The sequence below is a fragment of the Streptomyces sp. NPDC088733 genome (assembly GCF_044751185.1).
Lineage (GTDB): Bacteria > Actinomycetota > Actinomycetes > Streptomycetales > Streptomycetaceae > Actinacidiphila.
Genome location: NZ_JBIVLH010000008.1, coordinates 280,339 through 336,219, shown reverse-complemented (window position 1 = coordinate 336,219; position 55,881 = coordinate 280,339). Strand labels below are relative to the sequence as shown.

Here is a 55,881-nt window from a genome sequence, read left to right as displayed (position 1 = left end):
GCCGGGCGGAGCGAGCGCGGCATGCCGCGGGTCGCCCAGCTCGGCGACCTCGCGCGCGGCACCGGCGGTGTCGTCGCTGACGAGGGTCTGCCAGCCGCCCTCGCGGATGATCTTCCGGCACTGACCCAGGGCGTGCACGTGGCTGCGGACGCACCGCACGTCGTCCAGCGACGCGCCCGCGACGCCCATCAGGTCGAAGCGGATGGGCAGGAAGTACTCGGCGATGATCGACAGACCGGAGTCCGGGAGCAGGTGGTGGACGTCGGCGACGCGGCCGGCGGCGGAGTTGTCCATGGGGATGACCGCGAGGTCCGCGGTACCCAGCGTCACCGCCTCCAGGGCCTGCTCGAAGGTCGTGCAGGGCAGGTCGCGGCTTCCGGGGTACAGGTCACGGGCCGCGGCGGCCGAGTTCGACCCCGGCTCTCCCTGGTAGGCGATGGTCACCATGTGCGTGTCGGTATCTCCGGCTCGGGGCTGGCCGCGACCGTCGGTCGGCGGCGCGTACGGGACCGGAACGGTTATGCGCCGCTTCGACCCACTCCTGGCATGTTACTGGGATCACCTGCGGAACCGTGCGGGCGGGCCGTCCCGGCGGGCCCGCGGCGGTAGGCCGGCCGGGCCCGCGGGGCGGCAGGTCACCAGGGCAGCGGGCCGTTGCGGTCCGTGAAGGTGCCGGTGGGGCCGTCCCCGCCGATCGTGGCGAGCATCACGATCGCCTCGGCGCCCTGCTCGGGGCTCTGGATGCCCTCGCCGCTCAGGCCGTGCAGGTCGGTGGCGCTGAAGCCGGGCTCGACGGCGTTGACCCGCATGGTGGGCAGGCCCTTGGCGTACTGGACGGTCAGCATGTTCACCGCGGCCTTGGCGGAGGCGTAGACGGGCGTCACGAAGTGGGACTCGTGCCGCGCGGGGTCCTGGACCACGGTGAGGGAGCCGAGTCCGCTGCTGACGTTCACCACGACGGGGCTGTCCGACGCCCGGAGCAGCGGCAGGAAGGCATGCGTCACGCGCACCAGGCCGATGACGTTCACGTCGAAGACGTGGGTCATGTGGGCGGCCGTGGCCTGCTCGGCGTCGACCATGCCCTCGAAGACGCCCGCGTTGTTGACCAGGACGTCGAGGCGGCCCTCCTGGCGGCGCAGTTCCTCGGCCGCCGCGCCGACGGAGGCGTCGTCGGTGACGTCGAGCCGGACGAAGCGGGCACCGAGGTCCTCGGCGGCGGCCCGGCCCCGTGCGGTGTCGCGGGAGCCGATCCAGACGGTGTGCCCGAGCGCGATCAGCCGCCGGGCGGTCTCGCGGCCCAGGCCCTTGTTGCCGCCGGTGACGAGTGTGGTGGTCATGGTGGACTCCTCGATGGATGTCGGTGTGCTGTCGGGGGTGGAGGGCGGGTGCGGCCCCGCCGGGCCGGGCGGTCGCGCCGGCGGGGGTGCCCGCCGGGGTCCGGCCGACAACCACCCTGCGCGGACGCCGTACCGGACGGCAGTGCCCTCGTGTTCATGGGAGTGAGAGGGCCAGGCACACGGCGGCCCGCCGCGGTTACCGTCGACCGCATGGACGGTACGAACGCACTCGGCGACTTCCTGCGGGCGCGCCGGGGCCTGGTCCGGCCCGAGGAGGCCGGCATCACGCCGGTGGGACTGCGGCGGGTGAAGGGCCTGCGCCGGGAGGAGGTCGCGCTGCTTGCCGGCATCAGCTCGGACTACTACCTGCGGCTGGAGCAGGGCCGCGACCGCAATCCCTCGGCGCAGGTGCTCGCCTCGATCGCCCGGGTGCTGCGGCTGGACGACGACGCCACCGCCCATCTGCTGGCGCTGGCGCGGACCGGCGCGGCCGGCAGGGCGCGGGCCCGGTCCACGGCGCGCAAGCCGCGGCTGGAGCACATGCCGCCGAGCATCCGGCAGCTGATCGACGGCTGGCCGGTCCATCCGGCCTGGGTGCAGAACAGGTTCTTCGACGTCCTCGGGGCGAACGCGCTCGGCGCGGCCCTGTCCCCGAACAACACCCGCGGCGTCAACCTGCTGCGGGCCGCCTTCCTCGATCCGGCGGAGCGGGACCGGCGCAGGGACTGGGAGGCGGTGACACGGGAGGGCGTCGCGACGCTGCGCGCGCAGGCCGGCCCGGGGGCCGAGGACCCGCGGCTGAACGAGCTCGTCGGTGAACTCTCCCTGCGCAGCGAGCGCTTCCGCCAATTGTGGGGACGCCACGACGTACGGCCCCAGAAGGGCCACCTCACCCGGCTGACCCACCCCCTGGTGGGCGACCTGGATCTGCAGGCCGACAAAATGACCGTGGGCGGCACCGACGGTTTTGTCCTCGTTGTACTGCACGCGGAACCCGGCAGCCGGGACGAGGAACTCCTGCGTCTGCTCGGGAGCCTCGCCGTCTCGGGCAGCGACGACCGGCAGCCCGGGCGGGACCGTCCCGTGACCGGCGAATCCTGAGCGCCGGACCGCCCCGAACCACCCCTCCCGGAAGGACCCCATGACCGGCACCGCCACGCCGTACGGCGCCTGGCCGTCACCGCTCACCGCACGGATCGCGACCGCCGGCACGACCGCGGGGCAGGTGGCCTCGCCGTCGTACCCCGGACTCGTCGGGGACGAGGTGTGGTGGATCGAACCGCGCCCCGCGGAGGACGGCCGCTCGGCGCTCGTGCGGCGGCGTGCCGACGGCTCCGTCACGGACGTGCTGCCGGTGCCGTGGAACGTCCGGAGCCGCGTCATCGAGTACGGCGGCCGCCCGTGGGCGGCCACGACCGGCGCACGGGGCGCGTTCGCCGTCTTCGTGAACTTCGCCGACCAGCGGCTGTACGCGTACGAGCCCGGCGTCCCCGGCTCCCTGCCGCGCCCGCTGACCCCGCTCTCACCCGTCGGCGGCGGACTGCGCTGGTCCGAGCCGGAGATCGACCCCGGGGGCGGCGAAGTCCGCTGTGTGCTGGAGGAGTTCACCGGCGAAGGGCCCGGGGACGTGCGAAGGGCGCAGGCCGCGGTGCCGCTCGACGGATCTGCCGCCGAGGACCGTGCGGCGGTGCGCGAACTGTGGGACGACGGGCACCGCTTCGTCTCCGGCGCCCGCTGGTCCGCGGACGGGCGGCAGGCGATCTGGCTCGCCTGGGACCACCCGCACATGCCGTGGGACGCGGCGGAGCTGCGCATCGCCGACATCGGCCCGGACGGCACGGCCCGGAACGCCCGGACGCTCCTCGGCGGCCCCGGCGAGCCGGTCGCGCAGGCAGAGTGGGGGCCGGACGGCCGCATACTGGCCGCCTGGGAGCACACCGACTGGTGGAATCTGTACTCCGTCGACCCGGGGACCGGCGCCGCCCGCCCGCTGCGTCCGGCCGAGGAGGAGTTCGCCGGCTGCCAGCGGCTCGGCCTGCGCTGGTTCGCGCCGCTCGGCGACGGGCGGCTCGCCGTGCTGCACGGCGTCGGCGGGCAGCGCCTCGCGTTCCTGGACCCCGGGGACGGCGCGCTGACGGACGTGCCGGGGCCCTGGACCGAGTGGCTGCCGCACCTGGACACCGATGGGACGCGCGTCGTCGGGGTCGCGGGCGGCACCCGCACGCCCTACGAGGTCGTCGAGGTGGACACCGCCACGGCGACGGGCCGGACGACGGGCCCGGCACCCCGGCTGCCCGTGCCGGACGAGGTGTTCCCGGAACCGGTGGCGCGGGTCTTCACCGGACCGGACGGGCGCCGGGTGCACGCCCATGTCCACGCGCCCCGCGGCCCGTTGGCCCACGGCCCCGGCAACGAGCTGCCCCCGTACGTCGTGTGGGCGCACGGCGGTCCCGGGCTGCGGGCCCCGCTCACCCTCAACGCGGAGATCGCGTACTTCACCTCGCGCGGCATCGGCGTCGTCGACGTCAACTACGGCGGGACGCCCGGCTACGGGCGCGCCTACCGCGAGCGGCTGCGCGAGCAGTGGGGCGTGGTGGACGTCGAGGACTGCGCGGCCGTCGCCCGGGCGCTGGTCGAGGAAGGGACGGCCGACGCCGGGCGCCTCGCGATCCGCGGGCACAGCGCGGGCGGCTTCACCGCCGCGCTGTCCCTGGCGGTCACCGACATGTACGCGTGCGCTGCACTGTACTACCCGGTCCTGGACCTCCGGTCGCTCGCCGCGGGGCTCACGCACGACTTCGAGTCGCACTACCTCGACGCCCTGGTCGGCCCGATGCGGTCGGTCCCCGAGCGCTACGAGGAGCGTTCCCCGGCCTTCCGCACCGCCGAGATGACCGTGCCGTTCGTGCTCCTCCAGGGCACGGACGACGTCATCTGCCCGCCCGAGCAGAGCGCGGCGTTCCTGCGCGACCTGCAGGGGCGGTCCGTCCCCCACTCCCACCTCGTCTTCGAGGGGGAGGGCCACGGCTTCCGCCGGCAGAACACCATGGTGGCCGCGCTGGAGGCGGAACTGTCCCTGTACGGACGCGTCTTCGGATTCACGCCGCAGGGGATCGAGGGCCCGCCACCGGCGGACCCCACCGGCACGCGGTGACGGCCGCCGCGGGCCGCTACCCGCCGGCCGCCCCGGCGTCCGGCGTCGCGGCCTCGCGCACGGCCTGAAGGATCTCCTCCGACAGGGGCGATCCCGCGGTGGCCCGGGACAGGAGGATGCCCCCCACGAGCGTGGCCAGGCCCACCAGCCCGGCCTTCCCGGGAGCGACCCAGTCGGCCATGTCGCGGACCCCCGCGGTGTAGGCGGCACGCCACTCGGGTTCCCGGGCGGCGTCGCCGCCGAAACCGGCGGCGGGGCACCCGCTGCCGGGGGCGTCGCGGTGGTCCGTGGAGAGGTACATGGCGCGCAGCGCGGACACGGCCGCGTCGTGGCTGCCGCTGTCCGCCTCCAGTCCCGCCAGGTACTGGAGCATGTCCGCAAAGCCCTTGGCCTCGGCCTCCGCGACCAGGGCGTCCTTGGAGGCGAACTGCTTGTAGAAACCGCCCTGGGTCAGCCCGACCGCCTGCATGACGTCCGCGACGCTGACGTTCGCCACGCCGCGCTCGCGGAAGAGCCGGGAGGCGGCCTCGACCACGCGCTCCCGATTGGCCCGCGCCTCGGCCTGAGAGACCCTGCTCATGTCCGGTCCACCTCCTGCGGAACCTCCGGCGGCCCCTCGCACGTCCGGCGGGTGGCTGTGCCCGTTCCGGTACCGGCCGTCACCCGGCCGTCCTTGCGATGGTACGCGCCGTCATCGGGCGGTCCGGGGCCGCGGGCCCGCCCCCGGACCGCCGGCCCGCGCGGTGGCCACTAGGCTGGGGAGTACGGCATCGCGTGCCGGTCACCGGCCGGGTGAGGCATGGAGGTGCCCGTGAGATTGCCCATGGAGGCATTCCACACATGCCCGTCGAGTTGAACCACACCATCGTCCACGCCCGGGACAACCGGGAGTCCGCCGCTTTCCTCGCCCGCATCCTGGGCCTTGAAGTCGGCGCGGAGTGGGGGCCGTTCGTCCCGGTCGCCACGAGCAACGGGGTCACGCTCGACTTCGCCACCGTTCCCGCGGAGTCGATCGTCATGCAGCACTACGCGTTCCTCCTCCCCGACGAGGAGTTCGACGCCGCCTTCGCCCGCATCCGGGAGGCCGGCCTCACGTACTACGCCGATCCGCACATGAAGCAGCCGGGCGGGATCAACCACCACCACGGCGGACGCGGCCTGTACTTCCTCGACCCCGCGGGGCACGGAATGGAGATCATCACCCGCCCCTACGGCAGTCACCAGCAGGCGGACGGCGCCTGACGAACCCACCCTGCGGGCGGCCCGGCCGGGCCGCCCGCAGGGCTTCGCGCTCAGCCCGCCGTGACGAAGGCCGCGACGGCGTCCGCGAACTCCCCGGGCTGCTCCAGGTGCCCGAAGTGGCCGCTGTCCTCCAGGACCAGCAGTTCGGCGCCGGGGATCAGCTTCTGGAGTTCCTCCGCCCACCGCACACCGCAGATGACGTCGTGCCGCCCGACGACGACCAGGGCCGGCACCGTCAGCGAGCCCAGCGTGCCGCGGTCGTCGATCAGGTCCGGGGAGAGGTCGGCGTCCAGGCCGGAGATGTACCACCCGGTGACGGTGTCCCGCATCGCGGCGAACTCGCTCTCCCGGCCCCAGTAGTCGGCGAAGTACGCCGGCAGCAGCCCGCGGATCGCGGCCACCACGTCCTCGTCGGACGCCATGGAGGGCACCGACTGGAAGGCCTTCAGGACCTCCGGCAGACCGGGGTGCTCCGCGTGCCGGGTGGCGAACTCCTCGACCTTGCGCATCGCCTCGGCGCCATGCTCGGGTCCGGTGACGGGCGCGCTGTCGTACAGGACGATCCCGGCAATCCGCCCGGGGCGGTGCAAGGCGTGGTACTGGACGACGAAACCGCCGTGGGAGTGGCCCAGCAGGTGCACCGTGGGCACACCGAGGTGGTCGACGACCGCGTCGAGGTGCCTGCTGTAGAGCTCGCGCGTGTAGCCGTGCGGGTGCGTGGGCAGCCGGCCGGAGCCCCCGGTGCCGGCCGGTTCGACGTAGACCATCGTGAGCCGCCGCTCCAGCTCGGGCATGCGCAGGTACTCCCAGGCGATGCCGGGCCCGCCGGAGTGCGCCACGCACACCGGGCCGGTGCCGTGTACGTGGTAACGCTGGTCGACACCGTTCACGGTGATCGTGTGAGTGCCGGTGGCGAGCGGGCCGGCGGTGGGTGCGTTCATCGCGGTTCCCATCGGTGAGGGGGTGAGGACACCGACAGGACGCGGGCGGGGGGAAGGAGTTCGGTCACGGCGGTGTGACCTCGGTCACGCCGCCGCGGCAAGGGGTGGAAGAGGCGGAAGGGGCACCCGCGGCTGGTGGAAGAGGCGCAGCCGCTCCACGCGGCCGCCATCGAGGGTCATGATCCAGGCGACCGCGGGCGGGCAGTGCTCGGGGTCGTCCGGCGGATTGATCAGATCCATCTCCCAGACGGTGAGCCCCTTGCCCGCGGCCACGTGCACGGGGCGCTGCCGCACCCCGGCGATCAGGTCGCACTCCATCCCGAGCAGGAGCGTCTCGGTGCCGCCCAGCCGGGTGTCGCCCTGCATCAGCGCGGCGGCCGGGCTCCACCGCTCGGCGAGCACCTTGCGGAAGTCGCCGCGCTCGGCGGCCGCCAGCGTGTCGTGGGCGTCCTCCCAGCTGGCCGACGTGCGCCGCGCGGCGTCGCTGTGGGCGCCCGCCGCCGTCGCGGCCAGCGCCTCGGCGAGCTTGGCCCGCCCCTGGCTGAGCCGGCTGCGGATCGTCCCCACGGGCACGGCGCAGGCCCGGGCGATCTCCTCGTACGAGGTGACACGCGAGCTGAAGTGCCGCAGGACCATCGGTACGCGCAGGGTCGGGGACAGTTCCTCCAGCGCCTCCCAGACCCAGTCGCGCAGCGCGTGGCGCTCCAGGACCTCCTCGGGGCCGGGGCCCGCGGCGACGCGGGTGAGGTCGTCGAGGGGCACGGTGCGCGAGGACGCCCGCAGGAGGCTTCGGCAGGCGTTGCGCACGATCATGCGCAGCCACGCGCCGACGGCCGCCGGGTCGCGCACGTCGCCGATGCGGCGCAGGGCGGTCAGCGCCGCGTTCTGGACGGCGTCGTCGGCGTCGGGCCCGGGGCCCAGGATGCTGAGCGCGACCGCACGCATGCCGGGCCGGTGGGCCTCCAGCAGCAGCCCCAGGGCGACGATGTCGCCGGCCTGCGCGGCACGCGTCAGGGCCACGTTGCCGCCGGGGTCCGTCGTCGGGGAGGGGTCACGCCTCATGCCGCACCTTCCTGCACCCGAGGGCAGGACGTGACGGCCTCCGCCCCGCGGGCACTCACACACCAAGGGCACCACACCGGGCGTCCGCATCGGCGAACCGGTCGCCCGCGTCCCGGCTGCCGGGGAAGGGTGCGGGACGGGGAGCGCGGGCGGGTGCCGCACCGCGAGCACCGACGGTAACACGGCTCGTCCTGCCGGAGATCACGAAGACCGGCGGACCCGCCTCCGGCGCCCGCGCGGACCGCCCTGCGCACGACGGCGGGCGAGGGCCGGGCCCCCGCCGTCGCCCGTGCGACCCGCGAGGGCCAATACTGGGAGGCGACCGGCGGGCCGGGACCCGTGACCTGCGGCTGGCCGCGAGGAGAGCCCGCACAGAAGCGGCGGGAATCCCCGGCGGCCGCGTTCCGTTGCTTGCATAGCGGGAAACGGACACGACGACAAGGAAGGACCGACCATGACCGCGCCGACGAGCAACAAGGCCACCCTGGCGGGTGGCTGTTTTTGGGGCATGCAGGACTTGATCCGCAAGCAGCCCGGCGTGATTTCGACGCGGGTCGGGTACACCGGCGGCGACGTGCCCAACGCCACCTACCGCAACCACGGGACGCACGCGGAGGCGATCGAGATCGCCTACGACCCCGCGGAGACCGACTACCGGGCGCTCCTGGAGTTCTTCTTCCAGATCCACGACCCGACGACGAAGAACCGCCAGGGCAACGACATCGGCCTGAGCTACCGCTCGGCGATCTACTACGCCGACGACGAGCAGAAGCGGGTCGCCGAGGACACCATCGCGGACGTCGAGGCGTCCGGGCTGTGGCCGGGCAAGGTCGTCACCGAGGTCGAGCCCGTGGGTCCGTTCTGGGAGGCCGAGCCCGAGCACCAGGACTACCTGGAGCGCTACCCCGAGGGGTACACCTGCCACTTCCCGCGCCCGGGCTGGAAGCTCCCGGCCCGCGCCAAGGGCTGACCCCGGCACGACGGACACGGCCCTTCCCCTCCCGGGGCGGGGCCGTACCCGTACGCCCGCGCAGGGTTACCAGTCACGCGGATGCAGACCAGCACAGGGAGGACACATGGCGGACGTTCCCGCCCCGGCCCGCGCGGGCCGGCTGACGGACCTGATCGCCGACGACCTGCCGCTGCTGCTGGTGGGCATCAATCCCGGCCTGTCCTCGGCCAGGGCGGGACACCACTTCGCCACCCCGGGCAGCCGGCTGTGGCCGGCGCTCCACCGGGCCGGCTTCACCCCGCGGCGGCTCACCGGCCAGGAGGACGCCGAGCTGCTGCGGTACGGCGTCGGCATCACGTGCATCGTGCGCCGGCCGACCGTCCGGGCGGCCGAGCTGTCCCGGGACGAGCTGGTGGCCGGCGGGCGGACGCTGCGCCGCCGGGTGCGCGCCCGCCGCCCGGTGTGGCTGGCCCTGCTGGGCGTCACCGGCTACCGCGCGGCGTTCGGTGTGCCCGACGCCGTGGTGGGCCCGCAGGAGGAGACGATCGGCGGGACCCGGATCTGGGTGCTGCCCAACCCCAGCGGGCTGAACGCCCATTACCCGCCCGCGGCCCTCGCCAGGGAGTTCACCCGGCTGCGGGTGGCCACCGGGATGCCGGACCTGTCCGGCATCCCGGGCGGCGCCCCGTGAGCGGCGGAGCCGTCAGAGGCGGGTGGCCACCGTACGCGCCAGCTCCGTCAGCGGCTGGTCCTCGTGCTGGGAGTCCTCGGTGCGCACCAGCCGGATCGAGACCCACTGCTCGCCGACGCGCAGGAAGACCGAACCGTCCTCCAGGTACGCCTCGTCGCCCACGTCCTTGAGCGGCTTCAGCCTGTCGCCGTGGATCTGGTGCTCGGCGTCGTAGTAGTTCTTGCCGGACTCGCCCACGAACACCTCGACCTGCCCGGTCGGGCCGCTGGGCGGAGCGGTGTAGGTGCAGGTGTCCCCGATGGCCCTTCCGGGGTCCAGCGACATGCCCGCGAGCTGGTCGGCCTCCGTCTGGTTCACCAGGGCACACGGGTCGTCCGCCGCCGAGCCGGCCGAGGAAGTGGCCGAGGACGACGCGGGCGCGGACGACTGCCCGTCCGGCTGCGCCGTGCCGGGGGCCGCCTCGCCCCCTGCGGTCGCGCTCCCGGCGGGCGCGCTCGCCTTGTCGCCGGCGTCCGACGCCGGGTCCTGGCATCCCGCGAGCGCCAGCACCAGCAGCGCCGCGACGGGCGCCCCGAGCAGCGCCGTCCGCGCTCGACCGCGGTTACGGGTACGGGTGTTCACCATCGGTTCGATCCCCCCAAGCTTTCGTTGTACGTCCCCGCCCGGCACGATGCCCCGCGCAGGTGAACCTACAGACGTACGGAATCGGCCATTTGGTTTCGGACGAATTGAAAGCGTGCGTCAGGGTCGTACGGGCGGCGCGCGAAACGCCTTTCCCGCCCCGCGGAAGGTGACACTCCGTACGGTTCGGCGCATGAGGTTCCCGCGCGGGGACGGCGGACGGGCCCCGCACGGACCCCGCGCCGCCTCCCGCCCGGCCCGCTCAGTCCTCGGCCACCGCCGCGAAGCTGACGTCCGCCGTGTCGACCGTCCCGCCGCGGCGGCCGGGGGCGCTCTGCCACTTCCAGTACATGTTGGTGTGCGCGACGACCTGCTCCGGGGTGGGTGCCCCGTACGCGGAGAGGTCCTCCGTGGTGTGCGCGTCGCCGACCAGCGTCACGTCGTATCCGCGGACGAGGCCGCCGTGCAGCGTCGAGCGGATGCACGCGTCGGTCTGGGCGCCGGTGACGACGAGCCTTCCGACGCCGCGCTCGGCGAGCAGGGTCTCCAGCTCCGTGTCCTCGAAGGAGTCGCCGTACCTCTTGTGGACGAGGGGCTCGGCCTCCGCCCGGACCAGTTCCGGCACGTACTGCCAGGGCTCGCTGTCGCGCTTGAGGCCGTCGTCGGAGTGCTGGACCCAGATGACGGGCACGTCCTGCGAGCGCGCCGCGCCGATCAGGGTGTTGATGTTGGCGATCACCTCGTCGCGCCGGTGGGCGCCGTCCACCACACCGTTCTGGACGTCGATGACGAGGAGCGCGCTGTTCGGCCGATCGGGCAGGGTCGTCATGGGGAGACCTCGGTTTCTCGTCGCGGATGTGTGCCGCCCCTCACCCTAGGGCGGGGCACTGACAACGGCCCCGGACCGCGGGGCGCCCGCGGGGCAAGTCGGCTTCTCCCGCTGCGGCCTGACGGACCGGCTCCCGGGCACGCGGCACCTTCCGCCCGGCCCCGGAACCCGGTCGCGATCCGCCCCGGGACCGGAGTCGTCCCCGTCCGGCGGCCGGTACTGCGCGGACCCTCTCCAGTGGCGGGGCTCCATAACCCTCCATAGCGTCTCTTTTCGACGGCTCCCCCAGGTCAGCGGAAAGCAGGTACATGTCATGAAGCATCCTCGGTCCCACCGGGCCGTCGTGGTCACGGCAACCGCGGCGGCGCTCGCCGTGGGCGCGGTCGGCTGCGGAAACGGCAGCAGCGGCGGCACCACCACCGGCAGCGACATGCAGAAGGTGAGTGCCCACACCGTCCACCCGGGGGAATCGATCCAGGCGGCGGTGGACAACGCGGCGCCCGGGGACGTCATCGACATCGAGGCCGGCACCTACAACGGGAGCGTGCAGATCACCACGCCGCGGCTCACGCTGCGCGGCGCCGGCACGGCCACCGTGATCATGCCGAGCAAGACCGGCAAGGAGAACGCCTGCGCCAAGGCCGGCGAGGGCCTGTGCGTCACCGGCACGGCGAAGAAGAAGGTCACCGACGTGCGGCTGGAGTCGCTGACGGTGACCGGGTTCAAGACGAACGGCATCCACGCGACGCAGGCCGACGGCTTCCAGGCGGTGAAGGTGACCTCCCGGGACAACAAGCAGCAGGGCATCCTGCTCGAGAAGTCCGTCCGCGGGCAGTTCACCGGCAACACCGCCACGAACAACGGCGAGTCCGGGATCTTCCTCGCCAACTCCATGGACACCGAGGGCGGCGCCCTCGACACCAAGGGCGCGCTCGTCAAGGACAACACCCTCAACGGGAACCGGTTCGGTCTCACCCTGCGCCGGGTCCGCAACCTCTCCGTCGAGCAGAACAAGATCGGCGCCAACTGCGGCGGCATCTTCGTCGTGGGTGACGAGGGAGTCCCGCGCGGCGGCGCGCTCACGGTCAGCCACAACACCGTCACCAAGAACAACAAGTACTGCCCGGCAAGCACCCGCCTGCCCTTCATCCAGGGCACCGGCATCCTGCTCACCGGCGTGGAGAAGACCGTCGTGAAGGACAACGACGTGCGCGACAACAGCGGCAAGTCGCCCATGTCCGGAGGCATCGTGCTCTTCAAGAGCGTGGTGGGCAAGGCCAGCACCGGCAACACCATCCAGAACAACACCGTGCGCGGCAACAAGCCGGCCGACCTCGCCAACCGCGACACGGCGGGCACCGGCAACACCTTCGCCGACAACCAGTCCGACACCTCCGAGCCGCGGGAACTGCAGGCGATGCACTGACCCCGCGACCGCCCGGGCGGCGCGCGACCCCGCGGTGACGGGGCTCGCGCGCCGCCCGTCGCCGTGCCTGTAAGGGCATCGACCGGAATGACCATGTCGGTGTACCCTGACGCCATGGCCACCAGGACGCCGCGCGCAGCCACCCGGGAAGACTCCGTGCCCGAGAGCGCCGCCGCCCTGGTCGACCTGCTGAACTCGCGCCCCTACGCGGGCATGCCCGACAAGCTCGACACGCCCGGGTCCGCCACGAGTGTGCTGCGCCCCTTCGGGCAGGAGGACGAGGCACCCTCCGCGCGGCGCGTGGAGCTGGTCCGCGCCGTGCGCGACGACCTGCTCGCCCTGGCCGAGCGCAACGACCCCGACGACTCCGCCGGCGACTGGGCGGCCTTCTCCGGGCGCGTGGCCTCCGTCACCTTCCAGCAGGACTTCTCCCTGCCCGGCTCCGTGTCCATGCGGCAGACCTCCGGCGACCCCGTGGTCGGCCGGATCACGCTGGCCGTCGCCGAACTCGTCGGCGCCGGCGCCTGGACGCGGCTGCGCCTGTGCGCCAGCGAGATCTGCCGCGAGGTGTTCTACGACACCAGCCGCAGCCGGACGCGGCGCTGGCACTCGTACGAGGTGTGCGGCAACCGCGCCAATGTCGCGGCGTACCGGGAGCGCGGCAGCACGTCCGCCCCGGCGGGCGACAGCGCCCGCTGACCGCCCCTCCCCCGCCGCGGCCTTCTGTGCCGTGCCCGTGACTCCCGCGGCTCAGCCGTTGCGCGCGGACATGGGCTAAATCCAATAGACCTTTACACCGCTACCTTCGCGATGTTAGCGTCGTAAGCGTCATCAGATGAATGGCGCTTACCTTCCGTGTACGCCGCGCGCCCGAAGCAGGGCTCCGCGCGACCGCAGGCGCCACGGCGGGGCCGCACGAGGCTCCGCCCCCTCCCCCACCTCTAAGGAAGAACATGTCCGTGTATCGAGCCGTCCAGGTGTCCGGATCCGGCGACTTCGCCTTCGTCGAGCGGGAGTTGGCCGAACCGCTGCCCGGGCAGGTGCGCCTGCGCGTGGAGGCCTGCGGTGTCTGCCACTCCGACAACCTCGCCGTCGCGGGGATGCGGCCCGATCCCTCGGCGCCGATCGTGCCCGGCCACGAGATCGCCGGCGTGATCGATGAGGTCGGTGCCGGTGTCACCGCCTGGCAGCCCGGCGACCGGGTCGGCGTCGGCTTCCTCAGCGGCCCCTGCCATACGTGCGACTCCTGCCGCCGGGGCGACTTCGTCAACTGCGCCGCCCAGCCGACGACCGGCACGTCGATCGACGGCGGCTACGCCGAGGTCGCGTACGTGCGGGCGAGCGGTCTCGTGCGCATCCCGGACGGCCTGTCCTCGATCGACGCCGCCCCGCTGCTGTGCGCCGGCCTGACCGTCTTCAAGGCGCTCCAGCAGACCGGCGCCCGGCCCGGCGAACTGGTCGCGGTCCAGGGCATCGGCGGCCTCGGCCACCTCGGCGTGCAGTACGCGCGCAGCCTCGGCTACCGCGTCGCCGCCATCGCCCGCGGCCCGGAGAAGGCCCCGCTCGCGGCCGAACTCGGCGCGGAGCACTACATCGACAGCCTCACCACGGACCCGGCCCAGGCCCTCCAGGCCCTGGGCGGAGCGGCCGCGGTCATCGCCACGGCGTCCGACAGCGCGTCCATGGGCCCGCTGGTCCGCGGGCTGGCGCCGCGCGGCCGCATGATCGTCGTGGGCGCGGGCGGCGAGCCCGTTCCGGTCGACCCGATCGCGATGATCTTCGGTACCCGGTCCGTCACCGGCAGCCTGACCGGCTCGCCCATCGAGAACGAGGACAACCTGCGCTTCGCCCTGCGCCAGGAGATCCGGTCGATGAACGAGGTCATGCCCCTGTCGGAGGCACCGAAGGCCTTCGCCCACATGATGTCGGGCCGCGCCCGCTTCCGCGTCGTCCTGGACACCCGCGGCTGACGGACGCGCGCGGCGCCGCCGCCCGGCCCGTCAACCGGGCGGCGGTGCGCGGCGGCCCACCGGATGCGGGGGCCGGGCGCCGCGATGATCCTGGACGTGGATTTCTTCGCACTCCACGCGGACAAGGACGGGTCCTCATGAAGGTCGGCGTCGTCGGGGCGGGTTCCGTGGGAGCCGCCACCGCGCTCTGCCTGGTCGAGCGGGGCGGCATGTGCCGCGAGATCGTCCTGGTCGACCGCGACACGCAGCGGGCCGACGGAGTCGCGGCCGACCTGCGCTACGCCGCCCCGCTCTCCCCCACCGTGCGGGTGCGCGCGGGCGGTTACGCGGAGCTCGCCGGCGCCGCCCTCGTGGCGATCACGGCGGGCGTCAACGAGCGCGGCGGGGGTGCGACCGACCGCTCGGACCCGGAGGGGCGGCTGCGCCTGCTGGACACCAACACCAAGGTCTTCGCCGACGTGGTGCCCCAGGTCGTGGCCGCGGCGCCGGAGGCGGTGCTCATGGTCGTCACCGACCCGCCGGAACCCCTCGCCGAGGTCACGCGGCGGATCGCCGGGCACGACCGCGTCTTCTCCACCGGCACGCTCATCGACAGCCTCCGCTTCCGCGTCCATCTCGCCGACGCCCTGCGGGTGAGGGCGGCCGACGTGCAGGCGACGGTCGTCGGCGAGCACGGCACCTCGGAAGTGCTGCTGTGGTCCTCGGCCACCGCCGGCGGGATCCCCGTCGCGGAGATGCTGCGCCGGGCCGGGACCTCGGTGGCGGACGCACGCGCGCGGATCGAGGACGCCATCAGGTACGCGAACATCGCCATCATCGAGGGAACGGGCGCCAGCCAGTACGGCATCGGCGCGGTCTCCGCACGCCTCGTCGAGGCGGTGCTGCGCGACGAGGGCGCGGTCCTGCCCGTCGCCGCGCATTCCGCCGCGTACGGGACGACGCTCTCGCTCGCGGCGGTGGTGGGTGCCGAGGGGGTGCGCGAGGTGTTCGAGCCCGCGATGGACGAGCAGGAGCGCGAGGGGCTGATCCTCAGCGCCGCCGTCCTCCGCAAGGCCGCCGACCGGGCGCTCTGCCTGCTCTGACCTCCGCCGCGCCGCGGCCGTGACGCGCGGTCCGTGCCGCACCGCCCTGTCCGCCCGACCGCCGCACGCCCCTGAGGGCGCCGGCCGGGAGCACGTCCTTGAACCCGGCACACCCCCCGGGGCGGACGCCCCGCCGCCGGCCGGACTCCCCTCCTGCCGAGGGGCCCTGGGCCCCGCGCAGTCCGGCGTGCCGAACAACTCCCCAGCTCACGCGGCCGTCCCCGCTATTGGCTGACCCTTCATCACGGTGACACCTGGCAACGCTCGACGCGTCAACACGGTTCGACAAAGCTGATCCGGGCATGTCAATCAGGCCGCGCTCCCCCCGCCGCGGCCGATCAGGAGGACGCAGTGAAGAACAGCCCCCGGATCCGCAGAGTCTCCGTCGTCTTCGGCGGCGCCGCCGCGCTGGTGCTCGCCCTGCCGGGCGTGGCGTTCGCCGCCCCGCCGCCCGCCCTCCCCGCCAACGCGGACAGCTTCGAGCAGAGCTTCGAGCCCGCCTTCGACTACGACACCGACGGCTGCTACTCCTCGCCCGCCATCGGCCGCGACGGCACGATCAACCCGGGCCTGAACCCGACCGGCGCCCTCAACGGCAACTGCCGTGACGCCTCGGACCTCGACAACACCAACGGCTACTCGCGCTACAAGTGCAACAACGGCTGGTGCGCGATCATCTACGGTCTCTACTTCGAGAAGGACCAGGCCATCCCGGGCATCAGCCTCGGCGGCCACCGCAACGACTGGGAGCACGTCGTCGTCTGGACGCAGGACAACCAGGCGAAGTACGTGGCCACTTCCGCGCACGGCAACTTCAATGTCTACAGCGCCGACCAGGTCCGCTGGGACGGTACCCACCCCAAGGTCGTCTACCACAAGGACGGCATCGGCACCCACTGCTTCCGGCTGGCCAACACCAACGACGAGCCGCCGGAGAACCACTACCACACCTGGCAGTACCCGACCCTCGTCGGCTGGAACGGCTACCCGGCCGGTCTGCGCGACAAGCTCAGCGCGTACGACTTCGGCAGCGCCGTCTTCGGCCTGAAGGACGGCAACTTCAACGCCCACCTGGCCAAGGCCATGCCGGCCGGGATCCCGTTCAACCCCAACGCCTGATGACGACCGCCGGGGACGGGAGGGCGCTCACGCCGACCGCCGTCCCGTCCCCGGCCCCTTCCGGGTGGGGTCACATCACGTCGAGCGCGGCGAACTCCTCGGCCGTCAGGGTGAGTTCCGCGGCCGCCACCGAGTCGCGGATGGTCTCCGGCCGGCTGGACCCCGGGATCGGGACGACGATCGGGGACTTGGCGAGCATCCAGGCCAGGCACACACGCTGCGGGCTGACGCCGTGCGTCTTGGCGACCTGCGCGAACCGCGCGTAGGCGGAGCCCAGTTCACGGGCCTGCGAGATGCCCCCGAGCGGGCTCCACGGCAGGAACGCGATGCCGAGCTCGTCGCACAGGCGCAGTTCCGGCTCGCTGGAGCGGAACGCCGGGGAGAACTGGTTCTGCACCGAGACCAGGCGTCCGCCGAGGATCTCGTTCGCCAGCCGGATCTGCTCCGGGTTCGCGTTGGAGATGCCGGCCATGCGGATCTTGCCCTCGTCGAGCAGGTCGCGCACCGCGCCGACGGAGTCGGCGTAGTCCACCGTCGGGTCGGGGCGGTGGAACTGGTACAGCCCGATCGCCTCGACGCCCAGGCGGCGCAGGGAGTCCTCGCACGCCTGCTTGATGTGCGCGGGCGAGCCGTTCACCGTCCAGCTGCCGTCACCGGGGCGCAGGTGACCGCCCTTGGTGGCGACCAGGACATCGGAGCCGCGCTCGTGCGAGGCGAGGGCCTTGGCGATGAGCGACTCGTTGTGGCCGACCTCGTCGGCGTGCAGGTGGTAGGCGTCCGCGGTGTCGATCAGCGTCACACCGGCGTCGAGCGCCGCGTGGATGGTGTCGATGGACCGTGCCTCGTCCGGCCGCCCCTCGATCGACATGGGCATCCCGCCCAGGCCGATGACGCTGACCTCGATGTCACCGATGCGGCGAGTCTGCATGTGTCCGAGACCTCTCTCGACGTGCGTCCCGGCCGGGGTGCCCGGCTGGCCGTGCCGGCTCGACCGGAGGTGTTCCGCGGCCGGGCCGGCACGCCTCACAGCCTGACCGCATCCCGGCCCACACGTCCAACAGGAGAAAGCGAACACATTCAGGAGTTACGCTTCTGAATCATGGAGCTACGGCATCTGGAGCACTTCGTCGCGGTCGCGGAGGAACATCACTTCACCCGCGCCGCCGAACGGCTGATGATCTCCCAGTCGGGCCTGTCCGCGTCGGTGCGCGCCCTGGAGCAGGAATTGGGCGCGCCGCTGTTCGTACGCAGCACCCGCAGTGTGGAACTCACCGCCGCCGGTGAGGCGCTGCTGGCCGAGGCCTCCCGCGCCCTGTCCAGCGTGCGCGCCGCCAAGGAGGCGGTGGACGCCGTACAGGGCCTGATGCGGGGCGTTCTCACGATCGGCACGGAGCAGTGCGTCGCGGGAGTGGACCTGCCCGCGCTGCTCGCCCGCTTCCGCTCCCGGCACCCCGGTGTGGAGATCCGGCTGCGGCAGGCCGGGTCCGCGGCGCTCGTCCAGGACATCACCGCGGGCCGGCTCGACGTGGCCTTCACCGCGCTGTGCGGGGAGGCCCCCGAGGGCGTCCGCTTCCAGCCGCTGACGCGCGCCCCGATGGTGGTGCTCTGCCACCCGGACCACCCGCTCGCCGGTGCGGGCAAGGTGGACTGGGACGAGCTGGGCGGCGAGGTGTTCGTGGACTTCCAGCCCGACTGGGGAGCGCGCGGACTGAGCGACCGGGCGTTCGCGGCCAACCTCGTGCACCGCCGGGTCGCCCTGGAGGTCAACGACGTCCACAGCCTGATCGACCTGGTGCACCACGGGCTCGGCATCGCCGTCGTGCCGCTGCCGATCGCCCGCAAGGAACACGCGGCGGGCCTGTGCACCCTCGACCTGGTGGGCGCCGAGGACCACCAGTGGGAGGTCTCGGCCGCCCTGCCCAAGGAGGACCGGGTCAGCCCGGCCGCCCGCACCCTGCTGTCCTACCTGCACTGATCCCCCGCCTGGTCCGGGGACGAGGACGGAGCCACCCATGGTCTCTCCCGAAGCACGACGGGGTCACGGCCCGCGGGCCGTGACCGCCGAGGACCGGCGACTCGCCCGCGAGGCGCTCACCGCCGCGGCCGGCGCCGCACGCGCCGGTCTCGCGGATGCCGAACGCGACCACGCGGCGCTCGCCGACGACTGCGTCCTGGACGCGGCCGACGAGGCCGAGCGCACGACCCGGTCCCAGGGGATCGCCGAACGCGCGGAGCACGCCCGCGAGGAACTGCGCCTCGCCGACGAAGCGCTGGGCCGGCTCGACAGCGGCGACTACGGGACCTGCGCCTCCTGCGGACGGCCCATCGACCGCGAACGCGTCCTGGCCCTGCCCCTCGTCCGGCACTGCATCGACTGCGCCACGGCCGCGCGGCGCTGATGCGCGCGGGCCGAGGCGCGTACGACACGCCGTCCTCACCAGCGCCGACGTAGGCTGGCAGAGCCCGCCCGGCCGGTGTGCGGCCTTCGGACCGCATGACGGCGCCGGCTGGGCGAGCTCGGACCCCGGAACCGGGGCCGGTCAGCCGCGGTCGGCGGTTCCGCCCCCGGACGGGGCGGATGTGTGCTGCACGCCGCCGGGACGCGGGGGGCGCCCGGTGTCCTCGACGCTCCGCCGCGCGGCCTCCGCGACGGCCTCGCCCGTGATCCCGAACTCCTGGTAGATCCGCCGGTAGTCGGCCGAGGCCCCGAAGTGCTCCAGGCTCACGATGCGTCCGGCGTCGCCCACCACCTCGCGCCAGCCCTGGCCGACCGCGGCTTCGACACTCACCCGCGCCCGCACCGCCGGCGGCAGCACCTCGTCCTGGTACGCCCGGTCCTGGGCGGCGAACCACTCGCGGCACGGCATCGACACCACCCGTACGGTGCGGCCCTCCGCGGTGAGCAGGCCGCACGCCTCCAGGGCGATCTGGACCTCGGAACCGGTGGCCACCAGGATGACGTCCGGCTCCGGCCCCGGTCCCCGGTCGGCCAGCACATAACCGCCCCTGGCCGCCTCGCCGGCGGGGGCGAACCCCGCACCGGGGCCGCGGTCCAGGACCGGGAGGTTCTGCCGCGTGAGGATCAGGGCCGCCGGCCGGTCCTTGTGCTCCAGGACGGTACGCCAGCACACCGCGGTCTCGTTGGCGTCGGCGGGCCGCACCACGTCGAGACCCGGGATGGCGCGCAGCGCGGCCAGGTGCTCGACGGGCTGGTGCGTGGGGCCGTCCTCGCCCAGGCCGATGGAGTCGTGGGTCCACACGTAGATCGTGGGCAGCTTCATCAGGGCGGCCAGGCGCACGGCCGGGCGCATGTAGTCGCTGAAGGTCAGGAAGGTGCCGCCGTAGGCGCGGGTGAGGCTCTGCAGGGTGATGCCGTTGAGGATCGAGCCCATGGCGTGCTCGCGGATGCCGAAGTGCAGGGTGCGGCCGTACGGTCCGCCCTTCCACATGGCGGTCTGGTGCTCCGCCGGCACGAACGACGGCTCGCCCTCCATCGTGGTGTTGTTGCTCCCGGCGAGGTCGGCGGAACCGCCCCACAGCTCGGGCAGCACCCCGGCGAGCGCGGTGAGGACCTTCCCCGACGCCTTGCGGGTGGCCATGCCCTTCTCGTCGGCCGGGAACTCCGGGATCGCGTCCGCCCATCCCTTCGGGAACTCGTCGGCCAGCAGCCTGCGCAGCAGGCGGTCGTTGTCCGGGTGGGCCGCGCGCCAGGCGTCGAAGCCCTCCTGCCAGCGCTCGTGCTCCTGCCGGCCGCGCCCGCCGACCGCGCGGGCGCGCTCCAGGACGGCGTCCTCGACCACGAAGTCGCGGCCGGGGTCGAAGCCCAGGACCTTCTTCGTGGCCGCGACCTCCTCGTCGCCCAGGGCCGAGCCGTGGGCCTTGCCCGAGTTCTGCTTGGTCGGCGCGGGCCAGCCGATGACAGTGCGCAGCACGATCAGCGACGGGCGGCCGGTCTCCCGCTGCGCGGCGCCGACGGCCGCGAGGACCGCGTCGACGTCCTCGACGTACGCGCCGGTGCGGGTCCAGTCGACGGTCTGCACGTGCCAGCCGTACGCGGCGTAGCGGGCGGCCACGTCCTCGCTGAAGGAGACGTTGGTGTCGTCCTCGATGGAGATCCGGTTGGAGTCGTAGAACACCACGAGGTTGCCGAGCTGCTGATGGCCGGCGAGCGAACTCGCCTCGGAGGTGACGCCCTCCATGATGTCGCCGTCCGAGGCGATCACGTACACGTGGTGGTCGAACGGGCTGCTGCCGGGGGCCGCGTCCGGGTCCAGCAGCCCGCGCTCGCGGCGGGCGCCCATCGCCATGCCGACGGCACTGGCCAGGCCCTGGCCCAGCGGGCCCGTGGTGATCTCCACGCCCCGGGTGTGCCGGTACTCGGGGTGGCCGGGCGTCACCGAGCCCCAGGTCCGGTACGCCTCCAGGTCGGAGAGCTCCAGCCCGTACCCGGACAGGTACAGCTGGATGTAGAGCGTCAGGCTGGAGTGCCCGCACGACAGCACGAACCGGTCCCGGCCGAGCCACTGGTCGTCGGCCGGGTCGTGGCGCATGACGCGCTGGAAGAGCAGGTAGGCCAGCGGGGCCAGGCTCATGGCCGTGCCCGGATGGCCGTTGCCCACCTTCTGCACGGCGTCCGCGGCGAGCACCCGGATGGTGTCGACCGCGCGCACGTCCGTCGCGTCCCACCCCGCCTCCGCCGCCACCGGGGTCGGCAGGTCCCGGTCCCGCTCGAAGACCGTTCCCTCGGACTGCCGGCTGGTCATACCACCACTCCCTCGCTCACTGACGGACCCGCGCGGGCGGCGGCGCACACCACCGCCGCCTCCTGGACGACGCGTACCCCCGCGTCGGGGCCGAAACGTCGGCCCCCTCCATATGACGTGAGGATGCGGCCTCGCGCGACCGCGCGCGCGGGTCTGCGGGCCGGAGGCCGCGGGCGCACACTGAGGGGGCGCGAGCAGCCGGACGAGACCCCGGAGGGGCATGGACAGCACGGCCCACGACCCGTACATCCGTGTGCGCGGCGCCCGTGAGCACAACCTGCGGAACGTCGACGTGGACATCCCGCGCGACGTCCTGGCCGTCTTCACCGGGGTCTCCGGTTCCGGCAAGTCCTCGCTCGCCTTCGGCACCGTCTACGCCGAGGCGCAGCGCCGCTACTTCGAGTCGGTCGCCCCGTACGCCCGGCGGCTGATCCACCAGGTCGGCGCCCCGGCCGTCGACGAGATCCTGGGGCTGCCGCCGGCCGTCGCGCTGGAGCAGCGGCGGGGCTCCGCGACCTCGCGTTCGTCCGTCGGCACCGTGACCACGCTGTCGAACACGCTGCGGATGCTCTTCTCCCGCGCGGGCCGCTATCCCGAGGGCGCGCCGCGGGTGGACTCGGACGCCTTCTCCCCCAACACCGCGGTGGGCGCCTGTCCGGTCTGCCACGGCCTGGGCCGCGTGCACCGGGCCACCGAGGAACTGATGGTGCCGGACCCGTCGCTGAGCATCCGGGAGGGCGCCGTCGCCGCCTGGCCGGGCGCCTGGCACGGCAAGAACCTGCTGGACGTGACGCGCACCCTGGGCCACGACGTCGACCGTCCGTGGCGCGACCTGACGCGTGCGGACCGGGACTGGATCCTGTTCACCGACGAGCAGCCCGTGGTGACGGTGCACCCGGTGCGCGAGGCGGGCCGGATCCAGCGCCCCTACCAGGGCACCTTCCAAAGTGCCCGGCGGTATGTGATGCACACGTTCGCCGACTCCAGGAGCCAGACGCTGCGCGCCCGCGCGGAACGCTTCCTGGAGAGCTCGCTCTGCCCGGCCTGCGGCGGCAGCCGGCTGCGCCCCGAGTCGCTGGCCGTCACCTTCGGCGGACGGACCATCGCCGAGCTCAACTCCTTGCCGCTGGCGGGCCTCGCCGAGGTGCTGCGGCCGGCGGCGCGGGGCCGCGTGGACGACCCTCCCGAAGGCCCCGAGCGGCAGATCGCCGCGACCCTGTCGGCCGATCTGGTGGCCCGCGTGGAGGTGATCACCGAACTCGGCCTCGGCTACCTGAGCCTGGACCGGACGACCCCGACGCTGTCCCCCGGCGAGCTCCAACGGCTGCGGCTCGCCACGCAGTTGAGGTCGGGTCTGTTCGGCGTCGTGTACGTTCTGGACGAGCCGTCGGCCGGCCTGCACCCGGTGGACACCGAGGCGCTGCTGACGGTGCTGGTGCGGCTGCGCGAGGCCGGGAACACCGTCTACATCGTCGAGCACGACATGGACGTGGTGCGCCGCGCCGACTGGATCGTCGACGTCGGCCCGATGGCAGGCGAGCACGGCGGCCGCGTCCTGCACAGCGGGCCGGTGGACGCCCTGGCGTCCGTCGAGGAGTCCGCCACCCGCCGCTTCCTGTTCGCGTCCGGGCCCGACGCCGCGGCCGGTCGCACCCCGCGCGAGCCGGCGGCGTGGCTGCGTCTGGACGGCGTCACCCGGCACAATCTGCGCGGTCTGGACGTCGCGCTGCCCCTCGGGGTGTTCACGGCGATCACGGGTGTGTCGGGGTCGGGCAAGTCGACGCTGGTCGGCGTCCTCGGCGCGGTCCTGGCCGAGCACGTGGGGCCGGACGGAACCGGCACCGCTGACCCGGTCGGCGACGACAGCGGGGCGGACGGCGGCTCCGCCGCTGCCCCGGCCGGCGTCACCGCCCACGGAACGGAGGCCGTGGACCGCCTGGTGCAGGTCGACCAGAAGCCGATCGGCCGCACTCCGCGCTCCAACCTGGCAACCTACACAGGGCTGTTCGACGCCGTGCGCAAGCTCTTCGCCGCCACCGGGGACGCGCGGCGGCGCGGCTGGAAGGCGGGCCGCTTCTCGTTCAACGTCGCCGGAGGACGCTGCGAGACCTGCCAGGGCGAGGGCTTCGTCGCCGTGGAACTGCTCTTCCTGCCCGGCACGTACGCGCCCTGCCCGGTCTGCCACGGGGACCGCTACAACGAGGAGACGCTGGAGGTCCGCTACCGGGAGCGGAACGTCGCCGAGGTCCTGGGCATGACCGTCGACACGGCGGCCGAGTTCTTCGCCGACGTCCCCCCGGTGGCGCGCAGCCTGCGCACCCTGCGCGAGGTGGGCCTCGGCTACCTGCGGCTGGGGCAGCCGGCGACAGAGCTGTCGGGCGGCGAGGCGCAGCGCATCAAGCTGGCCTCGGAGTTGCAGCGCGGCCGCCGCGGGCACACCGTCTACCTGCTGGACGAGCCCACGACGGGGCTGCACCCGGCCGATGTGGAGCTGCTGATGCGGCAGTTGCACGGACTCGTGGACGCGGGCCACTCCGTGTTCGTGGTCGAGCACGAGATGGGCGTGGTCGCCGGCGCCGACTGGGTGGTCGACCTGGGCCCCGGCGGCGGTGACGCGGGCGGCCGGGTCGTCGCCGCCGGACGGCCCGCGGAGGTGGCCCGGGCGCCCGGGAGCCGGACGGCGGAGTACCTGGCGCGCCGGCTCACGGGCTGATACGCGCGGCGCCGTGTCGCATACCGTCGGTCAGTACGACATGACACACAATGTCCCGGTATCCCGCGGGCGACCCCGACGTCCGCCGACCCCTTGGAGGACCGGCATGGGTACCACCGTCGCGGACGTCATGGTCGCCGCCCTCGCGGCCTCCGGAGTGCGGCGCGTCTACGGCCTGCCGGGGGACTCCCTCAACGGCTTCACCGACGCCCTGCGCCGCAACGGCTCCGTGGCATGGGCCCACGTACGGCACGAGGAGGCCGCCGCCTTCGCCGCCGCCGGCGAGGCGGGCGTCACCGGCCGGCTCGCGGTGGCGGTCGGCAGCTGCGGCCCGGGCAATCTGCACCTGATCAACGGCCTGTTCGACGCGCAGCGCAGCCGCGTCCCCGTACTGGCGATCGCCGCGCAGATCCCGCGCGCCGAGATCGGCGGCGGGTACTTCCAGGAGACCCATCCGCAGGACCTGTTCCGCGAGTGCAGCGTCTACTGCGAGATGGCGTCCACGCCGGAGCAGGTGCCCCGGCTGCTGCGCATCGCGATGCGCACCGCGCTGGAGCGCGAGGGAGTCGCGGTCCTCGTCGTCCCCGGTGAGCTCTTCCTCGCCGACGGCTCCCTGCCCGGCACCCCGCGCCCGGTGATCGGCACGCACTCGCACGTACGGCCCGGCGACGCGGCCCTGGCGCGCGCCGCCGACGTGCTCAACGCGGCGGAGCGGCCCGCGATCCTGGGCGGCGCCGGCTGCCGCGACGCCCACGACGAGGCGGTCGCGCTGGCCGACGCCCTCAAGGCGCCCATGGTGCACTCGCTGCGCGGCAAGGACTGCCTCGAGTACGACAACCCCTACAACGTCGGCCTGACCGGCCTCATCGGCTACAGCTCCGGCTACCGCGCGATGGAGCACTGCGACGCGCTGCTCATGCTCGGCACCGACTTCCCGTACCGGCAGTTCTACCCGGGCGCCGACGTGCCGGTCGTCCAGGTCGACGTGCGCGGGGAGAACATCGGGCGGCGCACCCAGGTGGACGTGCCCCTCGTCGGCACCGTCAAGGACACCGCCGCGGCCCTGCTGCCGCTGCTCCGGCCCAGGAGCGACCGGTCCTTCGCGGACCGGATGGCCGGCCACTACCGCGACGTCCGCGCCCACCTGGGCCATCTCGCCGAGGGCAGCTCGTCGGACGGGCCCATGCACCCGCAGCACGTCGCGGCCGCCGTCGACCGGATCGCGGGCCCGGACGCGGTCTTCACAGCGGACGTCGGCACCCCCACGGTCTGGGCGGCCCGCTACCTGACGATGAACGGGCGGCGCCGCCTCATCGGCTCCTTCAACCACGGCTCCATGGCCAACGCCCTCCCGCACGCGATCGGCATCCAGGCGTCCCACCCCGGCCGGCAGGTCGTCGCCTTCTGCGGCGACGGCGGTCTGACGATGCTCCTCGGCGAGCTGATCACGCTGCGCCAACTGGACCTGCCGGTGAAGGCCGTCGTCTTCAACAACAGCGCGCTGGCCTTCGTGGAGCTGGAGATGAAAGCCGCGGGCATCGTCAACTACGGCACCGGGCTCGCCGACGCCGACCTCGCCGGAATCGCCCGCGCGGCAGGCCTGTTCGGTGCCCGCGTCGACCGCGCCGACCAGCTCGGCGAGGCCCTGGCGGAGGCGTTCGCGCACGACGGACCGGCCGTGGTCGACGCGCGGACGGCCCGTCACGAGCTGTCCATGCCGCCCAAGATCACCCTCGAACAGCTCAAGGGGTTCACGCTCTTCGCCACCCGCACGATCCTGTCGGGCCGCGCCGACGAGATCGTGGAGCTGGCCAGGACGAACCTGCGCGAGCTGCGGGGCTAGCCCTCCCGCCCTCCCGCCCGTGTGCCCCATGAAGTCAGGGCGCCCCGACGCGCGTTGTGTGGGGGCCGGGTTCGGGGCCTCCGGGGCTGCCATTCTGGACAGCACATTTAGGTGCCTCAGGGACCCTCGGCTGCGTGCCCCGGGTTGTGCACCCAAATATGCTCCAGTGTCCAGAACGCCACCCCTCCGACCCCGCCCCCTCCGTTTCGTCATGCGCCTGATCCCCGGTGGGTGGGCGAAGAGGCCGTCCGGGGTTGCCGCACGTGCCCTCTGAACCCCCACCGGCCGTAAGTCGCCCCAGCCGACCCGGGAGGGGGTGCGCCGGGGTCCGCCCGCAGGGGACGAGCGGCGACCGCGGTACACGAATTGCAGGGGTAACCCGCGAGCCCCGAGGACGGACTCCGGAGCGGCGCCGACCCCACAACGCACGCAGCGCAGGGCCCGCACTTGCCGCGCCGGGCACTCGGGCGGGAGGGCGGGGAAAAAACCCGGGGCGTCAGGCGCACGCACGAGGGCCCCGGATAGGCTCAGGCATGCGATCTCGTACGGGCGGCATGTGGTGGGGGACGACGGTCGAGGCGCCGGACCCCGGCGCTCTGGCGCGGTTCTACGCGGCACTCCTCGATTGGCACCTCGGGCACGAGGAGCCGGGGACCGCCGTCGTGGCCGCCTCACCGCAGGGACCGTTCCTCGTGTTCCAGCCGGCGGAGGGCTACCGGGCGCCGGTGTGGCCGCCGGCCGGCGGCGATCAGCGCCCGATGATGCACTTCGACTTCCAAGTGGGCGACCTGGACTCGGCGGTGGCCGACGCGGTCGCCCTGGGGGCCACCGTCGCGGAGTTCCAGCCGCAGGAGCACGTCCGGGTGTTGTTCGACCCGGCCGGCCACCCTTTCTGCCTGTGCCGCGACGACGCCTAGCTCGGGCCGACACCCTGGGGCCACCGTCTCCGCACGGTGACGGTTCGTCAAATGTCGTCTCTTCCAGCAGGGTTCCGCGGGCGTAAACCTGTTCGACGCCGTCGCGTGGGTGGGAAAGATCACCCCTCAAGGGCTGCCCCTTACTCCGGGTTTTCGCGCCAGGATGCGGTGCCTCCCCACCCGGGCGGTCTCGACATGCCGGCGGGGCTACCGGCCCCCTGGAAGAACCGCAAGGAACGCCCCTTGAGATCATCACCGAGACGCTGGAGCGTGCTCGCCGTCGCCGGCGCCGCCGTTCTGTCGCTGGCACACCCCGCCACCGCGTCCCCCGACACCCCCGATTCCCCCGCCGCCCCGGCACAGAGCAATGTGCCGCCCGGCTCCCATTCCGTCACGCTGATCACCGGCGACGTGGTGACGACCCGTCAGTCGTCCGGCAAGGGCGGCACGGTCGACGTGCGCGCCGCCGCGGGCGGCCCCGCCGAGGCGCACGTCATGGAGTCCGGTGGCGACCTGTACGTCTTCCCCGAGGCCGCGTTGCCCTATGTGGCGGCCGGCACGCTCGACCGGCGCTTGTTCAACATCAGCGACCTGGTCGCCGACGGGTACGACGACGCGCACCGCGACCGGCTGCCGCTGATCGTCTCGTACACCGGCTCCGCCGCCGGCCTGCGCGCCACCGCGCCCGCCGGCGCGACCCGCGTCCGGGACCTGAGCAGCGTGCAGGGCGCCGCCCTGACCGAGGACCGCGACCGCTCGGCCGACTTCTGGCGGGCCGTCACCGCGGCACCGGCGGACGTGGCGAGGAAGACGGCCGGGAGCGGCGCGCCGGCCTTCGGCGCGGGCATCGCCCGTATCTGGCTCGACGGCGTGGTGAAGGCGGACCTCGCCGACACCACCGCCCAGATCGGCGCGCCCAGTGCGTGGGCCGACGGCGACACCGGACAGGGCGTGGACGTCGCCGTCCTGGACACCGGCATCGACTCCGGGCACCCCGACTTCGGCGGGCGCATAGCCGCCACTGACAGCTTCGTCCCCGGCGAGGACGTCACCGACCGCAACGGCCACGGCACGCACGTCGCCTCCACCATCGCCGGCACCGGAGCGGCCTCCGGCGGCAAGGAGCGCGGCGTCGCCCCCGGCGCCTCGCTCCACATCGGCAAGGTGCTGTCCGACACCGGTCAGGGCCAGGACTCCTGGCTGCTGGCCGGCATGGAGTGGGCTGCGGTCGACCAGCACGCCAAGATCGTCAGCATGAGCCTGGGCAGCCAGGCCCCGTCGGACGGCACGGACCCCGTGAGCCAGGCGGTGAACCGCCTGAGCGCCGAGACCGGCACGCTGTTCGTCATCGCCGCCGGCAACTCCGGTGCGCCCGACACGGTCAGCGCGCCCGGCGCGGCGGACGCCGCGCTGACCGTCGGCGCCGTGGACTCCTCCGACGACCTGGCGTGGTTCTCCAGCCAGGGCCCGCGGGTCGGCGACGGCGGCCTCAAGCCGGAGATCACCGCCCCCGGTGTGGACGTGCTCGCGGCGCGCTCGCAGTACGCCGCCGAGGGCGAGGGCAGCTACCAGACCCTCAGCGGGACCTCGATGGCCACCCCGCACGTCGCGGGCGCCGCGGCCCTGCTCGCCGCCGCCCGGCCCGGGCTGACCGGCGCGCAGCTGAAGGACCTCCTGGTCAGCAGCTCGAAGCAGACCCCGCAGTACGACGCCTTCCAGGCCGGCAGCGGCCGGGTCGACGTGCCCGCGGCGCTGCGCGCCGGCGTGTTCGCCTCGGCGACCGCCTTCGCGGGTGAGAGCGACGGCGCGGTGCAGCGCCCCGTGACGTACACCAACACCGGTGGTTCCGCGGTGACGCTCGGCCTCTCGGTGCAGGCCCCGAACGCCCCGGCGGGCCTGTTCGGGCTCTCCGCCCCGAAGGTCGTCGTCCCCGCGCACGGCACCGCCGCGGTGACGCTCACCATCGACGCCGCCAAGGCGACGGGCAGCGGCCACTGGACGGGTCAGATCCTGGCCACCGACGCCTCCGGGGCGGTCGCCGCGCACACCGCGGTGTCCCTCGGCGACGCGGCGCACAAGCTGACCGTGCTCCTCAAGGACGCCGACGGGAACCCCATGTCGGGTGTGGTCGAGCTGCTCAGGTCGGGTGAGTTCGGCCCCGAGTTCTGGATCGTCGACGAGTCCGGCGTGCTGGAGACGTACCTGCCCGACGACGTGTACTCCGTGCTGTCGTTCAAGGCCGTGGAAGGCGTGCACGGTCCGCACTCGATGGGCATGGCGCTGCTGGGCGACCCCGAGGTCGTCATGGACCGCGACAGGACCGTGACGATGGACGCGCGCAAGCTCCGCCGGGTCGACATGACGACTCCGCGGTCGACCGAGACGACCTACCAGCGGCTGGAGTACAACCGGTCGATGGGCGGCGGCACCTGGCGCGACTACATGGAGACCCAGACCAGCTACGACAGCCTCTGGGCCCAGCCGACCACCCATGACGTCAAGCACGGCGACTTCTGGCTCGGCGCCCGCTGGCGCAAGGAGCAGCCGGTGCTCGCCGTCTCGACCCCCAGCGGCGCCTTCACCGACGTCCTGCGGCAGGACGCGGTCACCCCGCTGGCCGAGGGCCACTACCGGTTCCCGCTGGTCTCCGCGGGTGACGGCGCGGCCGCCGACTGGGCGCGGATCGACGCGCGCGGCAAGGCCGTGGTCGTCCGCCGCAACGACGCCGTGGGCGACGCCGAGCAGGCGACCGCCGCGGTCGCGGCCGGTGCGAAGCTGCTGCTCGTCGTCAACAACGAACCCGGCCGCCAGATCCGCAGTTACGGCCCCGACTGGCAGACGGCCGCCGGCCTCGACGTCGCGCTGCTCAGCACGGACGAGGGCGAGCGGCTGCTGCGGCAGGCCACCGCTCGCGGAGCCGTGCTCACGGTGGACTCCCAGCCCAACAGCCCCTACGTGTACGACCTGATGTGGACGTGGCACAACCGCGTCCCCTCCGACCTGGTCGTCGAGGGTTCCTCGAAGAACCTGGCCCGCGTCGACGTCGCGTTCGACAGCCCCGACCCGTCCCTGGGCGGCGGCGAATGGCGCTACGACTGGCCCGTGTACTCGAACTGGGGCATCGGCCTGACGATGCGGGAGGACATGGACAGCGACCGCGTGGACTGGGTCTCCACCGGCGGCGGCAACTCCTGGGGCCAGGAGGCGTACGTCGACGGCCTGATCTACGAGATCGAGCCGCGCACCACCTACCGGCCCGGCAGCACCCAGGCGCAGGAGTGGTTCAAGCCCGTCGAGCGGCCGCACCTGAACGACAACTACAAGCTGCCCACCCGCAGCGGGAGCCGGCTCAACCTGGACGTTCCCGCGTGGGGCGGCTCCGACCACGTCGGCATGTCGATGGACTACGACCGCATGCGGCAGTCCCTCACCCTCTACCAGGGCAGCACACGACTGGCGGTGGGCTCGTACACCACGGTCGCGGCCGACGCGCCCGGCACCGGCCGCCTGCCGTACCGCCTGGTGCTGGACGGCAGCCGGGACGCCTCGGTGAGCCCGTACTCCACCGGCACGCACACCGAGTGGGGCTTCACCTCCTCGGCACCGGCAGGGGACGGCTCGGCGGTCCTGCCGCTGATCCAGCTCGACTACGGGGTCGACACCGACGCGGCGGGCCGGGCCGGCCGCCACGCCGAGGTCGCGGTCTCGGCCGCGCACCTGCCGGGTGCGGCGGGCGCGGGCACCATCGCCCCGGTCACCGTGGAGTTCTCCTACGACGACGGGCGCACCTGGCGGAAGGCCGACTGCGCGCGCGACGGCCGCTTCGCGGTGGCACCGCCGAAGCACGCCGGCTTCGTCTCGCTGCGGGCCACCGCCCGCGACTCGGCCGGGAACACCGTCACCCAGTCGGTGATCCGCGCCTTCGGTCTGCGCTGACCGCCCCGCCCGTACGGGCGTCGGTACGACAAGTCGCCTGTAATCAGACGCACTTGGCCGACGCCCGTACGGCGGTGCCCCCCGAGCGGTACCGTGACCGCGGGTCGGCAGATACGCGCTCCCCCGTCCGTATCTGCCGGCCCGCCTCGCGCGCTACGGGCGGACGGCCGCCGGGGAGACCCAGCGGCTCCAGGCGGGGATGTCCTCCCGGGCCTCGATCCATCCGGCCGGGAGACCCGAGGTCCCGGTGCGGGCCGCGACGACGCCGCCGGCGATGGCGCACGTGGTGTCGCGGTCGCCCCATCCGGCGACCGTCTGCCACAGCGCCTCCGGCAGGTCGTCCAGATGCCCCGCCGCGGACCACAGCGCGAACGGCACCGTGTCCGGGCCCGACATCTGCATCCCCGAGCCCAGGACGGACGCCGCGTGGCGCACCGATGTGTGCCCGGGGAAGCGCGCGGCGACCAGCAGGCCGGAGCGCACGTCACTGTCGGGCAGGTGCGAGGCGACCTCCCGAAGGAACTCGTCCCGCGGCGGGGCGTCCTGGCCGTCCCCCGCCGCCGCCAGTGCGGCGGCCACCGCCACGGCCTCGGCACCCGCCACCGCCTCCGGGTGGGCGTGCGTGGTCAGCGCCGACAGCCGGGCCTGCCGGGCGGCCTCCGCCGGGTCGTCCCGGAACCACGCGCCGAGCGGGGCGACCCGCATCGCCGCGCCGTTGCCGTAGGAGCCCTGCCCGTCGAACTGCCCCGTGGTGACGGCCCTGAAGTCCTCGCCGTCGCCGATCCGCCGCAGCACCGCGTGCATCGACCCGCCGTACTTGCGCGCCGGATCCCGCTCGTACTCGGCCGCGAGCTCCCGCGCCAGGTCGTCCGGGCGGACCTCGCCGTGCGCCGTCAGGTGCGCGAACAGCACGAAGGCGGTGGCGGAGTCGTCCGTCCACAGCCACGGCGCCGGGCGCGTTTCCCGGGCGGCCCACTGCTCCTCGGGAGACTCGTCGGAGCGCGTGAACCAGCTGTCGCCGAAGGCGTCGCCCATCACCAGACCGTCCAGACTGGCGCGGGCGTGCCACGTACCGCTCATCACAAGAACCTTTCGAACGACTGCCGGAATCGGCATTGTCGCCGCAGGTCCCCCGCGGACGCGAACGGATTCCCGCAGGCCGGGGCCGGTGCGGCGCCCCGCGCGGCGCACGCCGTACGGGGCACCGCACCGGGCGGCATCCGCGCCTACCCGGTGACGCGGAACTCGTGGCTCCCCGCCCCCACCGTGTAGTGGGCGTAGCCACCGCTGCGTTCACCTGCCACGGCTCCCGCGGGCGGGTGGACCCGCTGCCGTCCGATCACCGGTACGAGGACGTCTGCGGTCGACCCCACCGGCACCGCGACGCGCAGGGTGAAGCGATCGTGCGCCCGGGTCCACGACGAGGCGATCCGGCCGAGCGGCGACTGGACGTGGGCAGAGGCGTGGGTCAGGCCGCCGACGGTGTGCGGGCGGATCGTCACCTTCGTGTAGCCGGGCGCCGCGGGTTCGATGCCGGCGACGTCCTGGTAGAGCCAGTCGTCGACCGTGCCCATGAAGGCGTGGTCGTGCGAGCGCGAGTTCGCGTTCCACTCCTCCCACATGGTCGTGGCGCCCAGCCCCTCGAACCAGTAACCCCAGCCGGGGTAGGTGGGGTTGGTGGCCACCGTGTATGCCAGGTCGGCGTGCCCGGCGTCGGTCAGGACGGGCAGGAGCACCTTGGTGCCGAGGGCACCGGTGTCCAGGTGGTCGCCGCGCGCGTGGATGTCCTCGACGAGGTGGTCGGTCACGGTGCGGCGGTACTCCTCGGGCACCAGGCCGAAGCTCAGCGGCAGCAGGTTCGCCGTCTGCCGGTACCCCGCGGCCCTGTTGTCGTAGTAGACCCCCGCGTCCTGGTCGTAGAAGGCCGCGTTGAAGGTGTCCTTGACCTGCGCGGCGAAGGCGCCGAAGTGCCGTGCGTCGGCGTCGTGGCCGAGCGCCCGCGCCATCGTGGAGAGCCGCGTCGCGGTGAGGTAGAGGTACGCGGTCCCGGACAGCCGGGTCCCCTCCGGTGCGCCCGCGCCCTCCGGGGAGAGCCAGTCGCCGTAGCTGAAGCCGGTGTAGATGCCGCCGGTGCCGGCGATGTCGTGCTCGTAGTGCTCCAGCCACGCCTTCATGGCGCCGTAGTTGTCGGCGACCGCCTTCGTGTCGCCGTAGTACCAGTACAGGTCCCAGGTGCCGAGGACGAGGCTGGCCGACCAGATGGGGTCCTTCACCTGCTTGCCGGACTCGGTGGTGGGGACGGTGGGGCCGATCGAACCGTCGGCGTTCTGGTCCTCGCGGTGCGAGCGCATCCAGTTCTCGTAGAAGTTCCGCATGTCGAAGTTGGCGATCGCCGAGTCGGCGTACAGGAAGCCGTCGGCCGTGTAGGGCCGCTTCTCGTACATGGGCGTGTCGGTCGGGATCGAGTGCAGGTTGTTGAGGATCGTGTCGGCCTGGGCGTCCTGGTAGCGGTTGAGCAGATCGCTGGAGCTGGTGAAGTCACCGGTGGACGCCACCGCCGTGTGGACCCGCATGCCGTCGACCGACCGCAGGGTGACCCCGTCGGGGACGACGACCTGGGCATAGCGGAATCCGGCATAGCTGTAGCTGGGCTGGTACTGCTCCACCCCGTCGCCCTTGAGGGTGTACGTGTACCTCTGCAGGGCCATGCCGAAGGCGCCGGTGTTGTCGACCGTGCCGTCCGCGCGCAGCTTCTCGCCGTAGGTGACGGTCACCGTCGCTCCGGCGGGTCCCTGCACCCCGATCCGCGCCCAGCCGGCAGTGGGGCTGCCGTAGTCGTAGACGTGGGTGCCGGCGGCCGGCGTCGTGGTGTGCACGGCCGCGATGCGGTCGGTCACCTCGACGGGCGGAAAACTCTCCGAGCGGAGCGTCCCCGTGGGGCCGTCGACCTTCAGCGCGGGATGCCAGGTGCCGTCCTCGAAGCCCGGGCGGTCCCAACCGGGCTGCTCCGCACGGGCGTCGTAGGTCTCCCCGAACCACAGGGACTGGTTGGTCGTCGGCCCGTCCGCCACCTTCCACCCGTCGCCGCTGAGCACCTGCCGGTGCGTTCCGTCGGTGTAGGTGATGTCGAGCTCCAGCTTGAGCTTGGGCTCGCCCCACCAGGACGACGCCTTCCACTCGTCCGGGTCGGTCATCGCGTAGAAGCCTCGGCCGAGGCTGACCCCGATGGCGTTTCCGCCGGTGCGCAGCGCGTCCGTGACGTCGTACGTCGAGTACAGGACGGTCTTGTCGTACACCGTGAACCCGGGCTCGAGTTCCCGGTCGCCGACGCGACGGCCGTTCAGGTAGAGCTTGTTGTACCCCAGGCCCGCGATGTGGACCCGTGCCGACGCGACGGGCCGGTCCGCGGTGAACTCCTCGCGCAGCAGCGTCTCGGGCGGCGGCGGGGCCGACACCGACCGGCCCCAGGGGCCCGCACCGTAGGCGGCGGCCGCCAGGGCGGACGGCCATGCCGCGTCGTCGTACCCGGGCTGCTCCCAGCCGTCCGGCGCGGAGCCGGAGGCTTTCCAGGCGCTGTCGGTGACGATGTCGGCGGGGGCTCCCGCCCCCTGGAAGTGCAGGCTCCCGAGCACGCCCGCGGGCCCGGGGGCGGTGTTCGCCGCCTCGACCGCCAGCACGTTGCGGCCCGCGCGCAGGTACGGCGCGATGTCGACGACGCCGGCCGTCCGCCAGGAGTCGGCGACGCGCGGCGAGGCGGTCACCTCGGTGCCGTTGACGTAGAGCGTGAAACGGTCGTCGGCGGTCAGCTGCATCTCCGCCGAACCGATCCGGGCATCGGCGGGCAGGTCGAAGCTGCGGCGCACGTAGCGCGTCCCGACGGGGGCCGAGTCGGCCGGATTGCCCTCGGGGTACCAGATCCACCGCGCGTCGTCGAGGCGCAGCGTGGGCGCCTCCGCGTGCGCCCCGATCCATGCCCCGCGGAAGTCGTCCGGGTCGACGAACGATGTCTCGAATCGGGCCTCGTCACTCCACGACGAGACCTTTCCGGAGCCGTCCCAGACCCGGACACGCCAGTAGTAGCGCGCACGCGAGGCGAGGCCGGGGCCGCCGTACGTCACGTCGAAGGAGCGCGAGGAGCGTACGCGCCCGCTGTCCCAGACGTCCGCCCGGCCGCCGTGGGACGTCGACACCTCGATTTCGTAGGCCGCCTGCCCGGCGTCCGTGCGACCGTCCGCACCGCGGCCCTCTGTCACCTGCCAGCTCAGCCGCGGCCGCGGGACGTCGATGCCCAGCGGCCGGACCTGGTGCTCGACTTCGAGCCCGCTCACCACGAGCGCCGTCCCGCCCGAGGTTCGGTCCTGCCGGAGACCGGGGACGGGCGCGCCCGCCGCGCCGGGCGTCGCACCCAGCCCCGAGACGGCCACCACGAGCGACACCACCAGTCCGGCGGTGATCCTGCGCTTCCTCAACGTTCGCTCCCCCTTTATGACGCACGGTTCGGCGCGCGGCGGTATGCGGCCGCACATGACGAGTGAAACGTTTCATTCCGTTGGCATGCCCACTCAACCACAGGCGTCAGGAGACGGACAAGATGTCGCCACCCGGGTCCCGGCGCCGCGCGCGGCCCCGTGCCCGCTTGACCTTCACATTAATGGCAAGGTTTAGCGTCTTCTCCACGAACGGAAGGCGGACCGGACGGCCGGGCGATGGCTCACGGCCGCCTCCGGCGCGGACGGCAGCACCGCATCGACCGCGCCTTGGACGCACCCCGGATTGTCGAGAGAGGCGTCACCATGATGACCATCGGCGAGCTTGCCGACAAAACAGGGGTCACCCCGCGCATGCTCCGCTATTACGAACAGCAGGGGCTGCTCACTCCCTGGCGCGGCAGCAATGGGTACCGGCAGTACGGGAAAGCGGAATTGGCTCTCGTCCTGCATCTGCGCGAACTCATCGAGTCGGGACTTCCCACGCGCCTTGTACGTACCGTGCTGCCCTGGATCGGGCCTCAGGATCCGAAATCCCACGCCGCGTGCAGCGGGCTGGACACAGACGAGGTCACGGCCCTGCGGGAGCACATCGAGAACATCGACCGCCGCATCGAGGTGCTGTCCCGCAACCGCGCCGCCATCAGCGAGTACCTCCGTCTGATGAGCGTGGAACCGCACGGCCGCGGCCGGCACGGCAACCGACTTGACCTTGACACTAACGTCAATCCCTAGCGTCGGCCGAGTAGTGATATTCGGCTGAATCGCAACAGGAGACATTCTCATGCCCAAGGTTTTGTCAGGACAGACCGCGCTCGTGACCGGAGGATCGCGGGGCATCGGTGCCGAGATCGCCCGCGGACTGGCACGCGAAGGGGCCAGTGTCGCCATTACCTACCGGAATTCGCGCGAGCAGGCGGAAAAGGTGGTCGCGGAACTGGTCGCCATGGGCGCCAAGGCAATCGCCCTTCAGGCGGACCAGGCCGTTCCCCACGAGGCGTCGACCGCCGTCGAGCAGGCCGCCGAGTTCCTGGGCGGCCGGATCGACGTGCTGGTGAACTCCGCCGGGGTCGCCGTCATGGGCACGGTCGACCAACTGGACGTGGAGCTTCTCGACGGGGTCCAGCGGATGATGGCCACCAATGTGATGGGCACCGTGGTCACCACGCACTCCGCGACCCGCTTCCTGCCCGACGGCGGCCGCGTCATCCTGATCGGAAGCATCGTCGCCCACCGCATCCCCACGCCCGGCGTCGCCGAGTACGCGGCGAGCAAAGCGGCGATCGACCAGCTCGCCCGCGGATGGGCACGGGACCTCGGCCCGCGCGGCATCACCGTCAATGTCGTGCAGCCCGGGGCGACCGACACGGACATGAACCCGGCGGACGGCCCCTTCGCGGCGACCCAGGTGGCGATGACCCCCCTCGGCCGCTTCGGCACCACCGACGACGTCGCGAAGGCGGTCGTCTTCCTCGCGAGCGAGGACGCCGCGTTCATCACCGGTGCGCTGCTGACCGTCGACGGCGGATTCAGCATCTGAGCCGGGAGTCGCGCCCCTGACGCGCGGGGCCTCAGTGCCGGGACGACCTCACCGGCACCGGGGCCCCGCCGCGCGCGTCAGGCACGGCGCGGGACTACCACCAGAAGACGACGTACCCGTTGCCGCCGTTGGCACCGGACGGCGTGTCGCCACGGCCGTTTCCGCCCCCGCCCGCCCCCGGCGGTGCGGGCACGACGATGCCGTCGACCGCGGGGCCGCCCAGGCCGGGCCCGTCGCCGCCTTGCCCGCCACCGGCGCCCGTCCGGACCTCACCAGTGGCGCCGGCCGAACAGGAACCGACGCCGCCCGGCAGGCCGTTGGGCCCGGTTCCGCCCTGGCCGCCGGTGGCTGTCGCCGTCCCGCCGCCCACGGCGACCACGCTGGTGACCCCGCCGTCGGCCCCGTCGTCGCCGGTGCCACCGGCGCCGCCCGGCGCGATCGCCACGTTCACCTGCCCGCCCGGAACGACCGGCAGGACGCACCAGGCGAAGCCGCCGGCCCCGCCGCCCCCGCCGTTACCGGCCGGCGTCCCGCTCCCGCCGCCGCCGGCACCCCACACCTGGACGAAGACCCGGGTCAGCCCGCTGGGCACGATGAACTGAAAGACACCGGGCTCGGCGAAGGCCCGCAGGTCGTGCGGGACGCCGGCACCCGGAGGACCGGGAGGACCAGGGGGACCGGGAGGACCGGGAGGACCCGGCCGGCCCGGACGGACCGGGCAGTAGCGGGGCAGGTACGGGATGCCGGAGCACGGGTGGGCGGAACCGCCCGGGGCGGCGGACCGCGGGACGGCGACGTGGCCGGCGTCCATGCCTTCCGCGTACGCCGCGCCCGTCGCGCCTGCGCACGCCAGGGCCACGCTCACAGCCACCGCTCCCACCCGTACACAGCCTCGGCGTCGCCGCGTGGACGCCGGAGGCGTTGCTATTCGGGACAACACGTCACCTCCAGAAAGGGGCTCGCGACCTGCGGCGGGGCGCCGCTTCGGGGACCTGTCACGGTCGGGGGCGAGCCTCAGCCACCATCACCCTGCGCGAGGGGACGCGCACATCCGGTGGCCGGTCCGGGTGATCGCCGACGACGCGGGGCCCGTGGCACGCGTCCCCCGTTCGGCCCAGACGGCGGGTGCCCCGTGATCGGCGCATCGGACGGGGGCGGCTCCGCCGTCGCCGGGTGCGCAGGCCCGTGCGAACCACCCGCGCGCGCTCATCGCCAGGTCACCGCCCGCGCCGCGCGCGCCCACCGAACCCCTCCCCGCATCACCCCCCGGAACAGTGACGGACGTCGCGCACCCGGCACCGCTCCAGGTCCGGGGCCGCCCCCCTCCCGGCGGTCACCGTCCGCGACGCACTGGGCCCGGAGCACGGCACCGGGCCCGCACGTGTCAGCCGGACGGCCGACAGCGGCGGGCGGTGCCTGGACCACCCGGGGGATCCGCGGGCATATGACGGTATGTCACAAGAAGCGGTTTTCATCCCGTAATGGTTTGCTGCCCATGGCGGCGGACCGGCCCTGACCCACGTCCGCTCCGCCGTCGCGATTTCCCTCTCCCACACATCTCCCAAGGAGGAGTTTGATGTCGGTCTACACCCCCCAGCAGTTCGGGCAGCAGCAGCCGTACGCCCAGCAGTTCGGCCAGCAGTCCTGGGGCCAGCAGCAGCCGTGGGCGGCGCAGCAGGGTCTGGGCCAGCAGGCCTGGGGCCAGCAGCACGGCGCGTTCCAGCAGTACGGCCAGTACGGCAACGGGCAGCAGGGTCAGCAGCAGCTGCCGCTCCTGGTGACGGAGGTGGCGCTGCGTTCCGCCGCCACCGCCGTGTCCGCGGTCGTCGAGCAGATGCGCATCGACCCGCAGATCGTGATGGGTATCCAGGCCCAGGGCCAGATCCCCCCGCACGCCTGGAGCGCCGTCGTGACCGAGTGCGCCCGCCGGGTCGCCCCGGTCGTGCACGCCGTTCTCGCGCAGAACTGCCAGGGCCAGCAGTACGGCCAGTTCGGCCAGGGCAACCAGGCCGTGTACGGCCAGCACCACTTCGGCCAGCCGCAGTACGGCTACGCGCAGATGTCCCCCATGGGCATCTGATCGGCTTCCCGGCCGGGCGGGAACACCTCGGTGTTCCCGCCCGGCCGGGGCCGTCACCACGGCCGTGCGCGTCCGGCACCGGAACTCGCGCGGCCGGTTGTTGAGGGTGGACATGCAGGAACGACCAGGGTGAAGGCGGAGTGATGAGCGAGCAGCACGGCAACGGCGCCGCGGCGAAGGGGACCGGCGGCTCGAGGAACGGTGGCCGCAAAACGGGCCCCGCGCCCGAGACCGGCGGCCCGCGGGAGCCGCAGACCAGCGGGCAGAGCAGCGCCCGGCAGGAGCAGGACCAGGACCAGAGCCGGGGTACCGGGCAGCCGTTCCGGCAGACCCCCGGACGTGACAGCACCCGGCAGACCCGCAGCGGCTGGGGGCGCTACCTCGTCGCGCCGAAGCCCGTTGCCTGGCTGCCCGGCGGCGTGCCGCCGATCGAGGCGTCCGCCCTGTTCGAGCTGCTGGAGGAGGACCCGGACGTCGAGCCGCTGCGCCAGGTCCGGCCCTCGCGGGCGCGCGGGCTCGGGGCCATCGCCGGCCCGCTGCCGATGTGCCCCGCGGTCGCGGTCGTCGCGATGCCCCACGAGCGGGCCCAGGCGCTGGCCGCCAACCCGCAGATCGTGGTGGAGGCCGACCAGCCGCTGTCGTACCCGTCCGCCCCGGCCCCCGCGGCGCTCGCGGCACCGGCCTCCGACCCGTCGGTCGGCGTCACCCTGGACGAGCCCCAGCAGCTGACCGTGCGCGTCACGGGCAGCGACGGCCAGTCCGTCGGCGGCGCCGAGGTGTGGGCCACGGGCATGGCCATGACCTCGTACGCGGTCACCGGGGCCGACGGCCGCGCGCGTCTGACGCTGCCCGCCGACACCCCCGCCACGCTGCGCTCCCTGTTCGTCCGCCCGGCCGGCGGCTACTGGCCGATCCGCACCGGACGTCCGCAGCTGCTGGAGGACGCCGCGCAGTCCACGGAGCTGGCGGTCGAGGTCGTGGCACTGTCGGACACCTTCGAGGGCTTCCCCGACCAGCCGCTGGTCGGCTGGGGCACCCAGGCGATGCGCCTGCACCAGATCCCGCCGACGTACCGCGGGCACGGTATCCGCATCGCCCTGCTGGACTCCGGTGTCGACGCCGACCACCCCGACCTGAAGGACACCGTCTGGCACGGTGCCGACTTCACCCCCGGGGCCGAGGACGGCGGATGGCAGACCGACGCGACCGGGCACGGCACCCGCTGCGCCGGAGTCGTGGCCGCCGCCGACAACCGCTCCGGCATGACGGGCATCGCGGCCGACGCCGAGCTCCACGCCCTCAAGCTCTTCCCGGGCGGCCGGGTCAGCGACCTCCTCGACGCGATCGACCGGTGCGTCACCCACGACATCGACCTGGCCCAGATCAACCTGTCCTACGGCCAGCCCTCCCAGCTCGTGGCGTGGAAGCTGCTGGACGCCCACGCGGCCGGCATCGCCGTCATCGCGCCCGCGGGCGACACCAACGCGGCGATCTCGCCCCTGGCCGCGCTGCCCACTGTGCTCGCGGTCGGCGCGCTGGCGCACACCGGCACCTACCCGCCCGGCAGCCCGGTGGCCGCGGTCCAGCCGCCGTGGCCCGGCCCGTTCGCGGCGCCCTTCACGCCGGTCGGGCCCGGGGTCGACCTGATCGGCCCCGGCGCGGCGATCGTCACCACGGTGCCCGGCAACGGGTACTCCGTCGCCGACGGGACCGCGCTGGCCGCCGCGCACCTGACCGGTCTGGCCGCGCTGCTGCTCGCCCACCACGACCAGCTGCGCAGCTCCCCGCACCCCCGGACCGCCGAGCGCGCCGACCACCTCATGGCGCTGCTCCGCACGGCCAGCCGGCCCGTGCCGGGCACCGACGTACTGCGGCAGGGCGCCGGCCTCCCCGACGCGCCGATCGCCCTCGGCCTGCCGACGGTGCCCCCGGTGTACGACGGGCAGGAGTACATGCCGTCAGGGCCGGCGTCGCAGAACTGACACCGGCCGGCAGCGCCGGGGCGAGGGGCCGCGCGCCCTGCGCCCCGGCGCTGTGCTTTTCCCTCAACGGCCGTCCCCCGTCCGCTCGTTGACGGAATACCCGATCGGCATGTGCCCAGGTCAGGTGTACGAACGGGTGGTGCGGGCAAGGTCAGGGGATGCCTGCACGTGAAGCTGTCGCCGCGCTGCTCAAGCGCGGCAGGGACCCCGTCGTCACACTGACGCTGCGCGCCACCGTGGCGGCGACCATCTCCTATGTCATCGCGCTCCGGATCAGCACGGAGGCGGCACCGCTCACCGCGCCCCTCACCGCGCTGCTCGTCGTCCAGGTCACGCTCTACTCGACGCTCACCACCGGGATCCGGCGGGTCAACTCCGTGGTGGTGGGGGTGCTGCTGGCCGTCGGTTTCAGCGCGTTGGTGGGTCTGACCTGGTGGAGCCTCGGCCTCGTCGTCCTGGCGGCGCTGGTGGTGGGCCAGTTCGTCCGGGTCGACGAGTTCGTCAACGAGGTGGCGATCAGCGCCATGCTGGTCCTCGGGGTGTCCCAACTGGCGCACCAGGCCTGGGACCGGGTGCTGGAGACGCTGATCGGGGCGGGCGTGGGCCTGCTGCTCAACTTCCTCTTCGCCCCGCCGGTGTGGGTCGGCACCGCCGGCGAGTCCATCGAGGACCTGGCCCGCCGTATGCGGCACCTGCTGCTGCGCGTCTCGGAGGAACTGGACGTGCCGACCGCCGTCGAGCACGCCGAGGCCCGGCTGCACGAGGCACGCCGGCTGGACCAGGACGTCTCCGAGGTCGACGTGGCCCTGCGCCGGGCCGAGGACAGTCTGCGCCTCAACCCGCGGGTCAAGGAGGGGCTGCTGTCCCGGGTGGTGCTGCGGACCGGTCTGGACACCCTGGAGATCTGCGTGGTCGTGCTGCGCGTCCTGACCCGGTCGCTGACCGACCTGGCCAGACGGCGCGGCGGGAACGAGCCGCTGTTCGCCCGCGACGTGGCGGTGGGCATGGAGCAGCTCTTCGCCCACCTCGGCGGTGCCCTGGTGAGCTTCGCCGTCCTGGTCACCACCCAGGTGAGCCGCAGCGCCGAGGAGGCCGAGGACCGGCTGGCGGCCGAACTCGACGCCGCCCGCGCAAGCCGTGACAACGTCGCGCACCTGTTGCTGGACCGGGTGCGCGAGCATCCGCACTCCTGGCAGTTGCACGGCGCCGTCCTGGCGGAGGTCGACCGGATCCTGGACGAACTCGCTCCCGAACACCGCGCACAGCGCCTGATGGAGGAGCTGGACCGGGCCGCGCGCGCCCGCCGGGAGCGGTTCGCCGCGCTCACCCGCGTCCGCGACGCCCTCCGGGGCGGGCCGGGCACCCCGCGGCCCGCCCCGCGCGGGGAGGGCCTGGTCCTGCGCCGGTTGCAGCGCGGGGTGTGGCCGCGCGAATGAGGCGCACGCCGTCCGCCGGGGCCCGCACGGGCCCCGGCGGACTGCCGCGCGACAGGTGGCGGCGGGGCGCACCTTATAAATTGGACGGGTGGGCCTGCCAGGCACGGACAACGGCCGGATGACGGTGCCGGCGGCGGACATCGACTACGAGGCGCTGTTCGCGGCGACGCCGAGCCCGAATCTGGTCCTGGATCCGCATCTCGTCATCGTGGCCGTCAACCTGGCCTACCTGGAGGCGACCGGGCGGACCCGCGACGACCTGCTCGGCCAGTACCTCTTCGACGCGTTCCCCGACAACCCCGCCGATCCCCAGGCGGACGGGGTGCGGAATCTCAATGCCTCGCTCGAACGCGTCCTGGCCTTCCGCACGTCCGACACCATGGCCCCGCAGAAGTACGACATCCCGGTGGTGTCACGGCCCGGCGCGTTCGAGGAGCGCTGGTGGAGCCCGATCAACACCCCGGTCCTCGCCCCGGACGGCAGCGTGTCCTGGATCATCCACCGGGTGGAGGACGTGACCGCGTTCGTGCAGGCCCGCCGCCACCGCCACCACCCGGAGGGCGGGCGGCTGAGCGCCCGCGAGCAGGTGATGGAGGCCGAGCTGTACGCGCGCGCCCGCGAACTGCAGCTGCTCAACGAGGAGCTGCGGCAGGCGCACGCCCGGGAACGCCAGGTCGCGCTGACCCTCCAGGACGCGATGCTGCACTCCCCCGACCTCGCCCAGCACGGCGATGTCGCCGTGCGCTACCTGCCGGCCGCGGGCTCGCTGAATGTGTGCGGCGACTGGTACGACGTGGTCGACCTGCCCGGCGACCGCTTCGCCGTCGCGGTCGGGGACGTCGTCGGCCACGGGCTGCAGGCGGCGAGCGTCATGGGCATGCTGCGCAGCGCCCTGAGCGCGGCCATGCGCACCGTCCCCGAACCGGCGCAGGCCCTGGAGATCCTCGGGCAGTACGCCCGCAGCGTGGAGGGCGCCCTGGCCACCACCTCCGTGAGCGTGCTCATCATCCGGGCGAGCCGGGAGATCAGGTACAGCAGCGCCGGGCATCCGCCGCCCGTCCTGCTGCGGGCCGACGGGGACTGCGTCCTGCTGGACCGGGCCACCGACCCGCCGCTCGGGGCCCGGCCCGCGCATGCGCCACGGCCCCAGGCGAGCGTGACCTACGCGCCCGGCGACGTGCTCGTGCTCTACACCGACGGCCTCATCGAACGCCGCGGGGAGGACATCGACGTCGGTCTGGCCCGCCTCACCGGCGCCCTCGCCGAGGAGGCCCACCTCGGCGCGGAACCCCTCGCCGACACCGTCCTGCACCGCCTCGGCCTCAGCCACGGCGGCGCCGACGACATCGCCCTGGTCACCGTGCGGCTGTGAGCCGCGTGATCGCGGAAGATCCGGCATTTGCCTTCAAGCGCTTGAGGTCTGTGACGCTGTCCGCATGACGACTTTCGGCATACAGGACGCGTCCCGCCGCAGCGGGCTGAGCGAGCCGACGCTGCGCTACTACGAGGACGTCGGGCTGCTCGGCCCGATCGACCGCGACGACCGGAACGGCCACCGGCGCTACCGGCCCCAGGACCTCGACGTGCTGGAGGCACTGGCCTGCCTGCGCGCGGTCGGCGTCGGCATCGAGGACATGCGCACCTACCAGGCCAATCGGGCGCGCGGGCGCGCGGGCGCCGGTGACCAGCGCGACCTGCTGCTCCGCCACGCCGAGCGCATCGAGGCGGAGATCGCCGACCAGCACGCGCGGCTCGGCTACGTGCGGGAGAAGGCCGCGCTGTGGGACGCGCGGGAGCGCGGCGACATCGCCGCGGAGACCGAGGCGACCCGGCGTGTGGTGGACGCGGCCGGCCGCCTGGGGGTGCCGCGATGAGCCCGGTCCTGGTCACGGGCGGGTCCGGCTACCTGGGCACGCACCTCGTGGCGGCACTGCTGCGGGCCGGACGCCCCGTACGGGCCGCGGTGCGTTCCATGGACCGCGAGCCCGAGCTGCGTGCGGCCGTGCGCCGGGGCGGGGCGGACGACGCGGGCCTGGAGATCGTCGCCGTGGACCTGACGGCCGACGACGGCTGGAAGGCCGCCGTCGCGGGCTGCGAGGAGATCCATCACGTCGCCTCGCCCTTCCCCGTCGTCCAGCCGGAGAATCCCGACGCCCTGATCGTCCCCGCCCGGGACGGCGCGCTGCGACTCCTGCGTGCCGCGCGGGACGCGGGCGCCCGGCGTACCGTCCTGAGCTCGTCGTTCGCGGCGATCGGCTACACCCCCAAACCGGGGTCCGACTTCACCGAGGACGACTGGACCGATCCCGGCACGCCGGGCCTCGCGCCCTATCCGCGCTCGAAGGCGATCGCCGAACGTGCCGCGTGGGACCTGATGGAACGCGACGGCGGCGACACCGAACTCACCGTGGTGAACCCGACGTTCATCCTCGGACCCACGCTCACAACCGATCTGCGCTCCTCGATGCAGCTGCTCAAGGCGATGCTCGACGGAACGATGGGCATCGCACCGCGCGCCCGCTTCGGCGTCGTCGACGTACGCGACGTGGCCGACCTGCACCTCCGGGCGATGGCGGCCCCCGAAGCCGCGGGCAAGCGGTTCCTGGCCGTCTCCGACGGCCCGACGACGAGCTTCGTCGAAGTGGCCGCCGTCCTGCGCCGCCGGCTCGGCACGCCGGCCGCCCGCGTGCCCACCCAGGAGGCACCGGGGGACGATCTCCCCCGCCCGGTCATCCACAACGACCGCGCCCGCGAGGAACTCGGCTGGCGCCCGCGCCCTTCCGACACGACGATCGCTGATTCCGCCGAGAGCCTGCGCACCCTCGGCCTCTGGACACCGACGACCGACAGCCCCTGACACCGCGGGGCGCCGGGCCGACGGCCCGTGCGTGCCGACCGCCGGATGACGTGCAGGCGGTGGGCAGGTGAAGGGCGGCGGGACCCGTGGCACGCAGGCATCTTTCCGGGTGGGGATCTTTCGGGGCGTAGCACGAGCAACGGCCGAGGTCGGGATAAAAGATCGTTGACGCGGCAATGCCGCGGCCGTTGTGATGTCCGGACGCAATGGGGTGACTGGGGAGGGAACGTCCATGGGCGGAGAGCACACGGGGACCGGGGATTCCGGGGCGGCTCAGGAGACTGCCGGTGTCGCGGTGAAGGCAGGTTCCGAGGCCACGGCGCCGGCCGCCGCCGGAGGGACCGCGCAGGCCTTCGCCGGGGCCCAGCAGCAGGTTCCCTGGGTACCGCAGCCCATCGGCGCCCTGGAGCCCGAGCGGCCCAAGTCCCGCCGTGTGCTCTTCCTCGCCCTAGGCCTGGTGGTCGGCTTCGGCGTCGGCGCCTTCACCGACGCCGGTCCCTGGGCCGACGACGCCGTCTCCGCCCACTTGCCCTGGGCCTCGACGTACCACCTCGTGCCCCGTGCGGAGTTCCGCGGCATGGCACAGATAGCCGAGGACGACCCGGAGATCGTGCAGGCCCTGGACAACTGGAACGACGACACCGGCGCGTTCAAGCAGCTCATCGAGTCGATCCCGGACGTCACGCCGGTCGTGACCGGCTACCGCGACGCGGAGCAGCAGCGGGACGTGTCCTTCCTCGGCTTCGAGGCACGCGAGGACATCGGCCTCGACCCCGACGAGGTTCTCGACACCGCGTTCGGCGAGGAAGAACGCAAGCAGAGCGAGACCGAGCTGGCCGCGATGGCCGGCGGCAAGACGAAGGTGAAGGTCACGTACGGCACGCGGCGGCAGGTCGACAGCGATGTCTTCGACGGCCGCATGCACTGTGCGCTGGTCACCGTGACCGCCAAGGGCACCGCACGGCTCGGTTTCTGCGTGTGGGCCGACCGGAGCACCATCGGCACCGTCACCTCGGCGGGGCGCAACGGGGAGATCGACCTCGACTCCCTCACCGCGGACGCGCGGGCGCTGCGACTGGCCACCGAAGTTCCGCGCTGACGGCGGCCGCCTCCGGCACCCGCACGGGGTGCCGGAGGCAGTCCGGCACCGCCGCGTCCGGTCACATGGCGGCGGTACGGCGCGCGTAGGCGCGTGCCGCGCGGGCGCGGTCGCCGCAGCGGGTGGAACACCACTGGCGGCGGCCGTGGCGAAGCAGGTAGCGGTTGCAGGGGGCGGAGCCGCACGCGGTGAGCCGGTGCGCGTCGGGGCCCGTGAGCAGGTCCGAGGCGTCAGCGGCGAGGACGGCCAGGGCGTGGTCCACGATCGCGGTGGTGGGGTGCGGAGCGGCGCGGTAGGGCCCGCTCTCGTCGTCCCATCGCAGCAACGGCACCGTTGGGATCCGGGTCATGGCGTCGTTGACGGCGCCGACTGCGGCGGGGAGGGCGGGCAGCCCTTCGGTCCAGGAGGCGAACAGCGACCTGATCTGTTCGCGCAATGCGCGCAACTGCGTCGCGCACATCTCCCGCATGCCGGCGTCGACCGGCGCGAGGCCGCGTTCCGCGAGCCACTGGTTCGCCTGCGCGGGAGCCCCCAGAAGATCGACCGTGTGCCCGCCGGGCAGCGCTGTCGCGCTGTTGGCGAGGGCGAGAGCGAGGTGCTCCTCCTCGCCCTGTGCGGGTGGCAGGCCGGGCGGTTCGATCAAGGACTCCTTCACGTGTCTCATGGTACGGCTTGCTTGCATCCGTGAGAGACGACTACCGTGTTATCACGGTTAAACCGTGCCCATCCGTGAGGTGCTCCATGTCTTCCCTTCCCGCAGCGACCAACCCGTTCCCCGTCCGCGTCTTCGGCGGCCCGACCGCCCTCTTCGAGTACGGCGGCCTGCGCTTCCTCGTGGACCCGACCTTCGACGCCCCGGGCGACTACCCCCGCCCCGGCGGCCGGTTCCTGACGAAGACCGCCGCCTCCAGTGGGGTCCCCGCAGATCTCGGCGCTGTCGACGTGGTCCTGCTCTCGCACGACCAGCACCCCGACAACCTCGACACCTCGGGCCGGGCCCTGCTCGCCGACGTCCCGCTCACCCTCACCACCCCCGGTGGCGGACAGCGACTCAAGGAGCGGGCCAAAGGTCTGGCCGACTGGGAATCCATCGAGCTGAACCGGCCCGGCGGCGGCACGGTCACCGTGACCGGCGTCCCCGCCGTCCACGGACCCGGCCCGCGCGAGAAGGTCGAGCCGGTCCTCGGGCAGGTCGTCGGCTTCGTCCTGACCGGGGAGGGCCTGCCGGCCGTCTACGTGAGCGGCGACAACGCGTCCCTCGACGCGGTCAAGGAGATCGCCGGGCGCTTCGCCCCCGTCGACACGGCCCTCCTCTTCGCCGGCGCCCCCCGCTTCCCCGAACTCTTCGACAACCAGCTGATCGTCCTGGACAGCACCCAGGCCGCCGAGGCCGCCGGACTTCTCGCCGCCGGCCGCGTGGTCCCCGTCCACTACGACAGCTGGGCCCACTTCACGGAAGGCCGCGACGAACTGACGGCGGCCTTCACCGCCGCCGGGCTGGCCGACCGCCTGGACTGGGGCCGGCGGGACTGACACCGCGGCCCGGCGGACTCCCCCAACACGACGGAATCCGACGCCCGTTCGCGCGAACGACAGACCCCCGTCCTTCCGACGCGGAAGGACGGGGGTCCGCTCCCCGGGCGGCGCCGTCACGCCCCCCGGGGCACCTCGGCCTCAACCGCTGCCGCGTCCTCGGCCTCGGCCTCCCAGCGCAGCAGGTCGCCGGGCTGGCATTCCAGGACCTCGCAAAGGGAGGCGAGCGTGGCGAAACGCACCGCCTTGGCGCGGCCGTTCTTGAGCACCGCCAGGTTGGCCGGCGTGATCCCCACGCGCTCGGCCAGCTCGCCCACGGACATCTTCCGCTTGGCCAGCATCACGTCGACGTCGACGACGATCGGCATCAGATCACCTCGTCCAACTCGGCCCGCATCTGCGACGCCTCGACGTCGCGTGCGACGGCCTGCGCGAGCAGCGTCCGCATGACGAGCACGAGAAGTGCGACCCCCAGGATGGCCACTCCGATCCCGCCCATGATGAGCGTGACGCCCGGATCCTCCCGCTGGCCCGGCGCATTGATGATCGTGATCGCAAACCACACGAGGGAGGCCGCCACGATCGCGCCGATCACGATGTCCACGTACCGGAAGGCGGCGTGGGAGAAGACGGTTCCGCGGCGCACCATCGTCACCAGTCGCCAGACGCAGACCAGGGCCACCTGGACGGCGATCATGCCCAGGATCGTGACCACGCGGAACGCGGTCAGTGGGAGCGTCCCGTCCTCCGGGTCGCTCCCGCTGATCAACACCCACACCAGCAGGGCCTGTACGAACACAGTGCCGGTGAGCACCAGCACGAGCACGGTGCGCAGCGCGGCCACTGTCAGCTTTCCCATGACTCACCCTTCAATCGAGTTACGATGGGAATCTATCGAATCTCGATAGGTGAGGCAAGTGGCGCTGTGGCGGGGCGACCGACCCCCGCAGCCGGGACCGGGATGCCACGTACGCTCCGCACATGGCTGTATCGCTGCGCATCCCGGAGTATTCGGACGGCCGCCCGCTGGCGGCAGTCGAGGACCTCACGCGAGAACCCGCCTTCTGGCTCGCTCACCTCGTCCTGACCATGGGCGATCCGGGCGACGATCCCGAACGCTACGGGGTGGACCCAACCGCCTACGAGGAGATGGTGGAGCGCCTCGGCGACAGCGGATCGCCCTGGCCTGCCCTACGGGTGCCCTTCGCCGGCGGGCACACGGCCTACGTGGTGTACGCCAACGACGAGGACATGAGCGACGTGGCCTTCTTCGTCCGCCACCCCGAGTGGGGACGGCTCGGCCACCTCGGCCAGTGCGGCGCCGAGGGAGCCGGCCCCGGACTGTCCTGGTCCGAGCTGGTCGCGCTTGCCGCATCCCCGCACCACAGCGGCGAAGGCGTGACCGACCCCTCCCAGCGACTTCTGCTGCTGCTTCCCATGCTCGGCGACGCCGACACACCCGACGAGGCCCGCGACGCCGTGGCGCGTGCGCTGTCACGCTGCGGCATACCGTCCGACGCGGCAGCGGAATTGACCGAAGCGCTCATGGGCGAGGACACGTTCGACGACGAGCCCGGCTGGCGCGTGACCGATTCCGGCCCGGTGGCGATCTGTTCCTCGCCCTACAGCCCCCGCCGGATCCCGCTCGCCCTCGGCATCACGCCGGACCAGGCCGAGGCCCTGGCCGACGCCCTCAGCGGCGGGAACGGGCCCAACCCGGCTGCCGCCACGGAAACAGGTCAGTCGTCGCGGTCCTTCAGTCCGAGTTGAACCACACCAGCACCCCCGGGCCGTCCGGCGTGATCACCGGCACCCAGGCCTCGTCCGCTTCACGGATTCGGCTCTCGTCCAGCCGGAGGGGGTGCGGCTCCTCCGCGGTACCGTCGCATGCCCAGTACACGACAGCCCCGACGATCTCGCCGAGCCTGTCCCGCTCGCCATCCGGCCATGCGTAGTCCCAGGTGCCGGCACCGCGGTAGTCCGTCTCGAACAGCTCGCGCAGCGCGGCCAGTTCATCGGGGCCGAACATCGGCACCAGAAAGCCCTCGACCCGTCCCTGCCGACACGCGGTCCCGCCGTACTGCTGCTGGTAGACGACCCCCGTCTTCGCCTCGACCACCACATACAGCCGGCCACCGGCACTCATGCCGTCGGGATCGAGGGAGACGAAGCGCCGAAAAGTCATGACCCCAGTCTTCCGAGCCGTGAGCCACGATCTCAACGAGATCCAAGGCCGGGACCCGTCCCGCACTCAGAGCTGCGGGAACGGCGACAACAGCGGCGGGATGCCCCCGGCCGGATCCTGCCGTGCGTCACGCATCTCCCCCCAAGGGATCTTCGAGACACCCTTCAAGAGACCTCCCACTGCCACCCCCTCAAAGCAACGCGCCGGAGCGCGCAGCGCCTGCATCTGGAACCTCCCGCACGCTGCGAGCCACGTCTGTAATTCGTAATGATCCGTGAGGCAAGGTGGGGGCATGACGACGTACGAGACGATGCCGTTCCACCTTGAGACCGAGCGGCTGATACTGCGGCCGTGGGCCGAGTCGGACGCCGCCGAGTTCTGCGCCCTGCTCTCCGAACGCGGCAAGGGAACCCCCACGGTTGAACACATCCGGACGTCCATCGCGGGGCTGCTCGCCGCGACGGCGACCACGGGGATCGCCCTGTTGCCCATCCAGCGCCGCGACGAAGGCGACTTCATCGGCTACTGCGGGCTGATCATCGGCCGTTCCACCCTGGAGGAGCCTGAAATCGCGTATGAGCTGTTCCAGCACGCGCATGGGCGCGGCTACGCCACCGAGGCTGCCGGCGCGGTGCTCGATGCCGCCATCGCGACCGGGCGGAAACGGCTCTGGTCGACTGTCGGTACGTGGAACGCACCGTCGCTCCGTGTCCTTGAGAAGCTCGGGTTCGAGCGGGATCACGTTTCCACGGAAGACAACGGTGAAGTGGTCTGGCTCACACGCTCGTTGCCGTGACGGGTGAGCACGCTCCCGATGCCTGATGCTCCGCATGATCGAGTGTGCTCCGGCAGAGCGCCGGCCGGCATACAACTGACGACGGTCAACGGTGGCCGCACCCGTGTCCGCACCAGACCAACCAGCAAGATCACGATCTGCAGACGGAGAATCAGGCCTTGACGATCGCTCCGACCGCGGCCGCCACGTCTCGGGATCCCCCCGCGAGGCCCGCAATCTTCGCAACGGCCTCACCCACCCATTGAGGATCCCCGAGTCTTGCCGCACGGCCGCATTCCACTGTCCGCTTGAGGAACTCATCAACCTTGCGGATCTCCCGCCTGCCGTACCTCCTGGGGGCATGCGTGAAATACGCGACCCAATCCTCGTACGGGTGGCGCAGCGTGGCGGCGACGAAGGCCTCCCCGCCCCCGAGCCGGGAAAATCCCCCCAGGGCCATAGAAAAGTCCGTGAACCTGGCCAGTGCCTTTGAGTTTCCCAGCCGGCCGGGTTGCGCCGAGAGGTGGAGATTCATGAGCCGCCTCCACGGGATGACCTGCACCTCGACCCCCTCGACCCAGTAACCGAACCCCTGGTCATGGAGCTTCAGGTATTTCCCCTTGCGTGCCGCCGAATCGCCGATGATCCACTCGTCTGCGACGAGTTCCAGAGGACCCAAAGTCAGAGCGTTCATCGACCACCGATCCTCTGCCCAGCAACACACCACCTCGCCGCACGATACCCCGAATTGTACGGCCTTTCGACATATGCCCTTCGCGCGAGGGACCCGGGGAGCTCCCGCCTTTCAGATGACGAGGCGGACGACGAGACCGGTCGGCTCGCACCCAAAGCCCCTCCCCACCTCCGCGGTAATGTTCCCGCGTGACTGCCTCGTTCATGCTGATCCCCGGCTTTTGTTTCGTACTCCTGGGCGTCTTGGCCTTGAACGGCCGGGGAAACGCGGAGTATGCAGGAATGCCCATGGTCGCCTGGGGTTGGGTGGCGATGGGTGGTGGCTTCGTCCTGGACGGCGGGCCGACACTCCTCGGGTTCTCGTTCGGAACGAGGGCGACGCTTGCCGGCGTGGGCCTGGTGTTCATCGTGCTCGGTGGGGTGCTTGTGATCTGGGGCAGATCGAGGGCCCGCCGCATCGAGCAAGGCAACTGAGGCGGACATCCGACAGTTGGACCGCCTCCGGGCCGTGCGAGCCGCACCAAGGACGGACGACGCCGACAACCGATGGCTGTTCGGCCACAGGTCACAGCTTTGACCGCCTGAGCGAACCCAGGCCGGCGGGCTCCTTGAGCGCTTCCCGAAGGAGAAGAACCGGTCGATTCGGGGGACAACACCGATTCACTGCCGGTGCGTTGACCTACCGGGCTCGAGTGAGGAACATACGTCCGTGATCAGAAACAGTCCCGCGATGGCGGTCTGCCGTCATGTCGGTTGAGGGTTGGCACGAGGCGCGTCCGCTGCTTCACACGCGCCCGTTTCCTGCGCGTCTGCGCAACTACCTCCTCGCCGTGCCGTGCTTCGCCGTGTTGGCGGTCCCGGAGCACTGGTGGGGGGATGGATCCTGGCCATGGATCATCCTGACTCAAACCGTCATGCTCACAGCGCTTGTTTGCTATGTCGAGGTCCGCGCTTGGCGACTCCGTCGGGCCCTTCGTATGCCCGACGGGGTGGGCGAGCAGTAGCCGCGAGTACCCGGGCAACCGACCGGCAGCGCGTGGCCGCGGACACGCGCCGCGGGTCAGATCCAGGAGTCGAGCCACATACGGGCGTGCCAGGAGGAGTAGGGGATCGTCTGCCCGGTGTAGATCGGGAAGAAGTAGATGAAGTTCCACACGATGAGCAGGACCAGGGTGCCCGTGGCGACCGTTCCCCATACGCGGCGCCTGTCGTCCGATCCCGGTGGGCCCAGGAGCGTGCCCAGCGTCATCGCGACGGCCAGGCACAGGTACGGGACGAAGGCGACGGCGTAGAACGTGAAGATCGTGCGGTCCTGGTAGTTGAACCAGGGCAGGTAGCCGGCCGCCACCGCGCAGAGGACGGCGCCGGACCGCCAGTCGCGGCGCAGGGCCCAGCGGTAGAGGAGGTAGGCCAGCGCGAAGCAGCCCGCCCACCACAGCGCGGGGGTGCCGAGGGCGAGGATCGCCCGGGAGCAGCCCTCGGCGGCGCCGCAGCCGTCCTGGCCGAGTTTCGGGGACTGGTAGTAGAACGAGGTGGGGCGGCCCAGGACGAGCCAGCTCCAGGGGTTGGACTGGTACGGGTGCGGGCTGTGCAGGCCCACGTTGAACTGGTAGACCGCGTACTCGTAGTGCCACAGGCTGCGCAACGGGGCCGGGATCCACGACCAGGTGCCGCCGCGGCCGTCCGCCCAGTGGCGTCCGTAGCCGCCGTCGGTGGCGAACCAGCCCGTCCAGGTCAGCAGGTAGGTCACGACGGCGACGGGCAGCAGCGAGAGCACGGAGGGGACGAAGTCCCTGCGCAGTACGGCGGCATAGGGGCGGCGGGCTCCGGCCAGGCGCCGGGCGCCGACGTCCCAGAGCAGCGTCAGGATCATGAAGAAGGCCAGGTAGTACAGGCCGTTCCATTTGACGGCGGAGGCGAGGCCGAGGAAGACGCCTGCCGCGAGCCGCCAGGGGCGTGCGCCCGTGCCGGTGCGGGCCGCGGCCGTGGCGTCGGGGCCGGCGAAGCCGTCGGCGCCCACCGGCAGGGCGGCGGCCAGCCGGGCTCGCGCGTGGTCGCGGTCGATCAGGAGCGAGCCGAAGGCCGCGAGGACGAAGAGCATGACGAACACGTCGAGCAGCGCGACGCGGCTCATCACGAAGTGCAGGCCGTCGACCGCGAGGAGGCCGCCCGCCAGGCAGCCCAGGGCCGTGGAGCGGAACAGCCGCCGGCCTATTCGGCACAGCATCAGGACCGAGACAGTGCCGGCGAGGGCCGCCATGAAGCGCCAGCCGAACGGGTCCAGGCCGAAGCCCCATTCGCCGAGCGCGATCATCCACTTGCCCATCGGCGGGTGCGCGACGAACGTCCCGGGGTCGGTGAGCGGCAGGTCGGCGGAGTGGCCGAGGATCGCCGGGTCGGCGATCTTGCGGTCGGGCCAGGTGCCCTCGTAGCCGAGCCGGAGCATCGACCAGGAGTCCTTGGCGTAGAACGTCTCGTCGAAGACCACGTCGTGCGGCCGGCCGAGGTCCCAGAACCGGAGCACACCGGCGAACACGGCGACGAGCAGCGGCCCGAGCCAGCCGGCCCGTGACGCGCCGAACGGCGGCACGAGCCGCTCCCGGATGTCCGTCCAGGGGCGCGCCTCGTAGCCGAACGGCCGCAGTCCCCGCAGCCAGGAGCCGGGCCACCCGCCTGCGGGACGACCCTCGCCGGCGGGGGTCTGTGTCGCTGTGTGCGTCGTCACTCGGCCATCGTAGGGATCAGGCAGGGCAGCGACGCCGCCGCCCCCGGGCACCCGGGGCGGGAAAGGTCACCAGACCTGGGCGAAACAGCCGATCATCGTCGCCACGGCGACGAGACCCACGAGCACGGCGGCGAAGGTACGGGGCAGGGTCATGGTGACTCCTTCGATGGCGGGGGTTGCGGGCCGCGGTCGGCGGCCCGGTGCCCGTGCTCCGCCGGTCACGGCGGACCAGCGGACGGGCGGCTCACGACCCACCCTCATAACCGGTTGGGCTGGTGACGATGCTGCGTCACGCCCCACTTCCCTGTCAAGCGATCGATACGGGAGGATGAGGGGGCGATGTACGGTGCTTGCCCGGAGAAGCATCACCTGTCAGAATGGTGACATGGTACACGCCTTCCCGTGCGGGACCCCGGCACTCGATTTCGTCGGCACACTGCGGGCCCGCCGCAACCCGGAACCCCGCGAGATGCTCACGTCGCCGGAGAGCCTCGACGCCTGGTTCCGCGAGTCCGGGATGGTGCACGCCGACACCAAGTGCGACCAGGACGACCTGGACGCCGCGATGGGCCTGCGCGAGGCCGTGTACGCGCTCGTCCGCGCGGGACTGCTGGGCCAGGACCGCGATACCGCCGCGGTCGCCCTCGTCAACGACACGGCGCGGACGCCCTCCGCGGTCCCGCAGCTCACGGCGGAGGGACGGCGTGTCGAGGCGACCCCCCGGCAGGCGCTCTCCTCCCTGGCCCGCCAGGTCATCGACATCCTCAGCGGTCCGGAGGGGTCCCTGCTCAAGGAGTGCGGCCGCCCCGAGTGCACGCAGGTCTACATCGACCGCTCGCGCGGCTCGCGCCGCGAGTGGTGCGCCATGGAGACCTGCGGCAACAGGGTCAAGGCCGCCGCCTACCGCGCCCGCAAGAAGGCGTCCGGCGACCTGGTCGCGGCCGGCGGCGACCGCTGACACGACCCGGCCTAGGCCGACAGCAGCCCGCTGATGCAGGCGTCCCAGTCGATACAGCCCGACTCGGTGCCGAGCGGGACGAGGGCGATGGCGGCCGCGAGGAACGCGGCCAGCACCCCCGTCCCCACCCGCAGCACGGCCGTGCCCGACTGCCCGCCCAGCCCGATCAGGGTGTCCCCGTCGGCTCCCGGGCGTACGTGGACGTCGCCGGCCCCCGAGGGTCCGCGCAGTCCCGCGAGCAGCAGTTCACGGGAGACCACCCACACCGCGTCCCCCGTGCCGGACACTCGGCCGAAGCGCATGTGCACCGCATAGGGCTCGTCGGCGCCGTACCGGCACTCGACGGACAACTGGAGCATCGGCCCGGGGCCGGCCCTCAGGCGCATGGGCAGCCGCTCGACGATCGATTCCGTTGCTTCCATGCGGATGCCCTGTCTCCTGTGCGTCTCCCGTGCCGGCACCGGCCGGCGTCCACCACGACGATGGAATGCGTCTGCCCCCGCCGCCCGTGCGGCGCGATGGAGGAACGGCGGGGATCGTGGGGAGGTACGGCGTGTGCTCCCCGGGCCAGGGGGGCGGGCGCACTCGTCCCGGACGGGACGGGACCGGCGGAGGCGGAGGAGGCGGTCATGACCGACGACCCGATGGCGGACGACGTGTACCAGCCGACCGGCGGCAACGAGGAGCAGGAGGACGCGGCGCCCCTCGACATGGAGGACGCGCTCGGCGAACGCGACTACGACGACATCCTGGACGAGGGCTACTCCCCGCCCGAGCGACCGCTCGGCCTGGACAAGGTGGGGGTCACCGCTGCCGAGCAGCGCGCCGGGGAGAGCCTCGACGAGCGCCTTGCCGAGGAGGTCCCCGACGACACGGTCTACCCCGGGGACGACATCGGCGACCTGGCCGGAGGGGACGGCGAACCGGTCGACC

General features: G+C 72.8%; 51 protein-coding genes (2 of these 51 cut by a window edge). 31 read left to right on the top strand and 20 right to left on the bottom strand.

What is annotated here, in order from left to right; genetic code table 11:
* Positions 1-447: the 5' portion of a prephenate dehydratase gene (locus tag ACIP64_RS17920; protein WP_401587287.1), read on the bottom strand. 396 nt of this gene lie to the left of the window's left edge; 447 of the gene's 843 nt are visible here — the first part of the coding sequence; it begins with the start codon at positions 445-447; its stop codon lies beyond the left edge, outside the window.
* A 188-nt stretch (positions 448-635) separates the two neighbouring features.
* Entirely contained in the window at positions 636-1,337 is a 702-nt protein-coding gene (locus tag ACIP64_RS17915) for an SDR family NAD(P)-dependent oxidoreductase (RefSeq protein WP_401587284.1), read from the bottom strand.
* 210 nt (positions 1,338-1,547) lie between these two features.
* Here ACIP64_RS17915 and ACIP64_RS17910 point away from each other — a divergent pair, with 210 nt between their 5' ends.
* Complete coding sequence (locus ACIP64_RS17910) at positions 1,548-2,438, top strand: helix-turn-helix domain-containing protein (RefSeq protein WP_401587281.1); 891 nt, start codon at positions 1,548-1,550, stop codon at positions 2,436-2,438.
* A 40-nt stretch (positions 2,439-2,478) separates the two neighbouring features.
* Entirely contained in the window at positions 2,479-4,491 is a 2,013-nt protein-coding gene (locus ACIP64_RS17905) for a prolyl oligopeptidase family serine peptidase (protein WP_401587279.1), read from the top strand.
* A gap of 16 nt (positions 4,492-4,507) precedes the next feature.
* On the opposite strand, the gene ACIP64_RS17900 is transcribed toward ACIP64_RS17905, so the two are convergent.
* Positions 4,508-5,071, bottom strand: a complete 564-nt coding sequence (locus tag ACIP64_RS17900) for a TetR/AcrR family transcriptional regulator (protein ID WP_401587276.1) — start codon at positions 5,069-5,071, stop codon at positions 4,508-4,510.
* 260 nt (positions 5,072-5,331) lie between these two features.
* Here ACIP64_RS17900 and ACIP64_RS17895 point away from each other — a divergent pair, with 260 nt between their 5' ends.
* Positions 5,332-5,733, top strand: coding sequence for a VOC family protein (locus ACIP64_RS17895; protein WP_401587273.1), 402 nt, complete (start codon positions 5,332-5,334; stop codon positions 5,731-5,733).
* Positions 5,734-5,783: 50 nt separating this feature from the next.
* Here the strand turns inward: ACIP64_RS17895 and ACIP64_RS17890 are convergent, their stop codons facing one another.
* Together ACIP64_RS17890 and ACIP64_RS17885 are read right to left on the bottom strand one after the other, a co-directional pair.
* Positions 5,784-6,674 carry an alpha/beta fold hydrolase gene (locus ACIP64_RS17890; RefSeq protein WP_401587270.1) on the bottom strand — a complete coding sequence of 297 codons (891 nt, stop codon included), beginning with the start codon at positions 6,672-6,674 and terminating at the stop codon, positions 5,784-5,786.
* Between the two features lie 84 nt (positions 6,675-6,758).
* Positions 6,759-7,736, bottom strand: coding sequence for an RNA polymerase sigma factor (locus ACIP64_RS17885; protein WP_401587267.1), 978 nt, complete (start codon positions 7,734-7,736; stop codon positions 6,759-6,761).
* 454 nt (positions 7,737-8,190) lie between these two features.
* Here ACIP64_RS17885 and msrA point away from each other — a divergent pair, with 454 nt between their 5' ends.
* Positions 8,191-8,706 (top strand): peptide-methionine (S)-S-oxide reductase MsrA, encoded by a 516-nt coding sequence (msrA, locus tag ACIP64_RS17880; RefSeq protein ID WP_401587265.1) that lies wholly within the window; start codon positions 8,191-8,193, stop codon positions 8,704-8,706.
* 106 nt (positions 8,707-8,812) lie between these two features.
* Entirely contained in the window at positions 8,813-9,379 is a 567-nt protein-coding gene (gene mug / locus ACIP64_RS17875; RefSeq protein ID WP_401587263.1) for a G/U mismatch-specific DNA glycosylase, read from the top strand.
* Positions 9,380-9,391: 12 nt separating this feature from the next.
* Here mug and ACIP64_RS17870 read toward each other — a convergent pair whose 3' ends face one another.
* Both ACIP64_RS17870 and ACIP64_RS17865 read right to left on the bottom strand, forming a co-directional pair.
* A complete protein-coding gene (locus ACIP64_RS17870) occupies positions 9,392-10,003 on the bottom strand; it encodes a hypothetical protein (RefSeq protein WP_401587260.1) in 612 nt (203 codons plus the stop codon).
* A gap of 259 nt (positions 10,004-10,262) precedes the next feature.
* The gene (locus tag ACIP64_RS17865) at positions 10,263-10,829 is read right to left on the bottom strand and encodes a cysteine hydrolase family protein (RefSeq protein WP_401587257.1); all 567 of its coding nucleotides are present in this window, start codon (positions 10,827-10,829) and stop codon (positions 10,263-10,265) included.
* A gap of 313 nt (positions 10,830-11,142) precedes the next feature.
* Here ACIP64_RS17865 and ACIP64_RS17860 point away from each other — a divergent pair, with 313 nt between their 5' ends.
* The 5 genes from ACIP64_RS17860 (at position 11,143) to ACIP64_RS17840 (ending at position 16,426) form a co-directional block, all read left to right on the top strand.
* On the top strand, positions 11,143-12,255 hold the full coding sequence (locus ACIP64_RS17860) for a nitrous oxide reductase family maturation protein NosD (protein WP_401587255.1): 1,113 nt from the start codon (positions 11,143-11,145) through the stop codon (positions 12,253-12,255).
* Between the two features lie 114 nt (positions 12,256-12,369).
* Positions 12,370-12,954, top strand: a complete 585-nt coding sequence (locus tag ACIP64_RS17855; protein ID WP_401587253.1) for a CGNR zinc finger domain-containing protein — start codon at positions 12,370-12,372, stop codon at positions 12,952-12,954.
* A gap of 254 nt (positions 12,955-13,208) precedes the next feature.
* Positions 13,209-14,225 carry an alcohol dehydrogenase catalytic domain-containing protein gene (locus ACIP64_RS17850; protein ID WP_401587251.1) on the top strand — a complete coding sequence of 339 codons (1,017 nt, stop codon included), beginning with the start codon at positions 13,209-13,211 and terminating at the stop codon, positions 14,223-14,225.
* A gap of 137 nt (positions 14,226-14,362) precedes the next feature.
* Complete coding sequence (locus ACIP64_RS17845; RefSeq protein ID WP_401587248.1) at positions 14,363-15,307, top strand: hypothetical protein; 945 nt, start codon at positions 14,363-14,365, stop codon at positions 15,305-15,307.
* A gap of 351 nt (positions 15,308-15,658) precedes the next feature.
* Positions 15,659-16,426, top strand: coding sequence for an NPP1 family protein (locus ACIP64_RS17840; RefSeq protein WP_360903463.1), 768 nt, complete (start codon positions 15,659-15,661; stop codon positions 16,424-16,426).
* Positions 16,427-16,496: 70 nt separating this feature from the next.
* Here ACIP64_RS17840 and ACIP64_RS17835 read toward each other — a convergent pair whose 3' ends face one another.
* Positions 16,497-17,354 (bottom strand): aldo/keto reductase, encoded by an 858-nt coding sequence (locus tag ACIP64_RS17835; RefSeq protein WP_401587245.1) that lies wholly within the window; start codon positions 17,352-17,354, stop codon positions 16,497-16,499.
* Positions 17,355-17,525: 171 nt separating this feature from the next.
* Here ACIP64_RS17835 and ACIP64_RS17830 point away from each other — a divergent pair, with 171 nt between their 5' ends.
* Both ACIP64_RS17830 and ACIP64_RS17825 read left to right on the top strand, forming a co-directional pair.
* A complete protein-coding gene (locus ACIP64_RS17830; RefSeq protein ID WP_401587242.1) occupies positions 17,526-18,401 on the top strand; it encodes a LysR family transcriptional regulator in 876 nt (291 codons plus the stop codon).
* A 37-nt stretch (positions 18,402-18,438) separates the two neighbouring features.
* Entirely contained in the window at positions 18,439-18,825 is a 387-nt protein-coding gene (locus ACIP64_RS17825) for a TraR/DksA family transcriptional regulator (protein WP_401587240.1), read from the top strand.
* Positions 18,826-18,966: 141 nt separating this feature from the next.
* Here the strand turns inward: ACIP64_RS17825 and tkt are convergent, their stop codons facing one another.
* Entirely contained in the window at positions 18,967-21,189 is a 2,223-nt protein-coding gene (gene tkt, locus ACIP64_RS17820; RefSeq protein WP_401587237.1) for a transketolase, read from the bottom strand.
* 220 nt (positions 21,190-21,409) lie between these two features.
* Between tkt and ACIP64_RS17815 the strand changes: the two genes are divergently transcribed.
* The 4 genes from ACIP64_RS17815 to ACIP64_RS17800 all read left to right on the top strand — a co-directional run bounded on the left by ACIP64_RS17815 (position 21,410) and on the right by ACIP64_RS17800 (position 30,598).
* Positions 21,410-23,902 carry an ABC transporter gene (locus tag ACIP64_RS17815; RefSeq protein WP_401587234.1) on the top strand — a complete coding sequence of 831 codons (2,493 nt, stop codon included), beginning with the start codon at positions 21,410-21,412 and terminating at the stop codon, positions 23,900-23,902.
* Positions 23,903-24,008: 106 nt separating this feature from the next.
* Positions 24,009-25,745, top strand: a complete 1,737-nt coding sequence (poxB, locus tag ACIP64_RS17810) for a ubiquinone-dependent pyruvate dehydrogenase (RefSeq protein WP_401587231.1) — start codon at positions 24,009-24,011, stop codon at positions 25,743-25,745.
* Positions 25,746-26,278: 533 nt separating this feature from the next.
* Positions 26,279-26,662 carry a VOC family protein gene (locus ACIP64_RS17805; protein ID WP_401587228.1) on the top strand — a complete coding sequence of 128 codons (384 nt, stop codon included), beginning with the start codon at positions 26,279-26,281 and terminating at the stop codon, positions 26,660-26,662.
* A 243-nt stretch (positions 26,663-26,905) separates the two neighbouring features.
* A complete protein-coding gene (locus ACIP64_RS17800) occupies positions 26,906-30,598 on the top strand; it encodes a S8 family serine peptidase (RefSeq protein ID WP_401587226.1) in 3,693 nt (1,230 codons plus the stop codon).
* A gap of 153 nt (positions 30,599-30,751) precedes the next feature.
* Here the strand turns inward: ACIP64_RS17800 and ACIP64_RS17795 are convergent, their stop codons facing one another.
* Positions 30,752-31,678 (bottom strand): ADP-ribosylglycohydrolase family protein, encoded by a 927-nt coding sequence (locus ACIP64_RS17795; protein ID WP_401587223.1) that lies wholly within the window; start codon positions 31,676-31,678, stop codon positions 30,752-30,754.
* 146 nt (positions 31,679-31,824) lie between these two features.
* Positions 31,825-35,067 carry a family 78 glycoside hydrolase catalytic domain gene (locus ACIP64_RS17790; protein ID WP_401587221.1) on the bottom strand — a complete coding sequence of 1,081 codons (3,243 nt, stop codon included), beginning with the start codon at positions 35,065-35,067 and terminating at the stop codon, positions 31,825-31,827.
* Between the two features lie 324 nt (positions 35,068-35,391).
* Between ACIP64_RS17790 and ACIP64_RS17785 the strand changes: the two genes are divergently transcribed.
* Together ACIP64_RS17785 and ACIP64_RS17780 are read left to right on the top strand one after the other, a co-directional pair.
* Positions 35,392-35,820, top strand: a complete 429-nt coding sequence (locus ACIP64_RS17785; RefSeq protein ID WP_401587218.1) for a MerR family DNA-binding transcriptional regulator — start codon at positions 35,392-35,394, stop codon at positions 35,818-35,820.
* A 49-nt stretch (positions 35,821-35,869) separates the two neighbouring features.
* Entirely contained in the window at positions 35,870-36,625 is a 756-nt protein-coding gene (locus ACIP64_RS17780) for an SDR family NAD(P)-dependent oxidoreductase (RefSeq protein WP_401587215.1), read from the top strand.
* A gap of 94 nt (positions 36,626-36,719) precedes the next feature.
* On the opposite strand, the gene ACIP64_RS17775 is transcribed toward ACIP64_RS17780, so the two are convergent.
* Complete coding sequence (locus ACIP64_RS17775; protein ID WP_401587213.1) at positions 36,720-37,490, bottom strand: hypothetical protein; 771 nt, start codon at positions 37,488-37,490, stop codon at positions 36,720-36,722.
* Between the two features lie 711 nt (positions 37,491-38,201).
* Here ACIP64_RS17775 and ACIP64_RS17770 point away from each other — a divergent pair.
* The 7 genes from ACIP64_RS17770 (at position 38,202) to ACIP64_RS17740 (ending at position 46,079) form a co-directional block, all read left to right on the top strand.
* Complete coding sequence (locus ACIP64_RS17770; protein WP_401587210.1) at positions 38,202-38,705, top strand: hypothetical protein; 504 nt, start codon at positions 38,202-38,204, stop codon at positions 38,703-38,705.
* Between the two features lie 143 nt (positions 38,706-38,848).
* Positions 38,849-40,687, top strand: a complete 1,839-nt coding sequence (locus tag ACIP64_RS17765; RefSeq protein WP_401587208.1) for a S8 family serine peptidase — start codon at positions 38,849-38,851, stop codon at positions 40,685-40,687.
* 158 nt (positions 40,688-40,845) lie between these two features.
* Positions 40,846-42,123 (top strand): aromatic acid exporter family protein, encoded by a 1,278-nt coding sequence (locus tag ACIP64_RS17760; RefSeq protein ID WP_401587206.1) that lies wholly within the window; start codon positions 40,846-40,848, stop codon positions 42,121-42,123.
* A 118-nt stretch (positions 42,124-42,241) separates the two neighbouring features.
* Positions 42,242-43,495 carry a PP2C family protein-serine/threonine phosphatase gene (locus ACIP64_RS17755; RefSeq protein WP_401587341.1) on the top strand — a complete coding sequence of 418 codons (1,254 nt, stop codon included), beginning with the start codon at positions 42,242-42,244 and terminating at the stop codon, positions 43,493-43,495.
* A 64-nt stretch (positions 43,496-43,559) separates the two neighbouring features.
* Positions 43,560-43,997: a MerR family transcriptional regulator gene (locus ACIP64_RS17750; RefSeq protein ID WP_401587203.1), complete on the top strand. Its 438-nt coding sequence runs from the start codon at positions 43,560-43,562 to the stop codon at positions 43,995-43,997.
* Positions 43,994-44,980 carry an NAD-dependent epimerase/dehydratase family protein gene (locus ACIP64_RS17745; RefSeq protein WP_401587200.1) on the top strand — a complete coding sequence of 329 codons (987 nt, stop codon included), beginning with the start codon at positions 43,994-43,996 and terminating at the stop codon, positions 44,978-44,980. The genes ACIP64_RS17750 and ACIP64_RS17745 overlap by 4 nt, the downstream gene beginning before the upstream one ends.
* A 232-nt stretch (positions 44,981-45,212) precedes the next feature.
* Entirely contained in the window at positions 45,213-46,079 is an 867-nt protein-coding gene (locus ACIP64_RS17740) for a hypothetical protein (protein WP_401587198.1), read from the top strand.
* A gap of 61 nt (positions 46,080-46,140) precedes the next feature.
* On the opposite strand, the gene ACIP64_RS17735 is transcribed toward ACIP64_RS17740, so the two are convergent.
* Positions 46,141-46,743 carry a CGNR zinc finger domain-containing protein gene (locus ACIP64_RS17735; protein WP_401587195.1) on the bottom strand — a complete coding sequence of 201 codons (603 nt, stop codon included), beginning with the start codon at positions 46,741-46,743 and terminating at the stop codon, positions 46,141-46,143.
* Between the two features lie 77 nt (positions 46,744-46,820).
* Here ACIP64_RS17735 and ACIP64_RS17730 point away from each other — a divergent pair, with 77 nt between their 5' ends.
* Positions 46,821-47,612, top strand: coding sequence for an MBL fold metallo-hydrolase (locus ACIP64_RS17730; protein WP_401587193.1), 792 nt, complete (start codon positions 46,821-46,823; stop codon positions 47,610-47,612).
* Between the two features lie 116 nt (positions 47,613-47,728).
* Here the strand turns inward: ACIP64_RS17730 and ACIP64_RS17725 are convergent, their stop codons facing one another.
* Positions 47,729-47,980 (bottom strand): helix-turn-helix domain-containing protein, encoded by a 252-nt coding sequence (locus tag ACIP64_RS17725; RefSeq protein WP_401587190.1) that lies wholly within the window; start codon positions 47,978-47,980, stop codon positions 47,729-47,731.
* Complete coding sequence (locus ACIP64_RS17720; RefSeq protein ID WP_401587187.1) at positions 47,980-48,471, bottom strand: DUF2975 domain-containing protein; 492 nt, start codon at positions 48,469-48,471, stop codon at positions 47,980-47,982. The genes ACIP64_RS17725 and ACIP64_RS17720 overlap by 1 nt, the downstream gene beginning before the upstream one ends.
* A 122-nt stretch (positions 48,472-48,593) precedes the next feature.
* Here ACIP64_RS17720 and ACIP64_RS17715 point away from each other — a divergent pair, with 122 nt between their 5' ends.
* Positions 48,594-49,382: a hypothetical protein gene (locus ACIP64_RS17715; protein WP_401587184.1), complete on the top strand. Its 789-nt coding sequence runs from the start codon at positions 48,594-48,596 to the stop codon at positions 49,380-49,382.
* Here the strand turns inward: ACIP64_RS17715 and ACIP64_RS17710 are convergent.
* Positions 49,369-49,797 carry a DUF6210 family protein gene (locus tag ACIP64_RS17710; RefSeq protein WP_401587181.1) on the bottom strand — a complete coding sequence of 143 codons (429 nt, stop codon included), beginning with the start codon at positions 49,795-49,797 and terminating at the stop codon, positions 49,369-49,371. The genes ACIP64_RS17715 and ACIP64_RS17710 overlap by 14 nt on opposite strands.
* Before the next feature lie 292 nt (positions 49,798-50,089).
* Here ACIP64_RS17710 and ACIP64_RS17705 point away from each other — a divergent pair, with 292 nt between their 5' ends.
* A complete protein-coding gene (locus ACIP64_RS17705; RefSeq protein ID WP_401587179.1) occupies positions 50,090-50,593 on the top strand; it encodes a GNAT family N-acetyltransferase in 504 nt (167 codons plus the stop codon).
* 151 nt (positions 50,594-50,744) lie between these two features.
* Here ACIP64_RS17705 and ACIP64_RS17700 read toward each other — a convergent pair whose 3' ends face one another.
* On the bottom strand, positions 50,745-51,266 hold the full coding sequence (locus tag ACIP64_RS17700) for a hypothetical protein (RefSeq protein WP_401587176.1): 522 nt from the start codon (positions 51,264-51,266) through the stop codon (positions 50,745-50,747).
* A gap of 188 nt (positions 51,267-51,454) precedes the next feature.
* On the opposite strand from ACIP64_RS17700, the gene ACIP64_RS17695 reads away from it, so the two are divergent.
* Complete coding sequence (locus ACIP64_RS17695) at positions 51,455-51,739, top strand: hypothetical protein (protein WP_401587174.1); 285 nt, start codon at positions 51,455-51,457, stop codon at positions 51,737-51,739.
* Positions 51,740-52,325: 586 nt separating this feature from the next.
* On the opposite strand, the gene ACIP64_RS17690 is transcribed toward ACIP64_RS17695, so the two are convergent.
* Entirely contained in the window at positions 52,326-53,990 is a 1,665-nt protein-coding gene (locus ACIP64_RS17690; protein WP_401587172.1) for a dolichyl-phosphate-mannose--protein mannosyltransferase, read from the bottom strand.
* Positions 53,991-54,056: 66 nt separating this feature from the next.
* Complete coding sequence (locus ACIP64_RS17685) at positions 54,057-54,212, bottom strand: hypothetical protein (RefSeq protein ID WP_401587169.1); 156 nt, start codon at positions 54,210-54,212, stop codon at positions 54,057-54,059.
* A gap of 163 nt (positions 54,213-54,375) precedes the next feature.
* Between ACIP64_RS17685 and ACIP64_RS17680 the strand changes: the two genes are divergently transcribed.
* The gene (locus tag ACIP64_RS17680; protein ID WP_401587166.1) at positions 54,376-54,948 is read left to right on the top strand and encodes a CGNR zinc finger domain-containing protein; all 573 of its coding nucleotides are present in this window, start codon (positions 54,376-54,378) and stop codon (positions 54,946-54,948) included.
* Between the two features lie 11 nt (positions 54,949-54,959).
* On the opposite strand, the gene ACIP64_RS17675 is transcribed toward ACIP64_RS17680, so the two are convergent.
* Positions 54,960-55,370 (bottom strand): SsgA family sporulation/cell division regulator, encoded by a 411-nt coding sequence (locus tag ACIP64_RS17675; RefSeq protein ID WP_401587163.1) that lies wholly within the window; start codon positions 55,368-55,370, stop codon positions 54,960-54,962.
* A 207-nt stretch (positions 55,371-55,577) separates the two neighbouring features.
* Here ACIP64_RS17675 and ACIP64_RS17670 point away from each other — a divergent pair, with 207 nt between their 5' ends.
* Positions 55,578-55,881, top strand: partial view of a DUF5709 domain-containing protein gene (locus ACIP64_RS17670; protein ID WP_401587160.1) — the 5' portion only. 158 nt of this gene lie beyond the right edge of the window; only the first 304 of its 462 coding nucleotides appear in the window; the start codon lies at positions 55,578-55,580; the stop codon falls past the right edge of the window.

Bases quoted from the DNA above. Each gene is read 5' to 3' on its own strand.
- ACIP64_RS17745 (WP_401587200.1), top strand. From the start codon at position 43,994: ATGAGCCCGGTCCTGGTCACGGGCGGGTCCGGCTACCTGGGCACGCAC.
- ACIP64_RS17755 (WP_401587341.1), top strand. From the start codon at position 42,242: ATGACGGTGCCGGCGGCGGACATCGACTACGAGGCGCTGTTCGCGGCG.
- ACIP64_RS17765 (WP_401587208.1), top strand. From the start codon at position 38,849: ATGAGCGAGCAGCACGGCAACGGCGCCGCGGCGAAGGGGACCGGCGGC.
- ACIP64_RS17675 (WP_401587163.1), bottom strand. From the start codon at position 55,370: ATGGAAGCAACGGAATCGATCGTCGAGCGGCTGCCCATGCGCCTGAGG.
- ACIP64_RS17780 (WP_401587215.1), top strand. From the start codon at position 35,870: ATGCCCAAGGTTTTGTCAGGACAGACCGCGCTCGTGACCGGAGGATCG.
- ACIP64_RS17805 (WP_401587228.1), top strand. From the start codon at position 26,279: ATGCGATCTCGTACGGGCGGCATGTGGTGGGGGACGACGGTCGAGGCG.
- ACIP64_RS17905 (WP_401587279.1), top strand. From the start codon at position 2,479: ATGACCGGCACCGCCACGCCGTACGGCGCCTGGCCGTCACCGCTCACC.
- ACIP64_RS17705 (WP_401587179.1), top strand. From the start codon at position 50,090: ATGACGACGTACGAGACGATGCCGTTCCACCTTGAGACCGAGCGGCTG.
- ACIP64_RS17815 (WP_401587234.1), top strand. From the start codon at position 21,410: ATGGACAGCACGGCCCACGACCCGTACATCCGTGTGCGCGGCGCCCGT.
- ACIP64_RS17715 (WP_401587184.1), top strand. From the start codon at position 48,594: ATGGCTGTATCGCTGCGCATCCCGGAGTATTCGGACGGCCGCCCGCTG.
- ACIP64_RS17900 (WP_401587276.1), bottom strand. From the start codon at position 5,071: ATGAGCAGGGTCTCTCAGGCCGAGGCGCGGGCCAATCGGGAGCGCGTG.
- ACIP64_RS17825 (WP_401587240.1), top strand. From the start codon at position 18,439: ATGGTCTCTCCCGAAGCACGACGGGGTCACGGCCCGCGGGCCGTGACC.
- ACIP64_RS17725 (WP_401587190.1), bottom strand. From the start codon at position 47,980: ATGCCGATCGTCGTCGACGTCGACGTGATGCTGGCCAAGCGGAAGATG.
- ACIP64_RS17910 (WP_401587281.1), top strand. From the start codon at position 1,548: ATGGACGGTACGAACGCACTCGGCGACTTCCTGCGGGCGCGCCGGGGC.
- ACIP64_RS17860 (WP_401587255.1), top strand. From the start codon at position 11,143: ATGAAGCATCCTCGGTCCCACCGGGCCGTCGTGGTCACGGCAACCGCG.
- ACIP64_RS17795 (WP_401587223.1), bottom strand. From the start codon at position 31,678: ATGAGCGGTACGTGGCACGCCCGCGCCAGTCTGGACGGTCTGGTGATG.
- ACIP64_RS17680 (WP_401587166.1), top strand. From the start codon at position 54,376: ATGGTACACGCCTTCCCGTGCGGGACCCCGGCACTCGATTTCGTCGGC.
- ACIP64_RS17770 (WP_401587210.1), top strand. From the start codon at position 38,202: ATGTCGGTCTACACCCCCCAGCAGTTCGGGCAGCAGCAGCCGTACGCC.
- ACIP64_RS17835 (WP_401587245.1), bottom strand. From the start codon at position 17,354: ATGCAGACTCGCCGCATCGGTGACATCGAGGTCAGCGTCATCGGCCTG.
- ACIP64_RS17890 (WP_401587270.1), bottom strand. From the start codon at position 6,674: ATGAACGCACCCACCGCCGGCCCGCTCGCCACCGGCACTCACACGATC.
- ACIP64_RS17750 (WP_401587203.1), top strand. From the start codon at position 43,560: ATGACGACTTTCGGCATACAGGACGCGTCCCGCCGCAGCGGGCTGAGC.
- mug (WP_401587263.1), top strand. From the start codon at position 8,813: ATGGCGGACGTTCCCGCCCCGGCCCGCGCGGGCCGGCTGACGGACCTG.
- msrA (WP_401587265.1), top strand. From the start codon at position 8,191: ATGACCGCGCCGACGAGCAACAAGGCCACCCTGGCGGGTGGCTGTTTT.
- ACIP64_RS17730 (WP_401587193.1), top strand. From the start codon at position 46,821: ATGTCTTCCCTTCCCGCAGCGACCAACCCGTTCCCCGTCCGCGTCTTC.
- ACIP64_RS17735 (WP_401587195.1), bottom strand. From the start codon at position 46,743: ATGAGACACGTGAAGGAGTCCTTGATCGAACCGCCCGGCCTGCCACCC.
- ACIP64_RS17865 (WP_401587257.1), bottom strand. From the start codon at position 10,829: ATGACGACCCTGCCCGATCGGCCGAACAGCGCGCTCCTCGTCATCGAC.
- ACIP64_RS17785 (WP_401587218.1), top strand. From the start codon at position 35,392: ATGATGACCATCGGCGAGCTTGCCGACAAAACAGGGGTCACCCCGCGC.
- ACIP64_RS17850 (WP_401587251.1), top strand. From the start codon at position 13,209: ATGTCCGTGTATCGAGCCGTCCAGGTGTCCGGATCCGGCGACTTCGCC.
- ACIP64_RS17870 (WP_401587260.1), bottom strand. From the start codon at position 10,003: ATGGTGAACACCCGTACCCGTAACCGCGGTCGAGCGCGGACGGCGCTG.
- ACIP64_RS17710 (WP_401587181.1), bottom strand. From the start codon at position 49,797: ATGACTTTTCGGCGCTTCGTCTCCCTCGATCCCGACGGCATGAGTGCC.
- ACIP64_RS17760 (WP_401587206.1), top strand. From the start codon at position 40,846: ATGCCTGCACGTGAAGCTGTCGCCGCGCTGCTCAAGCGCGGCAGGGAC.
- ACIP64_RS17845 (WP_401587248.1), top strand. From the start codon at position 14,363: ATGAAGGTCGGCGTCGTCGGGGCGGGTTCCGTGGGAGCCGCCACCGCG.
- ACIP64_RS17740 (WP_401587198.1), top strand. From the start codon at position 45,213: ATGGGCGGAGAGCACACGGGGACCGGGGATTCCGGGGCGGCTCAGGAG.
- ACIP64_RS17895 (WP_401587273.1), top strand. From the start codon at position 5,332: ATGCCCGTCGAGTTGAACCACACCATCGTCCACGCCCGGGACAACCGG.
- ACIP64_RS17885 (WP_401587267.1), bottom strand. From the start codon at position 7,736: ATGAGGCGTGACCCCTCCCCGACGACGGACCCCGGCGGCAACGTGGCC.
- ACIP64_RS17855 (WP_401587253.1), top strand. From the start codon at position 12,370: ATGGCCACCAGGACGCCGCGCGCAGCCACCCGGGAAGACTCCGTGCCC.
- ACIP64_RS17830 (WP_401587242.1), top strand. From the start codon at position 17,526: ATGGAGCTACGGCATCTGGAGCACTTCGTCGCGGTCGCGGAGGAACAT.
- ACIP64_RS17915 (WP_401587284.1), bottom strand. From the start codon at position 1,337: ATGACCACCACACTCGTCACCGGCGGCAACAAGGGCCTGGGCCGCGAG.
- ACIP64_RS17720 (WP_401587187.1), bottom strand. From the start codon at position 48,471: ATGGGAAAGCTGACAGTGGCCGCGCTGCGCACCGTGCTCGTGCTGGTG.
- poxB (WP_401587231.1), top strand. From the start codon at position 24,009: ATGGGTACCACCGTCGCGGACGTCATGGTCGCCGCCCTCGCGGCCTCC.
- tkt (WP_401587237.1), bottom strand. From the start codon at position 21,189: ATGACCAGCCGGCAGTCCGAGGGAACGGTCTTCGAGCGGGACCGGGAC.
- ACIP64_RS17700 (WP_401587176.1), bottom strand. From the start codon at position 51,266: ATGAACGCTCTGACTTTGGGTCCTCTGGAACTCGTCGCAGACGAGTGG.